Genomic DNA, 57,671 nt, shown 5'->3' with positions numbered 1-57,671 from the left:
CGACCGGACGACCTGGTTGCTGGAAGTGGTGTGGGTGCTGATCGGACTGCCGCTGGCCGTCCTGGCCCGGCGGCGGTTCCCGCTGTCGGGGCTGTTGTGCTGTCTCCTCGCGGCGCACGCGCTGGTGCTCGCGCTGGGCGGGCACTACACGTATGCCCAGGTGCCGGTGGGCGAGTGGGTGAAGGAAGGACTGGGGCTGTCCCGGAATCCCTATGACCGGTTCGGGCACCTGATGCAGGGCTTCGTACCGGCCATCCTGGTGCGGGAGTTGCTGATTCGGACGTCTCCGCTGCGCGGCAGCCGATGGCTGGCGCCGCTCACGGTCTGCGCGTGCCTGGCGTTCAGCGCGGTCTTCGAGATGTTCGAGTGGGCGGCGGCGGTCATCGGCGGGCACGCGGCGGACGCCTTCCTCGCCACCCAGGGCGATGTGTGGGACACCCAATGGGACATGTTCTGCGCGTTGATCGGCGCCACGGTCTCGCTGCTGGTGCTCAGCAAGTGGCACGACCGGCAGCTGACCCGTCTGGCCGGCTGATGCCGGAGCGCGGCGCCTCGTCAGCGGCGTCAGGGGCTCTGTGCCGTGCGCAACCCCGAGAAGCTGTCGCGCATCGACCGCGGAACCGCCGTGAGCCGCTGACCCAGTACCGAGATCGCCGCGTCGGACAGGCTGCCCGCAGGTCACGCCGGCTCGGAGGCGGGCGGCCGGGTGGGGCCGGGGACTCGGGCGGGGCGGTGGTGTTCGTACTGGTCGGCCTGGAGTCGGTACATCTGCGCGTAGCGGCTGGCGGGTTCGGCGGCGAACAGCTCGGCGTGACTGCCCTCCTCGATCAGCCGGCCCTCGTCCAGGACGAAGATGCGGTCGACGCGGCGCACCGCGGCCATGCGGTGCGTGACCAGGACGATGATGCGGTCCGGTCCCGCGAGGCCGAGGATCTGGTCGAAGGCACGCTGTTCCGCGTCCGGGTCCAGGGCGGACGTCGGCTCGTCCACGACGATCATGCAGGCGTCGCGGAAGTGGGCGCGGGCCAGCCCGATCTTCTGCCACTGCCCGCCGCTCAGGTCGCTGGCGCCGCGGAAGTTCTTGCCCAGCAAGGTGTTCATGCCGTGGGGGAGTCCGGCGATGTCGCGGTCCGCTCCGGCGTACGCGGCAGAGGTGCGCAGGTCTTCGTCGGTGACGTCACGGTCGGGCTGTCCGATGCGGATGTTGGCCGCGGCGGTGAAGGGCCAGCGCTCGAAGGTCTGGGTGAGCAGGCTGACGTGGCCGAAGAGTTGCTGCCGGTCGGCCTCGGCGATGTCCACGTCGTCCCAGTGGATCCGGCCCTCTCCGGGTAAGTGCAGGCCGGACAGCAGGCGCACGAGGGTCGACTTGCCGGAGCCGTTGGGGCCCACCAGTGCGATGACGGTGCCGAGTTCGATGCTGAAGGAGACGTTGTCGACGGCCGGCTCCTCCCGGCCGGGGTAGCGGAAGGAGACGTTGTCGAGGCGGATGGACCGGGGGCGTGTGGGCAGGGCGCGGCCACCTTCGGGGATGGCCAGGTCGTCGGCCTTCTTCAGGAAGTCGGTCAGGTCGTGCACGTACAGCGACTGTTCGTGCAGCTGGCTCATGGTGTTCACGAGCGAACCGATGCTGGCGGAGCCCGCGTTGATGGCCATGATGGCGGTGCCGAGGACGGCGACGCTCATACGGCCGGTCAGGCACAGGCCGATCATCACCGTGAAGGTGAGCGCGTATCCGAGACCGGAGAGAGCGGAAGCGGCCAGTTCGGTGCGGGCCTTGTCCTTGGCCAGGCGTTCCTGTTCGCTCTCGGCCGTGTGCGCCATGATCCGGTAGTGACGCAGCAGGAACGCGCCCACGTGGTGCACGCGCACCTCCAGTGCTGCGGTGACCGACGTGAGCAGATTGGACAGCACCCGGCTGGCCCGAAGGTGTTCGATCCAGGTCATCGTCGAGAAGTAGCGCTGCTGGGCCACGCGCATCACGCCCCAGCCGCGCGGCGCGACGATCAGGAGCAGCATGGGCAGCAGGGCCGGGTTGAGCACGGACAGCACGCCGCCCGCGGCGACCAGGGACAGCACGCTGTTGATCGCCGCGACACTGGCGCCGATCATGTGGCGGGCCTCGTTGGCGCCGTACTGGGCGCGGTCGATCAGCTCCCGGAACGTGCCGTCCTCGATCGCCGACATCTCGACCCGCTGGCACGCCGCCAAGTACTGCTCGGACGCGGCGCGTTCGACCTTCGGCTCCAGGCTCCCCGCCGCCGCGGTGGACCAGGAGGCGAGCAGCGCGTTGGCGGCCAGGACCACGGCGGTCATCACCACGGCCGGCAGCGCGTCGCGCAGGCCGCGCACGTCGGTGCCGGCGGCGACGACGGCGTGCAGGGCCGCGTTCACGGCGAGCAACTTCAGTGCCGCCGCGATGCCTTGGCCCACCTCCGTCACCCCTACGGTGACCAGTGACCGTCGATCCGTGTGCCAGGCCAGTCGCACCGTCTGCAGCACCAGGTGCGGCAGCGACTTCAGCGCACTCCACAGAGTGAGGTCGAGGCGGGCGTACTCGTGCTTGCTCCAGCCCGCGTCGTAGCGCAAGGGACCGCCGAACAACTCCTTCTCACTGGCCGAGACAACGGGAGCACCCGGCTCGGGACGGCGCAACAGCCTCATGCGCTCGCCCCCGTCCCGCTCGACACCCGATGCTGCTCCATGGGACCTCCTACGTCGGCGATCGGACAGATGCTCGGACAACGGGGTCGATCTGTGACTCGTAACGGTGTTGGGAGTGCGATCTGTAGCTCGAAAGTTCGAACGCGGGGAGCGTGGCAAGCGGCCTCCGGCGGTGCGGCCGTCATCTCCTTTTCGAATCACCCGTGCGGGGTTGGTTACCCGTTCGAGGGATGGCGTGTCGCGCGGACGGCAGTTCTGGCCGGATCCGCGTGCGTCGTCGGGTCAGGTTCCCGAAGGCTCCGGCGGGACGAGCGCGATGTTCCGCTTGAGGATCTTGCCGGTCGCCCCCTTGGGCAGCGCGTCGACGAATCTCACGATCCGCGGGTACTTGTAGGCCGCCACCCGCTGTCGCACGTAGTCACGCAGCTCGTCCGTCGTCACGCGGGCGCCGGGCCGCAGAACCACCACGGCGGCCACCTCCTCGCCGCGCGCCGGGTCCGGCACCCCGATCACCGCGGCCTCCGCGACGTCCGGGTGCCGGTACAGGACCTCCTCGATCTCGCGCGGATAGACGTTGTAACCGCCGCGAATGACGAGGTCCTTCTTGCGGTCGACGACGAAGTAGTAGCCGTCTTCGTCGACACGGGCGAGGTCACCGCTGTGGAACCAGCCCTCCTGGAACGCCCGCGCGGTGGCGTCGGGCCTGTTCCAGTACCCCTTCATGACGTTCTCGCCCCGGATCGCCAGCTCGCCCACCTCGCCGGGGCCGGCCACACGGCCGTCTTCCGTGACCAGCCGCAACTCGACCCCCCGCACGGGAAGCCCGATGGAACCCGGCTTGCGGGGCCGGTCCGGCGGGTTGAAGCAGGCCACCGGCGACGTCTCCGACAGGCCGTAGCCCTCCAGCACCGTGACCCCCAGCTCGCGCTCGGCGGCGTGCAGCAGTTCCACGGGGAGCGCGGAGCCGCCCGAGACCCCCAGCCGCAGCCGCGGCAGGGCCGGCCCGACGCCGCTCCGGAGCAGCGCGGTGTACATCGTGGGGACGCCGAGGAAGACGGTCACCTCGTCGCGGCGCAGTATCTCCAGCGCCTCGGCCGCGTCGAAGCGAGGCAGGAGGGTCAGACAGGCGCCCGCCGCGATCGCGGTGTTCAGGGCGCACGTCTGCCCGAAGGCGTGGAACAGCGGGAGCCCGCCGAACAGGACGTCGTCCGGTCCCGCGCACAGCAGCGTCCGGGCCGCCGTCAGCGCGTTGCTCACCAGGTTGCGGTGCGTCAGCTCCGCCCCCTTGGGCGTCCCCGTCGTGCCCGACGTGTAAAGGATCACCGCGGTGTCGTCATCGGCGTTCCCGGCTGCTCCGGTCATCGGCGGGGCCAGGCGCAGCTGAGCGTCGAGGGTCGCCGGGTCCGCGACGAGGTACTCCACGCCGGCCGTCCCCGCCGCCGGAACGGCCTCGTCGGCGCAGGACGGCGAGGCCACCAGGAATCGGGTGGTGCAGTCGTGCAGCACGAACGCGATCTCGTCCGCCTTCAGCAGCGGATTCATCGGGACGACGACGCCGCCCGCGCGCAGGATGCCGTAGTACACGACGGGAAAGTGCAGGACGTTGGGCAGGACCATCGCCACACGGTCGCCCGCCCGCACGCCCCTGGCCCGCAGCAGTGCCGCGAACCGGGCGGTCAGGTCGTCGAGTTCCCCGTACGTGAGGACGTGGTCGCCCTGACGGACAGCGGTCCGGTCAGCGTGGGACCGGGCGGATCGCGCCAGGAGTGCGCAGAGGTCGGACATGTGGCTTCCCTTTCGTCGGGGGGTGCGGGGTGATCACATCGCGCGGCGCGACTCCGCCGCGCCCGCCGGTGCGGGAGTGTTCATCGTCGTGCTCATTGCCCCAGAACTCAGGTGGCAGTGAGCGTGGTTGATGAGGCGTCAGCCACACCTGGAGGAGGTGACACCGGTGTTCGGGCTCGGGTGAGTCCTCGCGCGGTGTGCGGGCGTGCAGGACCGCATGGTTGTTGAGAAGCAGCAGGTCGCCGGGGGTGAGGTCGATGTCGAGGCGCAGATCCGGGCAGGACGCCGTCTCGTCCATGAGGTCGAAGAGCTCCCGCTCGGCCGCACTCAGGCGCGGTACCTCGGGATACCGCTGCGCGGACTCCAGGCGGCCGCGGTCGTAGCGCAGGCTGAGCCTCTCGCCGTCCCGGTGCGCGAGCGGCACCGCCTGCCAGGGGAGTCCGCCCGGGAGCTGTTCCCCACGGCGGTCGAGGAAGTGCGTACGGCTCAGGCCGTCGAGAAGCTCGGGCCTGCCGGCCAGTACGGCATTGTGCACCGCCGCCGAGCTGGCGAGTGCCGTACGCGCCCCGGAGCCGGCCGCGCGCAGGCACAGCAGCGCCAGCGCATCGGCGGCCTCGGTGCGTGGCGACGGCACGGCCCGGACGTCGGGACCGTCTCGCAGATGCCCGAGCATGTGACCGGTCGCGTCCTGCGACACCGGGATCCCGAGGTGTTGTCCGACACCCCACAGGAGGACGGCGGCCTCCTCCTCGCTGTACCGCTCCACCGGGATGCCTCGTACCAGCACGAAGCCCCGGCCGTTCTCCAGCTCGTCGGCCGCCCTCCGCAGCTCGCCCGCCAGGGTCGGCAGGGGGAAGTGGCCGACGGTCACCTTCAGCAGAGGGGTGCCCCGGGCACGCACCGTCCGCACGGCCGCGTCCAGCTCGTCGAGCCGCGCGGGTGACAGGTGCAGCGCCCAGGCCGGGGAGGCCGAGAGATCCCGGCCTCGCCACACGGCCGGACCCGTGCAGGGGCGGCGGGGGAGTTCTGGGGATCGCCCACGCACCACATTCATCCTTTCTCCGCCGGGAAAGTCCATGAGAGGAAAGTGCCAGGACCTGAGTGCAAGAACCCGAATTCACCGACTCTCGCACTGCCTCTTCGTCGCGATACCGACCCCTTTTCAAGGGGCCTGCGCTTTGCCAAGGTGTCTTCCATCGGAATTCCGTGCGGCCTTCGCGGTGGTGCCACGCTAAGTCACGACCTCGCGCCGTCGCTTGACCCCACGGGACAGATGACTTATCAATCTGGGACACAGCCCTGGAGCGCACCGATGAAACCGCTGGTCCGCAACGCAGCCCTGAGCAGCTACATCGAGCTCAGTCAGTCCCTGGACATCGACCCCCGTGCCCTCATGAAGCAGGTGGGCCTCGACCCCGTCGGACTCGCCGTCCAGGACCGCTGGATTCCCGGCGCGGCAGTCGCCGAGCTGCTCGAACTGTCGGCGGCGGCAGCGCGGCGCGAGGACTTCGGCCTGCTCCTCGCTGAGCGGCGCCGCTTCTCCAACCTCGGCCCGATCAGCCTCGTCCTGCGCGAGGAACCGGACACGCGCAGCGCCGTCCAGCTCCTGGTGCGCCAAGAGCGCATGTACAACGAGATGCTGCGCAGCCGGCTCACGGAGGCGAACGGGCTCGCCACCTTGAAGGTGAGCCTCGCGCTCGGCGAGGTGCGTGAGGCCCGGCAATCCGTAGAGCTGGCCGTGGGCGTGCTGCACGGATTTATCCGGGTGTTCCTCGGCGCCCGCTGGCAGCCACTGTCCGTGTGTTTCTCACACGGCGCACCCCATGACACCGCCGCACACCGGCGTTTCTTCGGACCCGTAGTGGAATTCGACCAGGAATTCAACGGCATCGTCTTCTACGCGACCGAACTCGACACCCCCAATACGATGTCGGATCCCCTGCTGCGCGGATACGCCCGGCAGTACTTCGACTCCATCGCGGTCTCCGAGGACACCACCGAGCTCGACCGGGTGCGCGAGCTGATCGAGGTACTGCTGCCGACGGGGCGCTGCTCGATCGAACAGGTCGCCGGCAGCCTCGGCGTCGACCGCCGGACCGTCCACCGGCACCTCGCCACGTCGGGGGAGACGTTCTCCTCGCTCGTCAACGCCACGCGCACGCAGCTCGCCGAGCAGCTCGTGGCGAATCCGAGCCGTTCCCTCACGGAGATCGCCGGGCTCCTGGGTTTCTCCGCGCCCAGCGCCTTCTCCCGCTGGTTCCGGGATCAGTTCGGCAGCAGCGCCCGCGAGTGGCGCGCCCAGCGGTCCGCCTCCGGCCCTGTCCCCAACTGACAAGTCTCCTGTCACCTGGGGTAAAGCGCCGCGTGTAACCCGCTCCTAACGTGGCCGTACCGCAAGGGTCACTTCGGCTCCGTCGATCAAGGCCCTTGCGCCAGCCATGAGTCGGGTCGGTGTGCCCACCAAGGCCTGCCGCCCCCGGCGCGTCCGCGTACCAGGAGATGACGATGCACTTCCTCGATGACTCCCTGCTGCCCGAGAACCAGCAGAAGCTGGTGATCCAGGTCGCTCCCTACGGCCCCGAGTGGCTCCCCGGCGACGCCGACGACCTCCCCCTCACCATGGACGAGCACGTCCAGGCCGCCGTGGACTGCTACAACGCCGGTGCCACCGTCCTGCACATCCACGTGCGTGAACTGGACGGGCACGGCTCCAAGCGCATGTCCAAGTTCAACGAACTCATCGGGCGGCTGCGCGAGGCCGTCCCGGACATGGTCCTGCAGATCGGCGGATCCATCTCGTTCGCCCCCGAGGACGAGGGCTCCGAGGCGAAGTGGCTCAGCTACGACACCCGCCACCTGCTGGCCGAACTCGACCCGCGGCCCGACCAGGTGACGATCGCCATCAACACCAGCCAGATGAACATCGTCGAGATCATGTCCGACGACGACCTCGCCGGGACGTCCATCGCCAAGCCCGACTACTACGCGGCGTACCGGGACATGGTCGTCGAGGCAGGCCCCGACTTCTACCTCGAACACCTCGAGCGGCTGCACGCGAACGGCATCCAGCCGCACTTCCAGCTCGCCACCCTGGCCCAGCTGGAGACCGTCGAGCGTCTCATCCGCAGCGGCGTGTACACCGGCCCTCTGGTCCTCAACTACGTGGCCATCGGCGGCGGGTTCTCCGGACGGCACCCGGCCGACCTGATCGAGTTCGTCCGCCGTGTCCCCGACGGCGCCGTCCTCACCATCGAGTCCTCGATGCGCGCCGTCGCCCCCATGAACGCCATCGGCATCGCCCTCGGCGTCCACGTCCGCGTGGGCAACGAGGACAACCTGTGGGCCCGCAAGGGCGAGCGCATGAGCTCCGTGAAGCAGGTCGAGCAGATGGTCAGCATCGCCGACACCCTCGGCCGCGACATCGCGAACGGCGCGGAGGCCAAGGAGATCTACCACATCGGCGAGTACTACTCCGGTACCGACCAGACCCTGGCCGCGCTCGGCATGGTGCCCAACCGGCGTCCCGGACAGCGCGGCTTCATGCTCGGCGGCACCGCCGGCTGACGTCGGCCCGGTCGCCGCCGAACAAGCTCAGCCGGCCGAACAAGCACAGCACCCCCAACCAGCACATCCAGCCGAACGAGCACAGCCGCCCCCGAACACAGCACGCCGAACAACCCGAACGAAGAGAGCATTGCCGTGGCATACGCCATCCGCTTCCACGAGACCGGCGGCCCCGAGGTCCTGCGCCGCGAACAGGTGACCGTCGGCGCCCCCGGCCCCGGCGAGGTCCGGGTCCGGCACGAGGCCGTCGGCCTCAACTTCGCCGACACCTATTTCCGCACCGGTCTGTACCCGGCGCCGCTTCCCGCGGGAATCGGCGTCGAGGCCGCCGGTGTCGTCGAGGCCGTCGGCCAGGGCGTCACCCACGTCGCCGAGGGCGACCGTGTCACGTACACCGGCAGCCCGCTCGGCGCGTACAGCTCCGAGCGGGTCATGCCCGCCGACTCCCTGATCCGGCTCCCCGACGGCATCGACTTCGAGACCGCCGCTGCCATGACCATGCGCGGCCTCACCGCCTCCTACCTGCTGCGCCGCATCCACCCGTTGAAGCCCGGCGACACGATCCTGTTGCACGCCGCCGCGGGCGGCGTGGGACTGATCGTCTCCCAGTGGGCGAAGCTGCTCGGCCTCACCGTCATCGGGACCGTCTCCACCGAGGAGAAGGCCGCACTGGCCCGTGCCCACGGCTGCGACCACACCATCCTGTACCGGCAGGAGAACGTCGCGGAGCGCGTGCGGCAGCTGACCGACGGGGCCGGTGTCCCGCTCGTCCTCGACAGCGTCGGCAAGGACACGGTCGCCGGTTCCATGGCCTCGCTGCGCCGCCGCGGCCTGCTGGTCTGCTTCGGCACCTCGTCCGGAGTGCCGCCGCTGGACGCGATGCAACTCGTCCAGCACGGCTCACTGTTCGTGACCCGTCCGGCGCTGGCCGACTACATCGCCGACCCCGCCGAGCGGGACGACCTCGCCGGGGAGCTGTTCGGCCACGTGGCAGCCGGCCGCATCGGGATCCGTGTCGACCAGCGCTTCGCCCTCGAGGACGCCGTGACCGCGCACCGCACGCTGGAAGCGGGCCGCACGACGGGCTCGTCCGTCCTCATCCCCTGAGCCACCCGTCCCACCCTCCCCGCGTACCCCAGGAGAACACCCATGCCCCGGACCGCTGCCCGTACCCGGATCCAGGTCGATCCGCTGACCTGCACCATCGGCGCCGAACTGCACGGCGTCCAGCTCAGCGACGCCGTCCATGACGACGCGCTCTTCGCCGAGATCAAGGAACTCCTGCTCCGCCACAAGGTGCTGTTCCTGCGCGACCAGGACATGAGCCGCGCCGAGCACGTCGGGTTCGCCTCCCGCCTCGGCCCGCTGGAGGACCACCCGGTCCTCGGCAGCGACCCCGACCACCCCGGCCTCGTCCGCATCTACAAGGACCTGGACAGCAAGCCCGAGCACTACGAGAACGCTTTGCACTGCGACGCGACCTGGCGCGACCGCCCGCCCATGGGCGCCCTGCTCCGGTGCGTCGAGACGCCCGAGGTCGGCGGCGACACGATCTGGGTCAACATGGCCGAGGCGTACCGCAGGCTCCCCGAGCACATCCGCACCCAGATCGACGGTCTGCGCGCCCGGCACAGCATCGAGGCGAGCTTCGGCGCGGTCATGCCGACGGAACAGCGCCACCAGCTCAAGGCCCGCTACCCGGACGCCGAGCACCCGGTCGTGCGCACCCACCCCGAGACCGGCGAGAAGATCCTCTTCGTCAACTCCTTCACCACCCACTTCGTCAACCACCACACCCCCGAGAACGTGCGGTTCGGCCAGGACCACGCGCCCGGCGCGAGCCACCTGCTCAACTACCTCACGAGCCAGGCGGCCGTCCCGGAGTACCAGGTCCGCTGGCGCTGGACCCCGAACAGCGTCGCCCTCTGGGACAACCGCTCCACCCAGCACTACGCGGTCCAGGACTACTGGCCCGCTGTCCGCAAGATGGAACGCGCCGGCATCGCCGGTGACAGGCCCTGCTGAGCCGATGACGCGTCGCTACGCGTGGCTGGTGTTCGCCCTCAGCTTCGGGCTCCTGCTGTCCGACTACATGTCGCGGCAGGTCCTGAACGCGGTGTTTCCGCTGCTGAAGGCCGAATGGCTGCTCTCCGACACCCAGTTGGGGTCGCTGAGCGGCATTGTCGCCCTCATGGTCGGCGTGCTCACCTTTCCGCTGTCGTTGCTCGCGGACCGCTGGGGCCGGGTCAGGAGCCTGGTCCTCGCGGCGGTGGTGTGGAGCCTGGCCACCCTGGGCTGTGCCGTCTCCGCGAGCTACGGCCAGATGTTCCTGGGCCGTTTCATGGTGGGCGTCGGCGAGGCGGCCTACGGGAGCGTGGGCATCGCGGTGGTGCTGAGCGTGTTCCCGGTGGGCCTGCGGGCCACGCTGTCGGGCGCCTTCATCGCGGGCGGCGCCTTCGGATCCGTACTCGGTGTGTCGATCGGCGGTGTGGTGGCCCAACACATGGGCTGGCGCTGGACGTTCGGCGTCATGGGCCTGTTCGGGCTGGTCCTGGCCGCGGTCTACGGCGTCGTCGTGACGGAGCGGAGACTCGCGCCGGCCGGGCACGGCACCGGCCCCGCACCGGGTACGGGAGGCCCGGTACGGGCACTGCTACCCCGGCTGTTCTCGTCGGTGTCCGTGCTGTGCGCCTATGTGGGCAGCGGCCTGCAGATGTTCATCACGATGGCACTGCTGGCCTGGATGCCCAGCTTCCTCGACCGCTACTACGGCCTGCCGCCCGCCAAGGCCGGACTCGCCGCCGGAGGCTTCGCGCTGATCACCGGGATAGGCATGATCGGCGGCGGCATCGTCAGTGATCGGCTCGGCCGCAGCAACCCCCACCTCAAGTGGACCGTCGCCATCGTGTGCAGCTTCGGCTCGCTGGTCCTGCTCACCGGCGGGTTCCAACTCCCGCCCGGAATACCGCAACTTCTCCTCGTGGGTGCCGGGACGCTGCTCTCCAACGCCACGGCCGGACCCGCCGCCGCCATGGTGGCGAGCCTGACACCGGCCGCCGTCGCGGCGACGGCCATGGCGACGCTCACCCTCGCCAACAGTCTGCTGGGCCTGGCGCCCGGCCCCGCGGTGACCGGCATGCTGGCCGACCGCATGGGCCTGGACGGCGCGCTCCGCCTGGTCCCGCTCGTCGCCGTCGTGGCGGGTCTGGCGTTCGTCCTCGGCAGACGCCACTACGACCAGGGCCTCATCTCGGCATCGGCCCCGGCCCTCTACAAGACGGAGATCTCCATATGAACCCCGTTCCCGCGCCCACGGTCGTGCTCGTGCCCGGCCTGCGCGACCACGTCCTCGACCACTGGCAGACGGCCCTCGCCGCCCGCCTCCCCGGTTCCGTGACCGTGCCGCCCCTGACGGACCTCAGGCTGAGCCGCGACGCGCAGGTCACCGCTCTGCACGACGTGGTGTCCGGCATCGAGGGACCGGTCGTGCTCGTCGCGCACAGCGCCGGCGTGCACACCACCGTCCACTGGGCTGCCCGGCACACCCGCCCTGTGCGCGGCGCTCTCCTCGCGACGCCGCCCGACTTCGAAACCCCGCTGCCGGACGGCCACCCCGCACCGCATACCCTGCGTGACAACGGCTGGCTGCCGACGCCGAGCGCCACGCTGCCGTTCCCCAGCGTGGTCGCGGCGAGCACGAACGACCCCCTGGCCCGCTTCGACCGCGTCACCGAACTGGCCGACGCGTGGGGCAGCCGCCTCGTCGACCTCGGCCCCGTCGGCCACCTCAACCCCGCCTCGGGCTACGGCGAGTGGCCCCACGCGCTGGAGATCCTCCAGGCCTTCGGCTGCCGTGCGACGACGGGCCCGAAGGTGTCGGCATGAGCGCGCGGAACTCCAACATCACCGAGTTCCTGGCCTGGTTGGCGCAGGAGCGCGGCCTGTCGTTCACCGACTACGCCGAGCTGTGGCGGTGGAGCACCGACGACCTGCCCGGCTTCTGGTCGGCCGTGTGGGAGTTCTACGGCCTGGACACGGTCAGCGACTACGACGAGGTGCTCGCCGACGCGAGGATGCCCGGCGCGACCTGGTTCACCGGAGCACGCCTCAATTTCGCGCAGCAGTGCCTCGCCCGTGCCACCGACGAACGCCCCGCGCTCATCGCCGTGACCGAGACCGGCGACCCTGTTGAGATCTCCTGGGACCGGCTCACCAGGGAAGTGGCGGGCATGGCCGAAGCCCTGCGAGAGATGGGCGTCGGCCCCGGTGACTGCGTCGCCGGGTACCTGCCGAACGTCCCGCAGGCCGTGGTCGCCCTCCTGGCCACGGCTGCCGTCGGCGCGACCTGGACGGTCTGCGCACCCGAGTTCGGCACGCCCAGCGTGCTCGCCAGGCTGCGCCAGGTCCGGCCGACGGTCCTGGTGGCCGCGGACGGCTACCGCCACGGCGGCAAGGCGTACGACCGCCGCCCGCACATCGCCGAGATCCTGGACGGTCTGCCCACGGTCCGCCACCTCGTCGCCGTCGACCGCCTGCACACGTCCGCCGCCGGACCGGCATGGTCACAGCGGCCGGACGTGACGCAGCACGAGTGGTCCGGCATGGCCGACCGCGAGGCCCAACTCGACTACGCCGACGTCCCGTTCGAGCATCCGCTGTGGATCCTCTGGTCATCCGGCACCACCGGCGTCCCGAAGGGAATCGTGCACGGCCACGGCGGCATCGTCGTCGAGCTGCTCAAGGCGCTCGGGCTCGGCGTGGACCTGCGCGCCGACGACCGCTATCTCTTCCACACCTCCACCAGCTGGATGGTGTGGAACTTCATGGTCGCCGGGCTCCTGCACGGCAGCACGCTCGTCCTCTACGACGGCAGCCCCACCCACCCCGACGCCAACGGCCTCTGGCGGATCGCCGAACGCACCCGTGCCACGACGGTCGGCGTCGGCGCCGCCTACCTGGTCGCCGCGGAGAAGGCCGGGGCTCACCCGGCCGCCGCCACGGACCTCGCTGCGCTGCGGACCATTCTGCAGACCGGCTCGGCGATGCCCGACAACACTTGGCACTGGGTCCGCGACCGGCTCGCCCCGAAGGCCCGGCTCCAGTCGATCTGCGGCGGTACCGACATCTGCTCCGTGCTCGCCGGTGACTCCCCGCTGCTGCCGGTGCGTACGGGCCGGATCTCCGGCCCGTCCCTGGGCGTCGCGCTCGCCTCCTGGGACGCCGCGGGGCAGCCGCTCGTGGGGCAGCAGGGCGAACTCGTCGTCACGGCACCTCTGCCGTCGATGCCGCTCCGCTTCGTCGACGATCCCGACGACGAGCGGTACAGGAGCAGCTACTTCGACGTCTATCCGGGCGTGTGGCGGCACGGCGACTGGGTCACCATGGACCCCGACCTGTCCGTCGTCGTGGCCGGCCGCTCCGACTCCACGCTCAACCGCATGGGCGTGCGCATGGGGTCCGCCGACCTCTACGCCGTCGTGGAACGGCTCACGCGGATCGCGGACAGCCTCGTCATCGGCGCCGAGCTGCCGGACGGCCGCTACTACATGCCGCTGTTCGTCGTGCCCGCGGACGGGGAGCGGTTCGACGACGCCCTGCGTGCCGAGGTCGTCGGCGCGATCAGGCACAGCCTGTCGCCCCGGCACGTCCCCGACGCCGTCGTCCCCATCGAGGCCGTGCCCCGCACCCTCACGGGCAAGAAGCTGGAGGTCCCCGTCAAACGCATCCTCCAGGGCGCCCGCGTCACCGAGGTCAGCGCGGAAGGTGCCGTGACCCGCCCCGACATGCTGGCCTGGTTCGCGGAATTCGCGGCCGGGCTGGGACAGCACTGAGAACGCGCCGTGGTGAGGCGCCTGACGGACAGAACCTGGTCGGGCGCCTTCGCTCATACGGACAACGCCGATCACCACCTCGACGTTGCGTGGCGGTTCGATGCTCTCGATGGGGCGTGCGAAGGGCCTCGGATGCTCTGGCGGCGCGGAACCTCCCGGGCAGGTGGGGTACTCCCCGTACGTCAGGCAGCCCCGGACGTCGGTGAGCCGGACCCCGCCGGACGATGCCCCCGTGCGGTGACCGGCGTGACCAGGGATCAGGGATCCGGATGGGAGGGCCATGCGAGGCACACCCTGGTCCCGACGACTCAGGTGCGTCCACAACGGGCGCCGGACCATGGCGACTTCCTGACAGTGGGATAATGTTCGGCCGCGAAGAACCCGCTCGGTCCACCCGAGCCAAGGCCAGGCACGGCGGCCGCCCGAGGGGGAGCTGGATGCTGCAGGCGTTGGGATTGGGCCCGGCCGAAGAGGCCGTCTACACCGCACTGCTGTCCCGCCCGACTGCCTCCGCGCAGGACCTCGTTCGGCAGACCGGACTTGAGGAGGCCGAGACCACCCGCATCCTGCTCGACCTGACGACACGTGGTCTGGTCGCGGTCTCCACCGAGGCCGGGAGCGGGGTGTCCGACCCGGCCGACTGCGACGCCGGCAGCCGGCCCGCCCGCTACCGGCTCACACCACCCTCGGTGGCCCTGGCCCCGATTCTCGTCGAGCAGCGCAACGCACTGCACCGGGCCGAGACGGCGTTCTCGATGCTGACCGAGCAGTACCGCAGTACTGCCGCGCACCCCGCGGGCAGCGTCGTGGAGGTGGTCGTCGGCGTGGATCAGGTGGCACACCGGTTCCACCAACTGCAGCGCGGCGCCCAGCGGGAGTTGCTCGTCTTCCTCGTCGGCGCTCCCACCGCGGTGGCGCGCGACGAAGCCGACGTGTCGGAGAGTTCCGCCCTGGACCGCGGAGTCGACTTCCGTGTCGTGGCTGCCAAGGACTACCTCGACGGTCCCGACATGGCGCGGGACGTGAAGGCCGGCATCGCTGCGGGCATCGAGGTTCGCCTGGCCGACTCGTTGCCGCTGAAGATGGTCGTGTCGGACCGGGAGCGTGCCATGGTGCCACTCGACATGACGGACGCCGGCGGCGAGCCGAGCGCCATCGTGGTGCACCGCAGCGGTCTGCTGACGGCCCTGGTCCATCTCTTCGAGAAGGAATGGGCCGAGGCCCGGCCTCTGTACGTCACCACCACGGATGTGCGCGCGCAGCCGACAACCGATCAGCGGCCGACCGAGGGGGAACTGGAGGTCCTCGCCCTCCTGCTGGCAGGGATCTCCGACCGGCGTGCGGCCTCCCAACTCGGCCTGTCCATACGCACCGTGGAGCGACGGACACGCCGTCTGATGGACCTCGCGGGAGCGGACTCGCGCCTGCAGCTGGGGTGGCACGCGGCACGTGCGGGCTGGCTCTGACGTTCTGACCGGTCCTGAGAGCCTCCTTCCTCGACGACCTCGATCCGGCCGAGGCTGCTGCGTGCGGCCCGGGTTTCCACCGAGCTGAGGAACCCGTAGATGTGACCGCGTGTCGGAAAACCGACATGCGGGAAACCCGTCACGCGGCGCATCACTCCACGATCTGGATGTCTGCCAGGCTGCAGCGGCAGCACGGCATGTTCACGGTTTCGAGTTGGGAGATCCATGCGCTCCATAACGCGTATAGCCATGGGCGCGGCCACCGCCGCCGCCCTGGCGGTCACGGCGGTCGCGCCTTCCGGGGCGGCGGATACGCCGCCTGACGGTGCCTCGAGGAAGAGACCCGTCGTCGGCAGCGGGGCCAGGGCCGCAGGCGGCAAGCAGACGACGGTCACGCTCGTCACCGGCGACAAGGTGGTGGTGACCACCGACAGGTCGGGTCACAGCTCCGCCGCCGTGCTGCCCCGCGAGGACGGCACACAGCCGATGGTGCAGACGTACCAGATGGGCAAGGACCTCTACGTCTACCCCGAGGACGCGTCCGAGGCGATCGCCGAGGGCAAGGTCGACGAGCAGCTGTTCAACGTCACCGGGCTCATCCGTCAGGGATACGACGACGCGCACACCGACACGCTGCCGCTCATCGCCACCTACCGGAATGGTGTGGACGTCGCGAAGAGCGCACCGGCGGCCCCTCGTGGTTCCGAGCGGGGCCTGAGCCTCCCGGCTGTGGACGGCGTCGCGCTCAAGGCGGGCAAGGACACCGCGGCCACGTTCTGGCGGGACATCACCGACACCCGCTCACGTGCCGCCTCCCCGCTGAAGAAGCTGTGGCTGGACGGCAAGGCCGAGGCCACGCTGGACCGGTCCACCAAGCAGGTGCACGCGCCGGAAGCCTGGGCGGCCGGCTACGACGGCAAGGGCACCAAGGTGGCCGTGCTGGACACGGGCGTGGACGCCGAGCATCCGGACCTGGTGAGCCGGGTCGCCGCGTCCAAGAACTTCACGGACTCCACGACCACCGACGACCGGGTGGGCCACGGCACCCACACGGCCTCCACGGTCGGCGGGTCCGGAGCGGCCAGTGACGGCCGCAAGAAGGGCGTCGCCCCCGGTACCTCCCTGCTCATCGGCAAGGTCCTCAACGACCAGGGCTACGGCCTGGACTCCTGGATCATCGCGGGTATGCAGTGGGCCGTCGACCAGCAGGCCGATGTCGTCTCCATGAGCTTGGGCAACCCAGCGATCGGCGACTGCACCGACCCGATGGCCCAGGCCACGAAGCAGCTCTCGCAGAACACCCACACCCTGTTCGTCATCGCCGCAGGCAACGCCGGTTCGGGCACCGAGACCGTCTCCTCCCCCGGCTGCGTGCCGGACGTGCTGACCGTCGGCGCCGTCGACCGCGACGACACCACCGCGTCGTTCTCCAGCCGCGGTCCCGTGGCCGTCACCCACACCCTCAAGCCCGAGATCGCCGCTCCCGGCGTCGACATCTCGGCGGCCGGCGCGGGCGGCCGCGGCGTCTACGCCTACCGGACGATGTCCGGCACCTCCATGGCCACCCCGCATGTCGCGGGCGCCGCGGCCGTCGTCCGCCAGGCCCACCCGGACTGGACCGCGCAGCAGATCAAGGCCGCCCTGGTCTCCTCCGCCCGCACCGGCGGCAAGGTCGCCGGCGCCGACCAGACCGGCGGTGGCGTCCTCGACGTGTTCGGCGCGGTGAACCAGAAGGTGCTCTCCGCGCCCGCCGTCCAGGCCGGCAGCTTCAACTGGCCGCAGGACGCCTCGGACCGCACCACCGTGCAGGTGCCCTTCACCAACACCGGTAAGAGCGACCTCACCCTGAGCCTGAAGGTCAGCGGTGTGCACGGCAACGACGGCAGTGAGGTCCGCTCCGGCATCGTCAAGCCGGCGGAGGACAAGGTGAAGGTCCCCGCGGGCGCCACCGTTCAGGTGCCGCTGCGGATCGACCCCACCGCCCGTCTGCAGGACGCCCAGTACGGTGCGGTCACCGGCCGGATCCTGGCCACCGGCGGCGACGCGCACGTCTCCGTGCCCGTCACGCTCTACGTCCAGCCGGAGACGGTCACGCTCCGGGTCAAGGTCATCGACCGCAACGGCAAGCCCGCGGCCGGCCCCTCCTCACTGGACCTGGTCAGCCTCGACACCGACAAGGGCGAACGCCGCAGCAACAACGGCGCGACCGACCAGACGTACCGCGTGCGCCCGGGCGACTATGCCCTCAGCAGCTTCGTGGGGAGCTACGACGCGGACAACGCGCCCGAGTCGGTCAGCTACCTCGCGAACCCGCAGCTGCGGCTCACCCATGACACCACCGTCGTCCTCGACGCCCGCAAGGCCCACGCGCTGAGCCTGCACACCGACCGCCCCTCGACGTTGGACAACACCACGTTCAGCTACGCCCGCACGTGGGACGACACCTGGCAGATATCCGGATCGATCATGGCCGGCAGCACCGTCCAGAAGTTCTACGCAGACATCGACGGACGTGCCGAGAACGGCACCTTCGAGTTCCGGCCCACCTGGCGTGCGACCGGCTCCGAGGACGGCTCGCCCTACGTCTACAACCTGTCGTTCCCGACCGGGGGTCCGCTGCACTCCGACCAGGTCTACAAGCCCAAGGACTCCAAGCTCGCCCGGGTCACCGAAACGTGGCACGCCATGGGCAAGGAGGCCGACTACATCGATGCGATGTTCGTCCGCCCCGCCGGTAGCGGCGGCGCCTACATCGCCGTGAGCCCGTTCGGTACGGTCCACGTGCCCGGCACCCGCACCGCCTACTACACGACCGGCGACGCCGCCTGGAGCCACGGCGCGATGACCAGCTTCCCGTTTGCCGCGTTCATGGGCGACCAGGACCGCATCTACCGGGCCGGACAGCGGAGCGCCGAAGAGTGGTACGGCGGCCCCCTGCGGCCGGCCGCCCCACGCGACGCCGACGGCAAGCCGGTGCTGGCCGCCGAGCGTCAGGGCGACCTGATCGGCATCCAGACCGCGCTCTGGCTCGACGGATCCGACGACCACTGGTCCTACGGCGGGTCGTTCGGCGACCTCGGCAAACTGGTGCTGAAGCGCGACGGTCAGCAGATCGCCACCAGCGCCTATCCGTACGACGTGTTCAGCGTGCCGGACGAGGACTCCGCGTACGAACTCACCCAGTACCTGGAGAAGATCCCGTCCTCGGACCGGAACTGGCTGCGCTCCACCGCTGTCGCCACCACGTGGGGCTTCCGCTCCCACCGGGAGCCGGACGTCTACTCGCGCGGCCTGCCGATCCTCTTCCCGGTGTACGACGTGCCGGTGGACGGCATGAACACTCTGCCGGCGCAGAGCGGCATCAAGGTCGGCCTGTCGGTCGAGGGCCACGCCGGGTACACCCCGGGCGCGATCACGGAGGCCTCGCTGTCCTACTCCTACGACGGCGGCACCACCTGGATCACGGCGTCGACCCAGAAGAAGGACGGCAAGTGGACGGCCGTCCTCGACCACACCGGCGCCACCGGCAAGCAGGTCATGACGAAGGCCGAGTTCACCGACGCCAACGGCAACGCGGTCACCCAGACCATCACCCGCGCCTACGACGTTCGCTGACCACGCGCTGTCCCGCCGGGCAGCCGTTCAGCTCGTGAGAGCCGTACGGCCGGCGGTGGCACGCGCCGGGAAGGGCGTCCGACAGGAAGATGCCTGTCGGACGCCCTTCTTCGCGCGTGGGCAAGAACAGATCTCAGTAACCGCGCCAGACGTTGTCGAACGCCGCGTCCTCGATCGCCCTGCGCTGTCGTACGGCCTGCAGCTCCTGAACGGCGTTCCCGACGGCGGCCAGAACAGCCGCGACCGCGTCTCCGGCGAGCTCGGGGGCGTCATCGGCCGGCTCGTCCCGGATTCCCGCGGCGGCGGCCAGGGCGACGAGGACGGGCTCGCCCGCCGCCCAGCGCTCCTCGGCCCGGCGCCGGGCCGCCGAGTCGACCGGCTCCGTCCGCCCGCTCCGCAGTGGATGCCGAAGGCCCCGCGGCCGGGCCGTCAGCCCCTCCCGCTCCAGCTCGTCGACGTACGCAGAGGACAGCCCGCGGCCCCGGCGCCACAGCCACTCCTCGACCGACTCGTACGGCTCCTGTCGCACGAGGGCCGCGGCGGATTCATCCAGCAGGCGGTCCCCGGTGGGCGACTGGGCGCTGGGCAGGATGCGGTCGCCGTCCACGATCAGGGCCTTGGCCTCGATGAGGTCGAACACCTCGGCCCCCGCGAGCGCCAGCGACAGCTCGCCCTGCTCCACGGGGTGGTCGGGTGTCTCAGCCAGGGCAACGATCGCGAGGTCCCGTGCGGTGGTCATGAGCGGCTCCACGTCAGTCGGCCGAGTGCGGGGCGGGAGCGCCGGCGGCTCCCGGGTCGATTGTCGCCGCGCTCCGGGCGATGAGTGCCCTCTTACGACCATGTCGTCCGGGAATCCGATCCGCAGCATGGAGGGGGCCAGAAGATCGTCATTTGTGCGGGGGAGGGGTCCATCCGGATCCCCCCCGCGCATCGGTGTCGCTCCCGGCCGGGAGGGGCCGGCCCGGGGGCTTGCTCAGCGGCCCCTGAAGGCATCGAGGATGCGTTCGGCGGCCAGCGTGGCGGTGACCTGTCCGTCGCGGACCTGCTGTTCGAGCTCGGGCGTCAGGGCGCGGACCGCCGGGTCGGTGTGGAGTCGGCCGAGGAGCTCGTCATGGACCATGGCCCACGTCCAGTCGAGCTGCTGATCGCGCCGGCGGGCGGCGAGGCGCCCGGTGGAGTCGAGCAGGGCGCGGTGCTGTTCGAGCCGTTCCCACACGGTGTCGAGGCCGGTCGACTCGCGTGCGCTGCAACTGAGCACAGGCGGTGTCCAGAAGGCGTCCTTTCCATGCATCAGGCGCAGCGCGCCCGCCAACTCCCTCGCCGCCGCCTGCGCGTCGCGCTCATGCGGGCCGTCGGCCTTGTTGACGCTGATCACGTCGGCCAGCTCGAGGACGCCCTTCTTGATGCCCTGAAGCTGATCGCCGGTACGGGCGAGGCTGAGCAGCAGGAAGGAGTCGACCATGTTCGCGACCGTGGTCTCGGACTGGCCGACGCCGACGGTCTCCACGAGCACCACGTCGTAGCCGGCGGCCTCCATCACGATGATCGACTCGCGCGTCGCCTTGGCGACTCCGCCGAGCGTGCCGGCCGTGGGGGAGGGGCGTACGAAGGCCGCCGGGTCGACGGCCAGGCGCTCCATGCGGGTCTTGTCGCCGAGGATGGAGCCGCCGGTCCGGCTGGACGACGGGTCGACGGCGAGCACGGCGACCCGGTGCCCGAGGCCGGTGAGCATCGTGCCGAAGGCGTCGATGAACGTCGACTTGCCGACGCCCGGCACACCGGTGATCCCGATCCTGCGGGACCGCCCGCTGTGTGGCAGCAGCTCGGTCAGCAACTCCTGGGCCAGTGCCCGGTGTTGGGGCCGGGTGGACTCGACGAGCGTGATGGCGCGGGCGACGAGCGCCCGCTTCCCGTCGAGCACACCCTTGACGTAGGTGTCGAGGTCGATGGCCATGGACTCACCGGCTCACAGGTCGTCGTGCCCGAGCCCGGCCGCCAGCCGCGTCACCAGGTCGTGGGCGGCATCCGGGATCACCGTGCCGGGCGGGAACACCGCGGCCGCCCCCATCTCCAGGAGCGTCGGCACGTCCTGCGGCGGGATGACACCGCCCACCACGATCATGATGTCGCCGCGCCCCTCCTCGGCGAGCGCCTCGCGCAGCGCCGGCACGAGGGTGAGGTGACCGGCGGCCAGCGACGACACCCCGACGATGTGCACATCCGCCTCGACGGCCTGCCGTGCCACCTCGCCCGGGGTCTGGAACAGCGGGCCGACGTCCACGTCGAAGCCGAGGTCGGCGAAGGCGGTCGCGATCACCTTCTGGCCGCGGTCGTGGCCGTCCTGGCCCATCTTGGCGACGAGGATGCGCGGCCGACGCCCCTCGGCCTCGGCGAACCCGTCGACGCGAGCCCGGGTGCGGTCCACCGACGGCGACTCGCCTGCCTCGTTGCGGTACACACCCGAGATCGTACGGATCTGCCCGGCGTGGCGCCCGTACACCTTCTCCAGGGCGTCGGAGATCTCCCCGACGGTCGCCTTCGCACGGGCCGCGTTCACGGCGAGCTCCAGCAGGTTGCCCTCGCCGGCCGCCGCCCGGGTGAGGGCGTCGAGTGCGTCCTGGCAGGCGGTGGCGTCGCGTTCGGCGCGCAGACGGCGCAGCTTGCCGATCTGCTGCGAGCGCACCGAGGAGTTGTCGACCTTGAGGACCTCGATCTGTTCGTCGGAGTCCACCCGGTACTTGTTCACCCCGATCACCGGCTGCCGCCCGGAGTCGATCCGCGCCTGGGTACGGGCCGCTGCCTCCTCGACACGGAGCTTGGGAATGCCCGCGTCGATGGCCTGCGCCATGCCGCCCGCGGCCTCGACCTCCTGGATGTGCCGCCAGGCGCGGCGGGCCAGGTCGTAGGTCAGCTTCTCGACGTACGCGCTGCCGCCCCACGGGTCGATGGCCCGGGTCGTGCCGGACTCCTGCTGGATCAGGAGCTGTGTGTTGCGGGCGATGCGCGCGGAGAAGTCGGTGGGCAGCGCCAGCGCCTCGTCGAGGGCGTTGGTGTGCAGCGACTGGGTGTGCCCCTGGGTCGCGGCCATCGCCTCGACACACGTACGCGTGACGTTGTTGAACACGTCCTGCGCGGTCAGCGACCAGCCCGACGTCTGCGAATGGGTGCGCAGGGAAAGGGACTTGGCGTTCTTCGGGTCGAACTGCTTCACCAGCTTGGCCCACAGCAGCCGTGCGGCCCGCAGCTTCGCGATCTCCATGAAGAAGTTCATGCCGATCGCCCAGAAGAAGGAGAGCCGGGGCGCGAACGCGTCCACGTCCAGGCCCGCCTCCCGCCCGGCGCGGATGTACTCCACGCCGTCGGCGAGGGTGTAGGCCAGCTCCAGGTCGGCTGTCGCGCCCGCCTCCTGGATGTGATAGCCGGAGATCGAGATGGAGTTGTAGCGCGGCATCCGCTGCGAGGTGTACGCGAAGATGTCGGAGATGATCCGCATCGACGGCTTCGGCGGATAGATGTAGGTGTTGCGGACCATGAACTCCTTGAGGATGTCGTTCTGAATGGTCCCGGCCAGCTTCTCGGGCGGTACGCCCTGCTCCTCGGCGGCCACGATGTACAGCGCGAGTACGGGGAGCACGGCGCCGTTCATCGTCATCGACACGGTCATCCTGTCCAGCGGGATGCCGTCGAAGAGCTGCCGCATGTCGAGGATCGAGTCGATCGCGACACCCGCCATGCCGACGTCACCGGTGACCCGTGGGTGGTCGCTGTCGTAGCCGCGGTGCGTGGGCAGGTCGAAGGCGACCGACAGGCCCTTCTGTCCGGCGGCGAGGTTGCGCCGGTAGAAGGCGTTCGACTCCTCCGCCGTGGAGAAGCCCGCGTACTGGCGGATCGTCCAGGGCTGGTTCACGTACATCGTCGGGTACGGGCCGCGCAGGTACGGGGCGACGCCCGGGAAGGTGTCGAGGAAGTCGAGGCCCTCCAGATCCTGCCCGGTGTAGAGCGGCTTGACGGTGATGCCTTCGGGGGTCTCCCACAGCAGGTCGTCGCCGTCGGTGGCCCGCTTGACCGCGGTGCGCCAGTCGTCCGCGCCGGCGCCGACGGCCGGTGTCCCGAGTTCTACCGCCGAGAAGTCGGGGACGGAAGGGATGGACATCAGGACACTCCCATGCGGTCGAGCGTGGCGGAGAGCGCGGCCACGGCGTCACAGCCGGCGAAGACGTACGTGTCGACCCCGGGATACGTTCCGGGCCGGCCCGCCAGGAACACGTGCCGCGCGCCCGCGGCCCGCAGCGTCCCGGCGGTGGCCTCGGCCTGCTCCTCGTACACCGTGTCGCTGGAGCACAGGCACACCTCCTGGGCCCCGCTCTCCTCGAACGTGCCGTCGGTGACGGCCTCGATGCCGCCGGCCTGGAACAGGTTGGCCGCGAAGGTGAGGCGTGCGGTGTGCGCGGTGGCCGGGCCCAGCGCGGCCAGATACACGCGGGGGCGGCCACCGGTCGCCGCGAGGTGGCTGTCCGAGCGGGCTCGCAGAGCCTCGAACGCCTCGTCCCGACGCACGCGGGGCAGGCCGCCGGAGGGCGGAGCCTCCACAGGTACGCGCTCGACGGGCTTCTCGCCGAGGTACGGGAACTCGCTGACGCCGGTGACGGGTTCACGCCGCGCGGCGAGCCGTACGCTGCGCGCCGCCCACGTCTCGGCGAGCCGTTCGCGGACGAGACCGGAGCGCAGGGCGGCGGCCTGACCGCCCTCGCGCTCGATGGTCCGGAAGAACTCCCAGGCGGCGTGAGCGAGTTCGTCGGTCAGCCGCTCCACGTACCAGGAGCCGCCCGCGGGGTCGATCACCCGGGACAGGTGCGATTCCTCGATGAGGATCGTGGAGGTGTTGCGCGCGATACGGCGGGCGAACCCGTCGGGCACACCGATCGCGCTGTCGAAGGGAAGTACCGTCACCGCGTCCGCACCGCCCACACCGGCGGCGAGCGTCGCGACCGTGGTCCGCAGCATGTTCACCCACGGGTCACGCCGGGTCATCATCACCGGCGACGTCACGGCGTGCTGCACCTGGGCGCCCGCCTGCGACGCCCCGCACACCTCGGCGACCCGGGCCCACAACCGGCGCGCGGCGCGCAGCTTGGCGACGGTCAGGAACTGATCGGCGGTCGCTGCGAACCGGAACTCCAGCTGGGACAGGGCCTGTTGAGTTCCGAGCCCCGCTTCGGTGAGCTCGCGCAGGTACGCGACGCCGGTCGCCAGCGCACAGCCGAGTTCCTGCGCGGCCGAGCCGCCCGCCTCGTGGTAGGGCAGGGCGTCCACGGTCAGCGCGCGCAGCCCCGGGTACTGCCCGGCGCACAACGCGGCGAGCTCGGTGACCGGCGCGCCGTCGTATCGCAGCCCGGTGTGGGCCTCGTGGCCCAGCGGGTCCGCGCCGAGGTTGCCGCGCGCCGCGTCCGGGGCGATGCCCGACTCCTCGTAGAGGCGCAGCAATTCACGTGCGGCGGCGTCGGCTTCGGCGCCGGCGTCCAGGACGATCGGAGCCAGATCCAGATAGACGCCGTCGAGTGCGCCGGGCAGCGCGGAGACGGGCATGCCGGAGGAGCCCACGGTGAGCCACAGAGAGGTGACGCCGTTCTCCAGGTCGGCCAGTACGGCTGCCGGGTCGGCGCCAGTGTGTCGTTGGCGCACGTCCCACCCGCCGACACTGTTCCCCTCGGCGCGTCCGCCGCGCACGAACGGCGCGAAGCCGGGAAGGCCGGTGGGAGGGGCGTCATCGCGCGCGGTGTACAGAGGGCGGGCGCGGAGCCCGTCCTCCAGCGCGGTGGACAAGGCGTCTTCCGCTGCGGAGCTCGAGACTTCCTTTCCCGACTTGCGCAGGACACCCGAGACCAGGTGCTGCCACTGCTCATATGTCGCGTCAGGAAACTCGGCCGCCAGGGAGAGCCCGTCGTCAGGCAGGACCGTCATGCTCGGATGCTAGGTCAGACCGACAGAAGAGCAGCACACCGTAGGGGTGTGACCTTGTTCTCCTTGCCCAGGGGGCGTGGGTCGTCTATTGGCCAGGAGCGGGCTGCTGTTCGTGCGTGACGCGCATGGCATCGGCGTGCGTGCACGCTCTCGGCCGTCGCAGTCAAACGGCGCTGTTCGTATGTGAGTTGTTCCGTCCGCCCGGTCATCACCGACCGACGTCCTTTTGCCCTTCAACTGGTGTGGGGCACCGTTGCCGACTCGCCGGGGTGCGGCGAGTCGGCAACGGTGCCCCACTCGTGTCGTTCAGCCCTGCTGTTCGGCGGGGCTCTGCTCGACCGCCGGATGTCCGGTCGACTGCCGCTCGGCGACCCGGCCGCGGACCGCGAACCAGCCGATCACCAGGCCGATCGCGATCAGCGGGAGGCAGGCCACCGACCAGGCGGCGTCGCCGCCGTCGACGCACATGAGCACCACGACGACGCCGAGGAAGGCGAGCGTGAGCCAGGAGGTGAAGGGCGCGCCGGGCAGCCGGAACGCGGGGCGCTCCAGCTCGCCGCGCAGCGCCTTGCGGCGCAGCACCATCTGGCAGACCATGATCATCACCCAGGTGCCGATCATCGTGATCGCGGAGAAGTTCAGCACGATGGAGAACGCTCGCTCCGGCACGACGTAGTTGAGGACGATGCCGAGGATGTAGCAGCACGCGGTCAGCAGGACGCCGCCGAAGGGCACACCCCGCTTGTTCATCTTCGTGGTGAACGCGGGCGCCGAACCGGCCAGGCCCATCGAGCGCAGCACACGGCCGGTCGAGTAGAGACCGGAGTTGCAGCTGGAGAGAGCCGCCGTGAGGATCACGAAGTTCATGATGCCGCTGACACCGGGAACACCCAGCTTGCCCATCAGTGTCACGAAGGGCGACTCGCCGGCCTTGTACGCGGTCCACGGCAGCAGGAGGACGAGCAGCAGCACGCTGCCGACGTAGAAGAGCACGATGCGCCACGACACGGAGTTGATGGCGCGCGGGATCACCTTGCGCGGGTTCGCCGTCTCGCCGGCGGCGATGCCGACCATCTCGATCGCGGCGTACGCGAAGACCACGCCCTGGATGAGCACGACGGCGGCGAGCAGGCCGTTGGGCAGCATGCCGCCGTTGTCGGAGATCAGCTGCGGGCCCGTGCTGTGGCCGTCGACGGGGTGCCGGCTGGCGAGCAGCCAGCAGCCGATGGCGAGGAACGCCAGGATCGCGGCGACCTTGATGATCGAGAACCAGAACTCGAACTCGCCGAACCAGCGCACCGAGACGAGGTTCGCGACAAGCACCACGAGCAGCGCGAACAGGGCCAGCGTCCACTGGGGAATGTCCCGGAACGCCGCCCAGTAGTGCAGATACATCGCCACCGCGGTGATCTCCGCGATGCCGCTGCACACCCAGTGCAGGAAGTAGACCCAGCCCGCCGTGTAGGCGGCCTTCTCGCCGAGGAACTCACGCGAGTACGAGACGAACGAACCGGACGTCGGCCGGTGCATCACCAGTTCGCCCATGGCGCGCGAGATGAAGAAGGCGAACAGGCCGGTGAGCGCGAAGATGACGACCAGCGACGGGCCGGCCGCGTGCAGCCGCTCGCCGGCGCCGAGGAAGAGGCCGGTGCCGATGGCGCCGCCGATCGCGATCATCTGAACCTGGCGGTTGCGCAGACCGGCCGTGTAACCCCCCTCGCGGATGGCGCCGGCCGCGCCGGTCGCGCTGCCCTCGGTCGCAGCGGCAGGGGCCTGCGCCTGCCGGGCCTGCGGCTCGGCTTGTGCTGTGTGCTCCATGTTTCTCCGACGTGCATAGCGGTACACCGCACCCCCGCGCACGCGAAAGCGAACGCCGGAAAGCGGCGCGGCATACCTGTTGGACAGGGCCCGTCCCCCCGTACGGCGGGCCGGCAGAGCGGGACAGCGGCGGACCTGGCGTGATGCTGTGCGGATCACGCGAGGAACGCAGTGTCCCGGTGGGGCGCCGCGGGATGACCACGCGGCGTCACGCCACCTTAAACCGTTTCCTGGGGCAACTTTTCCCAGGTGGGGAGCTCCCCTACGAAGAGGGTCGGCCGGTCAGCCCGAGCAGCGAGGTGGCCTGCGCCGCACCGGACTCCGCGACCACCTCGGCCACGGTCTGGGCGGACCTGACCGGAGCGAACGTCACCACGCCCGCGTCCGACACGGCATATCCGTACACAGCAGGGCGCGGAAGGCTGTTGTAGTGGAAATGGGTCGAGAAGTAATAGGCCCCGGTGTCGTACAGCGCGACCAGGTCACCGGGCGCCAGCTCGGGCAGCTCCCGCTCCCGCGCCACCAGGTCCCCGGCGAAGCAGCACGGCCCGGCGACGTCCTGCACCAGCGGCTCGGTCGTCCTGGGCCGGCCGTCGGCGTCGTACGCGCCCACGCGCAGCGGCCACGACTCGGGCACGAACACGGTGCGCGTGGCCACCTGCGCCCCGGCGTGCGTGACGGCGATCCGCCGGCCGCCGGAGGTCTTGGTGTACTCGACGTACGCCATGATCAGCCCCTGCTTGGCCAGCAGCGAACGGCCGAACTCGGTGACGAGCGTGTAGCGCCCGTCGAACAGGCCGGGCACGGTCTCCCGCAGCAGCCGCGCGTACTGCGCGAAGGCCGGGGTCACCTCGTCCGAGGCGAAGTTCACGGGCAGGCCGCCGCCGATGTCGAGGGTGTCGATCTGCTGCCGGCCGACGTGCGCGTTGATCTTCTCCGCCAGCTCGTACGCGGCCCGCACCCCTTCGGCCATCAGTTCCAGGGCGACACCCTGGGAGCCGGTGTGGGTGTGCAGCCGTGTCATCCACGGGCGCAGCAGGTAGGCGTCGAGCACCCACTGCTCCGCGCCCTCGTCGCGCAGCGCCACGCCGAACTTGGACGTGGCCGTCGCCGTGCTCATCGCTCCGATCGAACCGCCGCCGACCTGCGGGTTGACCCGCAGTCCCACAGGCGCGCAGCCGACGCCGAGATCGGCGACGACGGCGTCGACCCGGTCCAGCTCCTGCGGGTTGTCGGCGTTGACCGCGATGCCGTGGGCGAGAGTGTCGCGCAGCTCGTCCATCGTCTTGGCCGGGGAGTCGAAGACGATCCGTTCGGCGGGGACGCCCGCGGCGCGGGCCAGTTCCAGCTCGCCGACGCTGGCCACCTCCGCGCCCACGCCCTCCTCGTTCAGCAGCGCGAGGACCGGCACGAGCGAGGCGGCCTTCACCGCGAACGTGTGCTGTACCGAGACCCCGTCGAAAGCGAACGCTTCGCGCAGCTCGCGGGCGGCGCCGCGGATCCCCGCCACGTCGAGCAGGCCGAGGACCGGCGCCTGCGCGCCGACCAGGCCCTGCTCGGCGGCGGCGCGCACGGCCGCCTCCCTGCGGACGACGGATTCCGGGGCCATGGTCATGGGGTGTTCCTGCCTTCTCACTGCGCACTGCCGGCTGGGTGCCCGGCGGATCGACCGCCTGGCGGGCCGCCGACTGCGGCGGCCGCGGGCGGTGTCCACGCCACCGGCTCCTCGCCCGTGCGCTCCGCCCCGGTTCACTGTGCAGGCCCGAGCCCCGCACTGTCAGCGTGCTCCGGCACGAAGTCCGCGCCGCTCCCGTCGTGGCCGCGCACAAGCGTCGGGCCCCGCCCACCTCTCCATGGTGCGCCCGCACGACGCGGAGGGGGACGTCGTGGTGCGCCCGCACCACGCCCGTTCAGGGCAGCGGGATCAGCCCGGCCCGCCGTAGCCCCAGCTCCACCAGCAGCCGCACGTCGGGATCGGTGAGGTCGATGCCGCACAGCTCACCGGCACGGCGCAGGCGGTACCGCAGCGTATTGGTGTGAACCCCCACATAGCGGGCGGTGGCCGCCGCGTCACCGAAGAACACCAGGTGCGCGGCGACGGTGCGCGGCAGGTCGGTCCCGTGCCGCTCGTCGTGCTCGAGCAGCGCGGCCACCGCGTCGGCGGCCGACGGCACGTGTTCGGCGACCGCATCGGTCACCCGGAGCGCGTCCATGGCGAACCGGACGTCCTCGGCGCCGGCCGTCTCGGGACCGCCGCGCTCGCGCAGCACCCGCAGCACCTGGGCGGCCCCCGCACGCGAGGCGGCGGCGTCGCCGAGCCCCCCGACGGCGGGCCCCACCGCGACCAGCGGCCGCACCCCGGCGCCGCGCAGTACGGCGGCCAGGTCGCGTGCCAGCCGGTCCACGCCGTCCCCCGCCCCGGTTCCGGCCACCAGGACGTCGAGCCGGTCGCCGTCGCGGTGCGCGAAGGCCGGGGTGTGGTGCGCGGCGACACGGAGGGAGGCCAGATGGAAGGCCCGGTCCAGTACGTCGGGTGCGATCACGGCCGCCGCGCCGGCCGTGAGTACGGTGCACGCCTGCCCGGCCTCGACCCCGAGCACGGCCGCCGCCGCGGACACGTCCGGCGGACGCTCCTCGAACAGGGCCCGCACCGCGTACCGGCGGCGGCTGGCGGCGGACCGGGACCGCAGCCGGTGGTGCAGCAGATGCGGTACGGCGATGACGGCCGCCTGCCGCAGCGCGTCCCGGGCCCCGGAGGGCAGCGGCTCACCGTCGGCGGCCGCCCACAGGGACCCGAGGATCTCGTCGCCGGCCCGCACGGCGACCGCGAGGCGTTCGGGGAACCGTGCGTCCGCGGGCCGGTGCACCACGTCGCCGCTCGCCCACAGCGTGGTGAGGAAACCGCTCTCGGCGAGTTCGGTCACCCGCCAGCTCGGTACCCGGCGGCCCAGGATCGTCAGCCTGCGCAGCGGGTCGGCGGTGTCCGCGGTCGGCGAGTACGCCAGGACGTTCGACTCGGGGTCCTCGACGGTGATCGCGCCGCCCACCAGCGCGGCCAGCGCCAGAGCGAGCCCCGGCAGATCACCGAGCGCCACGTCGGCCGACGCCTCGGTGGGCGCCGCCGCACCGGTACGGGCGATGGCCGCCCGCAGGAGTCCGATCAGCTCGCCCCACTCGATCCACGGGGCCCGGGCGAGCAGGGCGGTCGACACCTCGTCGGCGGCCTCGGCGAGCGAGGGCGCGATCCCCTGGGTGCCACGCCGCAGCACCACGGCCGCCGCCCCGGCGCGATCCGCCGCGCGGAGCACGCCCGCGGCGCCCGGCGCGGACGTGTCGACGCCGGGCGCGATGAGGATCCGCCCCCGTGCCTGCAAGGTCTCGCCCTCGTCGAACACCCCGGCCCCGCTCACCGGCACGTCCGTGCCGCACGGCGCCCGCAGCACCTCGACCACGTCCGGCCCGACCACCCCGACGGCCTGCCCCAGCGTGGGCGAACCACCGCCGTGCGCGTCGGCTGCATCAGGCGTGGGGGGAGGGCCGGGCGGGGAAAGCTGCATGCCCCAAGTGTCACCGATGCGGGCCGGCCTGAGGCCGCGGGGCAGCTGAGGGAGGCGGGGGAGGCGGCGGCGGATCTCGCCGCTGATCTTGCCGGCGAACGCGTGGTGATCAGCCAGTGACGCCCGCGCGGCCGGGTCCGTCGGGGCCACCCCGGCTGTGCGGGCAGTCGGCCGGGCCACGGTGTGGCCCGCTCAGGCGACCGGCTCGCCGATACCCAGCAGGTTTCCCTCGCTGTCACGGAACCAGGCGGCGCGTTCTCCCCGTGCGCCCTTGCTCGGGTAGTTGCCGTCGATCTCGGCGATCCCGTCCTTCGTCCGCAACCCGGGCAGGTCGACCTCGTCGAACACCACGCCGCGCTGCTTGAGCTCCGCCACGATCGTCTCGACGTCGTCGACCTGCCATCCCATCTGGGTGAAGGTGCCGGGCGCGGCTCCCGTCGACTCGAACAGGGCGAACTCCGTGTCCCCGCACCGATACAGCAGTCCGCCGGGCCGTTCGTCGACGGGGTCGAGACCGAGCTGTTCGGCGTAGAAGCGACGTGCTCGGTCCAGGTCCTGGGCCGGCAGCCGGGTCGCCACGCGTCCCCGAGCCAGAATGTTCCTGTTGTCCGCGTTCATGCTTCCACTGTGCCCAGCCGCCGCATTCAGCTGCCGGGTGTGAGCCCCAGCGTGTCGAGGACCGCGTACACCCCGAGGAAGAGAATCGCCGCGCTGCTCAGGACGAGTGCGGCAGTCAGCCAGGGGTTGGAGCGGAAGCGGGGCGGGACACCGGTGTAGCGCAGACGCCAGACCGCGACCACGACGGCGAGCAGGAAGATGCCGCCACCGATGCCGCCGATCTGCACCATCAGGACCGGGGACTGGACCCACAGGAAGAAGCACATCCACACCGGAGGCAGGCAGCAGGTGAGGATGCGGATGGTGCGGGTGCGTGAGCGCAGGTCGTGCCAGTTCACCACGCCGAGCAGGCCGAGGGTGTTGGTCCACAGGCGTGGGACGCTGGCCGACGAGGCGACGGTGACCGAGAAGAGGACGGCGATCGCGCCGGCCAGGAACAGGTACTCGGCCCAGGGGCCCAGCGTGTCGGTATAGATGTGCGACAGCGTGGTGATCATGTCGTTGCCCTCGGGCACCAGGCCCTGCGGGTGCAGCACCGAGGCGCCGATGACGTAGAAGGACAGGGTGCAGACGGTGCACACGATCCACGAGACACCCACGTCGAGCCGCATGACCTTGAGCCAGCCCTCGGCGCGCTGCGCGCGCTGTTCGGTGCCGTCGTCCGGGCCGGTCCAACGGGCATAGCCCTTCTCCAGACACCAGTACGTGTACGTCGTCATCTCGTCGGCACCGACACCGGTGATGCCGAACATGGCGAGCGCGATGCCGACCGTGCCCGCGGGGATCTGGAAGCTCAGTCCGTCGGCGAGCTGCCCGGTGCCGTACCCGAAGGCGGTGAACGGCAGGGCGAGGGCCAGGCCGAAGGTGATGACCGTCTTGAGCGTGATGCCGATGACCTCGACCCGCTCGACGACGTGGTATTTGCCCGTCTGGAGGATGAGGACGGCGGCACCGGTGACGATGAGCGCCCAGATGGTCAACGAGGACGTGCTCAGCGACGCGCCGTGGATCGGCAGGAGGATCGAGCACGCCGCCGCGGTACCGCCGATGATGCCGCCGCGCTGGAACATCTTGGCGAAGTCCATGCCGATCCAGAGCCAGTTGATCCAGCTGAGGGGGCCGATCCGGGGGCTGACGTCACGGAAGCCGTCGAGCGCGGGGCGTCCGTTGAGGATGGTCCAGCGGGCCAGTTCCATCTGGACCCACACCTTGACCATGGTGGAGACGATGACCAGCCACAGGAGGGCGAAGCCTGCCTTCGCGCCGAGCGAGGTGGTGGTGATCAGTTCACCGGAGCCGACGACGGCGGCGGACAGCACGAGTCCGGGGCCGAGCCGGCGCAGTCGGCCGCGGAAGGTCTCGGGGGCCGGGCGGGCGTCTTCGGCGCGCAGTGCGTACGGGTCGGTCTGCGCGGTGGGTGGCGCCGCCGTGGCGCCGTCGGTCGAGGTGGCCATGTCAGGTCCTTGGGGGATCCTCCGGCGTCGTCGCCGGAATCCGGAATGGGGACAGGGTCGTGCCGTGGTGCCGTGGTGCCGTGGTGTCGCAGTGCGCAGGCGTCCTGGGTCTCAACGCGCCTGATGGAGCGGCTCGTTGCCCGCGAGAACGCGGACGACGTCGTCGGCCACCATCGCGCCCATGGCCCGGTTGGCCTCGGGCGTGCAGGCGGCCATGTGCGAGGTGAGGAGCGTGCGCGGGGCCTCGCGCAGCGGGTGGTCGGCGGGCAGCGGCTCGGTGCTGAACGCGTCGAGGGCCGCGGCCCCGAGGTGCCCGGAGCCGAGCAGGTCGGCGAGTGCGTGTTCGTCGACGAGGCCGCCGCGCGCGGCGTTGACCAGGATCGCGCCCTGCTTCATCGCCGCCAGGCGGGCCCGGTCGAGCAGCGGGGTGCCGGACGGGTCGGGCGGGGTGTGCAGGCTGACGGCGTCCGCCCGCGCCAACAGGGTTTCGAGCGCGGCCGGTTCGGCGCCGTGCGCGCGTATGCCGGCGTCCGGGACGTACGGGTCGTGGGCGAGCAGCTCCATTCCGAAAGCGCGCGCGTAGCCGGCCAGAAGGCGGCCGATGCGGCCGAACCCGATGATGCCCAGCGTCTTGCCGCGCAGTTCCGGACCGAACAGCTTGGGCCAGCCACCCGCCGCCACCGCGACGTGCGAGGCGGCGAGGGAGCGGGTCGCGGACAGGAGCAGGCCGAAGGTGTACTCGGCCACCGCGTGCGAGTTGCTGCCCGGCGCGCACACGACCGGAATCCCTCGCGCGTGGGCGGCGGCCACGTCGATGGTGTCGACGCCGACGCCGTGCTTGGCGATCACCCTGAGGCGGGGCGCGGCGTCCATCACCTCGGCGGTGATCGCGTCCATGCCGACGATCAACGCGTCCGCGCCGGGCGCGTACTTGAGGAGTTCGCCGGTGGGCAGCGCCGCGTCCCCGGACGGTCGCAGGGGGCCGGCTCCGGCCTCCTCCAGGATCTGCCAGGGGCGCGTCGAGTGCCGGGCGAAGGTGGGCGTCGTGATGAGCGTGGTCGGCATCAGCGCGCGCCGCCGCGCGCCGCGTCCAGGTGGGACGTGGCGATCTGCTGCAGGTGTACGACGTCGGCCGCCACCGTCGCGAACGTGAAGCCCTCGGCGAGGCGGCGGGCGGCGCTCGCGCCGTCGGCGTTGTGGATGCCGGCCGCGATGCCCGCCGCCTCGGCCGCCTTGCGGACACGGGTGAGGGCCTGCTCGAACTCGTCCCGCACGGACGGGTCGGTGGAGGACGCGCCGCCGATGGCCAGGCGCAGGTCGGACGGGCCGACGTAGATGCCGTCGAGGCCGGGGGTCGCACAGATCGCCTCGACGTCGGCCAGGCCGTCGGCCGTCTCGATCATCGCGAGGACCGCGGTCTGTTCGTGCGTGTCGGCCGGGTTCGGGCCGATGCGCAGCTGGGCGCGCATCGGTCCGTACGAGCGGCGGCCCAGCGGCGGATAGCGGACGGCGGAGACGGCGTCGGCGGCGTCCCGCGCGTTGTCGATCAGCGGGACGATCACGGCGGTCGCGCCCGCGTCGAGGGCCCTGCCGATGTACGTGAGGTCGTTGGCCTCGACGCGCACCATGCCCACGGCGGTGCTGCCCTTGGTGTCGGTGGCGAGGAGGTTGTTCAGCATGCCCTGGTAGCCGAAGAGACCGTGCTGGGCGTCGAAGGCCAGGTAGTCGTAGCCGACGCGGGCGAGGCGCTCGGCGGCGACCGGCGAATCGAGCAACGACCAGTAGCCGATGAGCTGTTCGCGGTTGCGCAGAGCGGCGGTGAACTCGGCAGAGGTGCGGCCGGTGGCCATGGTGTGTCTCCGTTGTGAGAGGGGGCGAGGTCAGCGGTTGTAGGCGGGCATCGGGCCGCGCAGGCGGGCGCCGACCTCGTCGCAGGCGGCCCGAACGTCCGTGGGCAGCGGGCCGGCGGCCGCGGCGGCGATGTTGGCCTTCAGGTGGTCGACCTTGGAGCCGCCGAGCAGCAGTGCGTCGGTGGAGGGCCGCGAAAGGAGCCAGCGCAGGGCCAGCTCGGTGAGCGGCAGGCCAGCGGCGGAGGCGACGCGGGTGAGATCGGTGACGGCGCGGAACAGATCCTCGTTCCAGTACCGCTGGCGGTACATCGCGGCCAGCTTCGAGTCGCCGAAGCGCCCGGCGTCCGGGGCCTGTTCGAAGCTGTGACGGCCGGTGAGCAGGCCGCCGCCGAGCGGGTTGTAGACCATCGTGCGCAGGCCGGCGGTGGCGGCGTACTCGGCGTACTCCTCCTCGATGCGTCGCGCGAGGAGGTTGTGCAGCTGTTGGGCGACGGCCGGGCGCGGGGCGCCGACCTCGTCGGCCACACGGCTGAGCTCGGCGATCTGCCACGCGGCGAAGTTGGAGACGCCGAGGGCGAGGACCTTGCCCGCCTGTACGAACTCGGCTACGGCGGCCAGGGTTTCGGTCAACGGCGTCCTGCGGTCCGGCTGGTGCAGGTAGAAGAGATCGACGTGGTCGGTGCCCAGGCGCTTGAGGCTTCCTTCGAGCGCAGCGCGCAGACCCTCGGCGGACAGCGGCGCGTGCCCGCCCTGGTCGGGGTGCGGGATGCCGGCCTTGGTGGCGAGAACCACCTGGTCGCGTCGGCCGGGCAGCAGCTCGGCGAGGATGCGCTCGCTCTCGCCGCCCGCGTAGCCGTTGGCGGTGTCCACGCCGGTGATGCCCGCGTCGAGCGCGGCGTCCAGCATCGCGGCGGCCGTCGCTCGGTCCACGGTGTCGCCGAAGGTCATCGTGCCGAGGACGAGGGGGGACAACGGGACGGGGATGTGCGGGAGTTCAAGGCCGACGGTCACGGCGGGTTCCTTCCGATGCGGGTGGTGCGGGTAGCGCAAGTGGTGCGGGTCGTGCGGTCTCGTGCTCGTATGCGATCTCATGCGTGATGCGCGCATCACAGGTGATGCGGTGTGCGGCTGCGTGGCTTCGACCGGTCGTCGCGGTGGTTCCCGGCGGTGGGCCGCTTCTGCGGCCAAGTGCGGTGCGAAGCCTGCGTCGTACGGCGGCACGCGGGAGCAAGTCGGTGTGCGCCGTGCTGTGTGAGCCCGGTACGCGTCGCGTCCACGAGGGCGACGCGGTCCGCGGGTGAGGTCCGTCGGCGCCACCGGAACGCTCGCACGACTGCGTAAATCACGCAAGAGGTCTCGCGCATTTCGCGCAATCTGTGCCATGATCCGGACCGGGCCGCCCAACGCCGGGTGCGCCCAAGGAGGTTCGATCCCGTGGCTTCCCTGCCCCCACGCCCGTCCGTCCCGCAGCCGGCGACGGTGCCCGTGCCGTACGTCCTCGCACTCGCGGACGACCTGTCCGGCGCGGCCGAGACCGCCTGCGCGCTCGGTGGCCCCGTCCGCCTGTCCCTCGCCGCCGACGTGGCCGGGAGCCCTGCTACGCACGACCTCGTCGTGGACCTGGACACCCGGCACCTGCCGGCCGCCGCAGCGGCGCACGCCGTGCGGACGGCGCTGCGCGCGGCGCAGGCCGGACCGTCCCGGCTGCTGTACAAGAAGGTCGACTCGCAGCTGCGCGGCCACCTCGCCGCCGAGGCCGCCGCCTACGCCGAAGGGGCCGAGGCGGTGGTCATCGCCCCCGCGCTGCCCGCGGCCGGGCGCACCGTGACCGGCGGCGTGGTGCACGTGAACGGCGTTCCGCTGCACCGCACCGACGGCTGGCGCGCGGAACGCGCAGCCGCGCCCCGCTCACTGCCCGAGGCGCTGTCCGGCCTGCCGGTCCGTACGGTCCCGCTCGACGTCGTACGGTCCGGACCCGCAGCACTGGAAGCGGAGTTCCGCCGGATCGCCGACTGCGGCGCGCACCCTGCGCCGGACGCAGAGACCGACGCCCACCTGGATGCCGTGGCCGCGGCGGCGCTGCGGCTCGGGCCCGGATTCCGGCTCCTGGGCAGCGGCGGTCTGGCGCTCGCCCTCGGGCGCGCGACGGCGCGTCCCGCTGCCGCCGCTCACCCGCCCGCGCCGACCCGGGACGGCGCGCCGCTGCTCTTCGTCGTGGGGACCGCCGAGCCCGCAGCGGTTGCGCAGATCGCGCACCTCACCGCGCTCGGCGCACACCATGTGACGCTGGACCCGGCCGGCCTGGCGGCCGGCACGACCCGCCTGCCGCGTACCGCCGCCGCTTCTGCCCTGACCGTCCTGTCCATCGACGGTTCGGCAGGACTGCGCCCCTGCGCGGGGAGGGCCCTCAGTACTGCTCTGGGCACACTCGCCGCCGCGTACCCGGGCCGCCCCGACCTCGTCCTGACCGGTGGCGAGACCGCTCGCACCACCCTGGACGCCCTCGGCACAAGGGAGTTGGAGCCCCTCGGTGAGATCCACCACGGCGCCGTCCACTCCCGTACCCCCGACGGCCGCCACGTCGTCACCCGCCCCGGCAGCTACGGTGCCGAGGACTCGTTGCTGCGCATTGCCGCCGCGCTACGGCCCCGCCTGGCCGCCGCCCCGGCAGCCACCTGAACCCTTCACCGCCCGCCTCCCTCCTAGGAGATGTCCTCATGAGCACCCCCCTCCCCCTCATCGCCGTCACCATGGGCGACGGCGCCGGCGTCGGCCCCGAGGTCGTCGTCGCGGCCCTGCTCGACGACGCCGTCCTGAAGCGCTGCCGTCCCGTCGTCATCGGCGACGCGCAGCGACTGCGCGAGGCCGCCCGCATCCTCGGTCTGGAGTGCGAGATCGCCACCGTCGAGCACCCGCGCGACGCCGAGTTCACGCCCCGCCGCGTCAACGTCGTCGACCTCGGCCTGCTCCCCGCCGATCTGCCCTGGGGCAAGCTGTCGCCGGTCGCGGGCGATGCCGCGTACGCATACATCGCGCGTGCCGCCGAACTCGCCGTGGCAGGAGACGTGCACGCCATCTGCACCGCCCCCCTCAACAAGGAGGCCCTGCACGCCGCGGGTCACATCTACCCCGGCCACACCGAACTCCTCGCCCACCTGACCGGGACCGAGGAGGTCTCGATGATGCTCTCCACCGAGAAGGTGAAGGTCATCCACGTCACCACGCACATCGGCCTGATCGACGCCGTCAACCGCATCGAGCCGGGGCTTGTCGAGCGCACGGTCCGCCGCGGCCACGAGGCCATGGTCCGCGCCGGCACCCCGAACCCCGTCATCGGCGTCTGCGGCATCAACCCGCACGCCGGCGAGAACGGCCTGTTCGGCTACGGCGAGGAGGGCGAGAAGATCGTCCCGGCCCTGGAGAAGCTCCGAGCCGAGGGCGTCGACGCCCGGGGTCCGCTGCCCGCCGACACCGCCTTCTTCCTCGCCTCGCGCGGTGACTACGACCTGATCGTCGCGATGTACCACGATCAGGGCCACGGCCCGGTCAAGGTCCTGGGCATCGAGGCGGGTGTCAACCTCACCGTCGGCCTGCCCGTCATCCGTACGTCCGTCGACCACGGCACCGCGTTCGACATCGCCGGAACGGGCGTGGCGGAGGCCGGTAGCATGGTCGAGGCGCTGCGCCAGGCGGCCGAGATGGCGACGGCGCCGGTCGCTCCGGCGGCCTGAACCGCCGTCCCCTGCACCGCCGTTGCCACCGCACGTAGAGGACTCCGTAGATGCCGCCGACCACTTCCCAGGCACGACGCGACCGCATCGTCCACCTCGCCACCACCACCGGCCTCGCCAGCGTCGAGGAACTCTCGCAGCTCTTCGACGTCACCCCCTCGACCATCCGCCGCGACCTCGCCCGCCTCACCACGGAGGGCCGCCTCGCGCGCACCTACGGCGGCGCGATGGCGCTGTCCGCGCACCCCGAGGCATCGCTGCGGCAGCGCACGGGTGAGGCGTACGAGGAGAAGCGGGCCATCGCGCAATGGGCCGCCCGGCAGGTCGAGCCGGGCGAGACGCTCCTCCTCGACGCCGGTACGACGGTGGGCGCGCTGGCCCACGAGCTGCGCGGCGCGAAGAAGTTGACGGTCGCGACCACGGGCCTGACGGCGCTGCACGCCCTCGCGGACGCGGACGGCGTACAGGTCGATTGTCTCGGGGGCACACTCCGTCCGCTCAGCCAGGGCTTCGTCGGCCCGCTCACGGAGGCCGCGCTCGAGCACATGTCCTTCGACCGGGTCTTCCTCGGCGCCGACGGCGTCACCGTCGACCGCGGCATCTGCGAGGCCGACCTGCGCCAGACCCGTCTCAAGGAACTGATGGCGCGCCGCGCCGACCGGGTCTATGTGCTGGCCCACGGCGCCAAGTTGGGGCGCGCGCCGTTCCACGCGTGGGCCAAGCTGAGGACCGAGTGGACCCTGGTCACGGACGCGTCGGCACCCGTCGCGCAGATCCACGCCTTCGAGGCGAGCGGGGTACGCGTCGAGATCGCCCCGTCCGCGGGGGCGTGACGGGACGCCGTCACCCTTTTGACCCGCCTGTCCGTTGTGCGCCTCGGGCCCGCACGGCTCTGCGGCTCCCGGCGCCTCGGGCGGCCGGCGGCGGGCGGACCATGCTGAGGGCATTGCGCAGGATCACGCAGCCGGCCGTGTCGATCTGCACGTCCGCCTCGTCTCCGACCGCCTGACCGGAGACGTCGGACGCGAGCACCGCCATCACAGGGCCGGGGACGTGGGGCGCACGGTCAAGCACATGGGTCGGCTCCTGGCCCGGGACGGACAGCGCGGAGGTCGCGCCACTGCGGCATCCGGAGGACTGAACTGCCCGTGGACCCGCCGTCGGCCCCGGTGCCTCAGTTCCACGCGAACACGCGGACGCCGTCCACAGTGCGTTGCGGAGACATCCGCAGGGCGGCAGTCATGATCGAACGGGAGAACACAGGAGCAGCGTCGGATCGAGTGCCTGGAGAGATGCGCGTGGACAAGGACGGAAAGCACGGCGCGGAGAAGCTGAACTGTCTGGTCACCGGAGCGTCCGGGTACATCGGAGGCCGCCTGGTACCGGAACTGCTGAAGGCCGGTCACCGTGTGCGTTGCCTGGCCCGCTCGCCGGGCAAACTGCGTGACTATCCCTGGGCGGCCGCCGTGGAGACGGTGAGCGGAGACGTCACGGACGCCGAGTCGGTCGCCGCGGCCATGCGCGGCATCGATGTCGCGTACTACCTGGTGCACTCCCTGGGATCCGGCTCCGGGTTCGAGGACACCGATCGCCGCGCGGCCCGGATCTTCGCCGAGCGGGCCCACGCCGCCGGCGTACGGCGCATCGTCTATCTCGGCGGGCTCACCCCGCGGGACGTACCCGAGCGGGCCCTCTCCCCGCACCTGCGCTCCAGGGCCGAGGTCGGCCGCATCTTCCTCGACGGTCAGGTGCCCGCCACCGTGCTGAGGGCCGCTGTGGTGATCGGCTCCGGATCGGCGTCGTTCGAGATGCTGCGCTATCTGACCGAACGGCTGCCGGTCATGGTCACCCCCAGCTGGGTGCACACCCGCACGCAGCCCATCGGCGTCCGCGACGTGCTGCGCTACCTCGTCGGCTCGGCCACCATGCCCACCGACGTCAACCGGGCCTTCGACATCGGCGGACCGGACGTCCTGACCTATCGGGAGATGATGTGCCGCTACTCCGAGGTCGCCGGACTGCGGCGGCGGATCATCGTGCCGGTCCCCATGCTCACCCCGCGGCTGTCCAGCCACTGGGTCGGCCTCGTGACCCCGGTGCCGGCATTCATCGCCCGGCCCCTGACGGAGTCCCTGCGCCACGAGGTCGTCTGCGACGAGCACGACATCGCCCGCTACGTGCCCGACCCACCGGGCCGGCCGCTGCCGTTCGACGAAGCTCTGGCCCTGGCACTGCGCAGGGTACGGGAGGCGCAGGTCGCCACCCGGTGGTCGTCCGCCGCCCTCCCCGGGGCGCCCAGCGATCCGCTGCCCACCGATCCGGACTGGGCCGGCGGCAGCCTCTACCAGGACGAGCGGCAACTGACTGTCGAGGCGTCCCCGGAGGCCCTGTGGAAGGTGATCGAGGGCATCGGCGGCGACAACGGCTGGTACTCCTTCCCACTGGCCTGGGCCGTCCGTGGCTGGCTCGACCGGTTCGTGGGCGGAGTCGGCCTGCGCCGCGGACGGCGCGACGCGGAGCGCCTGCGGGTCGGCGACTCGCTGGACTTCTGGCGGGTCGAGGAGATCGAGCCCCGACAACTGCTGCGGCTGCGCGCGGAGATGCGGCTGCCGGGCCTGGCGTGGCTGGAGATGTACGTCGAGACGGGTACCGAGGGCCGTACGCGCTACCGGCAGCGCGCTCTGTTCCACCCCCGCGGCCTGCTGGGCCACGCCTACTGGTGGTCCGTCTCCCCCTTCCACGCCGTCGTCTTCGGCGGCATGGCCCGCAACATCACCCAGGCCGCCGCCAAGGACATGAGCGCGCGGCAGTGAGTCCCACCCCGGTCGCATCCGCCACCGGCGCCGCGAGCCAAGGCGACTGCGGCAGTGGCGCACACACCCGGATCACCGTCAGGGAGCCGGCCCGCGCGGTCGCCGCTGGATGTCGCGCCACGCGGGGTGGCACCCTGCCGCGGGCTCAGCTGACAGTCGGTCGGCGACCGGCCCAGGGGAGTGCGAGTTCGAGGGTGCGGGACACCTGGAGCAGGAGGTCCTCCCGCCATGGAGCGGCGACGATCTGGACGCCGACGGGCAGACCGGTGGCCTCGTCATGGTGGACGGGGAGGGAGGCGGCCGGCTGGCCGGTCACGTTGAACACCGACGTGAACACCCCCATCGGGTAGCTGTTCCGCAGGGCCCTCAGGGGATCGTCCTCGATGCCCGTGCGCCAGGCACCGACGAGCGGCGGAAGGCAAGCCATCGTCGGCGTCACGAGGAGGTCGAAGCCCGCGAGGAAGCCTTCGACGATGCGCCGTGACAACTCCTGCGTCTTCCGCACCCCTTCCGCGTACGACCACGAGTCGATCGCTCGCGCCGCCTCACGCAGGGCGCGATTGTGGGGCTCGACACGGTCAGGTTCCGCGAGCGCGATCCCGGCACCGCCGACGTTCCACAGAGTCGTGAACGCGGTGACCAACTCGTCGGTCGGCGGCAGCTGAAGAGGGGTGTCGACGATGTGCTGGCCGGCCGATTCGAGCGTCCGAAGAGCGACGTCGACGGCTGCGACACACGCCGGGTGCACGCGTATCCCGTCGATCGGGGAGTCGGTGAGCACACCGATCCGCAGCCCGGTCGGCAGGTCCCTCTTCATCGCGGCGGCGAAGGACGTGCGCGGCGTCGACGGCGACCACCACGCGCCCGGATCGTGACGCGCCAGCACGTCGAGGGCCGCCGCGGTGTCCGCCACCGAGCGGGTGAGAACGCCGCCGGTGCCGAGACCCTCCACCTCCACGACGGCATTGGTGACCAGGCCGCGGGTGGGTTTGAGGCCGACGAGGCCGGTGCACGATGCGGGGATCCGTATCGACCCGCCGCCGTCCTCGGCGTGGGCGATGGGCGCCATCCCGGCGGCGACGGCGGCGCCCGCTCCGCTCGACGACCCGCCGGGCGTGCGGTCCGGGTCCCACGGGTTGCGCGAGATGCCCAGGGCCTCGCTCTCGGTGAAAGGCAGGCTGCCGAACTCGGAGGTGGTGGTCTTGCCGAGAAGAACGAAGCCCGCGTCCACGAACCGTCGCACCACCGGATCCGATGTCTCGACGGGTGTCTTCCGGGCACCGCCGGACCCATGGGTGGTGGGCCATCCGGCAACGTCGGCAAGGTCCTTGACGGGCAGCGGTACGCCGTGGAACGGCGGGAGCTCTTCGACGGACACGGCCCGCACCACGGCATCGGCCGCGGTGGACGCGGCTTTGCGGACGTCGTCGTCGGCCCGGTGGCAAAAGGCGTTCAGCCGGGGGTCGAGCCGGTCCATCCGCTCGAGAAAGCAGTCGGCCAACTCGACCGGGCTCACCTCCTTTTGGCGGATGGCCGCGGCGAGTTCGACGGCGGATGCGAACGGGTCGATCGGTGACTGGGTCACGGGTGGGCCTTTCCGGTACGAGGCGTGCAGGAGCCGTCAGTGTCGTCACGCACCGGACATCGCGTCTTGGACGAATGTCCCGTAGTTTTGGCGCCATGCGACCCGGCGAGCCGGCCCACGACGCCGCGTCGGTATGGGACATCGCCACACCGTCGCGGGGCGGGCGGCTGCCGGGAGTCAGCATGGCCGGATTCCGGGCCCGTACGAGCGACTTCGTCGACCTGGGCCTGGTCCCGTACCCGGCTGTCACGGTGGCCGTCGACCTCGGCGACCAGCCGCTCGTCGTCGACGACTTCAGTGGCCGGGAGCAGAGCGGCAGCGTCGTCGTGGGCCTCGCCTCCGGCGGCGTTCGAGGACGCGGCCGGGACATCGAGTGCCTGCAGGTGCGGCTGTCGCCGCCGGTCGCGCACGCGGTGCTGGGCGCCTGTGCCGAGTCGGGCGCCACGGTGCTCTCCCTCGACGACCTCTGGGGCCGTGACGCCGCGCGCGCCCAGGGGCAACTGCGAGCTGCCGAGTCGTGGGACGCCCGGTTCGCGATCGCCGAGGCCGCGCTCGTTCGACGACACGAGGCAGGCCGAGCGGTGGACCCTGAGGTCGCCTTCGTGTGGGGGCAGATGGTGACGCGTCTGGGAGGGGTTCGGGTCGATCGGCTGGCAGCGGAGGTCGGCTGGAGCCGTAAGCGCCTGTGGTCCCGGTTCCGGGCCCAGATCGGTCTCAACCCCAAACGCGCCGCTCAGCTCGTCCGGTTCGACCACGCGGCCCACCGTCTGGCCGCGGGCCACAGCGCCGCACGGGTGGCGGCGGAGATCGGCTACGTCGACCAGTCCCACCTCCATCGGGATGTCGTGGCCTTCGCCGGTGTGACGCCCACGGCCGTTGCGGTGGCGCCCTGGCTGGCGGTCGACGACGTCGCATGGGCAGCCCCCGCATACCTGTCCGCCTCTTGACTCACGGTCCGCGCCCGCCCGTCACGAGGCCGCCCAGCGGGCACGAGGCCGGTCGTGCGGGTCACGGGGGACATTTCTACAAGACGCCCGGCAACCGAGCCCGTGACACTGCGAGCATGTCCAAGAACATGTCCAAGAACATGTCCAAGAGCTGGAAAGACGCCCCACTGCCGGACGTCCAGTGGCCGAGGTACGGCGTTGACGCCCCAGCGTTCCCGGCGCTGCTCGGCGCCGCAGGCGCGGCCTGCTGCCTGGCCGCCGGCCGGTGGCGGCCGGGACGAAAAGCGCTGGCAACTGCGGGCACAGCCCTGATCGCCCAGACCGGCATCTATCTGCACACCACCTTGCACGGCAAACTGCGCTTCTGGAGGCGGGAGTTGGACCGGGCCGCCTTGAAAGGCGACGAGCAGCTCCTCGACCTGGGCTGCGGTCGCGGCGCGGTGCTGATCGAGGCGGCCGGGCGGCTGCCGACGGGACGCGCCGTGGGCGTGGACCTGTGGTCCGGAAAGGACCAGAGCGGGAACCGCCCCGAAGTCACGCTCGCCAACGCCGCAGCGGCCGGTGTCGCCGACCGGGTGGAAGTGCAGACGGCCGACATGACCGAGCTGCCGTTCGCGGACGGCTCCTTCGACGTTGTGACGAGCGCGCTGGCGATCCACAACATCCCCTCGCGTGAACGGCGCTGCCGCGCGGTGGACGAGGCCATGAGAGTGCTGCGCCCCGGCGGGCAGTTGCTCGTCGCCGACTTCTGGCCCATGGCCAGGCAGTACGCCGACCACCTCGGACACGGCACACTGCGCGGACTCGGCCCCGCGTACTGGTACGGCGGCCCGTGGCTCGGCGTCACCCTGCTGCATGCCGTCAAGGAGCGCTGAGCGGGTTGCACGGCGAGAGGCGCCTGCCACGCAAGTGCCCGGGCCAGGCGCCTCATTGTGGGCCTCTGGAAGAATCCGAGTTTCTGCGCCGAGCAGCTCGCCGGCAGGTTCTTCGTCTGCTGGAGGTACAGGGCTGCGCCGATGCTGACCAGCCCGAACGGCGGTCGGTGCGGCTCCTTGGGCGGCGCTGGTCCGGAAGTGGTCCGGAACTTGGGATGTTGGGGAGGGACGCTGCCGTCGGCGCCTGCCTGGAGGGCCGCAGTACCCGCGACATCGCCCGTACCCACGGCGTCCCGGTCCGGTGTGGCGGCATGCCGGAGACCGGCATGGGTCGCACCGCCGTGCCCGGCCTCACTCTCCCCGGCGCCACCCGGGCTTCCCATCGGCGCTCGCCGTGGAAAGCCACCGCAGGGGCGGCCCAGCACTTCGCGGGGAAGCGAAGGCCGGCCGCTTCCCCGGCCGAGTCTCGCCCGGCGGTGTGCGGGGACCGGCCGGGCGTGACGCTGGGCCGGTCCGGTCCGAGCACCTGGCCGGATCGGACGACCGGCCACCGCGCTGCTGCGCACGGTCGCAGTCACTCAGCGCGACCGCCCACGGGTGCCCAGGACGGGCGGGGGAGAGGATGCGACGCTGGAGTGAGGGGCCCGCGAGTGGAGGTCCGAGTGCTTCTCATTCGGTCCGGGGCCATCTTCTTCGGCCTGGTGACCATGTCCCGGTGCGGCTCAACGGCTGCAACGCAGAACCGTGCGGCCAGTCTGTGAGCCCGCCGGCCAGTGGCACCACTCACCGAGCGTCGCCAGGCGGTGTTACCGCGTGGATCCGGCCTGCCGGGACGGACCGCGCGACCGACCCGGAAGGCAGGTGCGTCCCATGCGCACGTCGACCCGTATCGCCGGTGCCCTCACCGGCCTGACCCTCACTCTCGGCGGCGCGGTCCTCGCCGCCCCCGCGGTCCGGGCGGACATCCCCGCCTGCTCACGGATGGCCGCACAGGCCGGTGCCACCGACTCCGGCGCCGTCACAGCGGCCTGCAGCCGTGGCGTGGTCGGAGACCTGCAGAGTTGCGTGACCGGGCTGACCGGGGCCGGAGTGGCGGGCGGCGCCGCGACCGGTGCCTGCCGGGAGGCGGCTCACGAACCGCGTTAGAGGACCGCGCGCGGCCACCGGCCGCCGGTAACGATCGAAGGCAAGGTACGGCCTGTCGGCTCCCTCCACCCCGGCCTGCCCGGACACAGCGCGGCGCCCCGGTGGGCAGCCTCGGCGCCGGGCGCATCGACGTCGCCCCGCTGCTCACCGACGCGCACGCGGCGTAGCGATGCGGTCGGTCGAGGGTGGTGGCGTCATGCCTCTCCGGGGCCGTGCAGTCACTGCCCGGGCGCGGCGTCCGGCTCGCCTAGCGGGCCTCATGTGGAGCGCCCATGCTGAAAAGGAGGGCGCCATCGTCCTGACAGTGCTCCTTCCCGAAGGCCGAACGAAGGCGCCTGAGAGGAGGAGGAAGTCATGCGCATGCGAAGAATCCTGGGCCTCGCCCTGGCCGCGGCAACCTTTGCCGGCGTGAGCGCCGTCGGCGCTGTCGGGGCTCAGGCCGCCTCGTCTCCGAACATCACCAGGGACGAGTGCACGGCCGTCGGCGGACAGGTCACGGCACGCCCCTATGCCGGCTACGTCTGCACGATGCCTGACGGGACCATGCAGGCCGTCACTTGATCAGTCGGCGCACGGCTTGGCGACCAGTCCGGCCGGTGCAACCGGCGCGGTGCGTACGGCGTGACGGCACCCGGTCCCCCCTTGGTGGCTCGCCCACCCCCTCGCGACACCGCGGAACTCGCGATGACCGTCGCCGACCGCCTCGAAGCCAAGGCCGTCATCGCTTCGATGCGGTCCGCGACGTCATGAACACCGCGCTCGCCGCCGTCCTGAACGGCCTCGGCCACGTCGTCATACGGTGACCGACGAGGTCGTTCGGATCCTGGCTGGTGCACCTGACTCAGCCTCACACTCAGCCCCACCGGGAAGAGGTCCAGCAGGTCATCCCGCTCCACCATCCCGTCTGTGCCGAGGCTGACCCCGCCGACATCGCGAACCGCCACGCGGCCCACAGACCACGCACACGGCTCTCTCCGGGGCCCTTTCAGACGGCGTCATAACGGCACGACCAAGGAGCCGACCGGCACGGTGCACCGCCGGTCGGCTCCGCCGTGCTCCTCGACGACCCCCCCGTGTGAGGACTCCGTCGTTCGGCCCATCAAGGGCACCGGCTGCAACGCCGAAAAGGATCAAGCGGAGTCGCCCCACCCCCCTTCCGGTACACCTCCGCGCCCCGTGCCGCCCCGAGGACGGCGGTCCCGTACCCCGGCCGCGAGGCCCGGAGGAGATCCCGCATGCGCGTCTTCCTGCCCCTGACCGCCGTCACCACCGCCGCGCTCCTGCTCGGCACGGTCTCCGGCGCGGCGACCACCGCCGCAGCAGACCGGAAACCCGACGGCACAGCACTGGTCAAGGTGTCCCACGGCGACCCGTACGCGCACTGCACCATCGGCGCGAGGTCCCCCGACAGCGTCGTCTACCCGGCCACCGAGGTCGAGCCGTACCTGTCCGTCGATCCGCGTCACCCGAAGCGCGTGGTCACCGTGTTCCAGCAGGACCGCTGGAACGACGGCGGTGCGCGTGGCCTGGTGGCCGGCTGGACGACGGACGGCCACACCTTTCACCGGAGCACACTGCCCTTCAGCCTGTGCGCCCCCGGCGGCGCGGACTTCGAACGGGCCACCGACCCCTGGGTGAGTACGGGACCCGACGGCACCGTCTACGCCGGCGGGGAGGGAGTCGACTTCACGAGGAGCACGCGCAGCGGCCTGCTGACCGCCACGTCCCGCGACGGCGGTCGCACCTGGCGGAACCTCACCACCACGCACGTCGACGAGGAGCCGTTCTTCAACGACAAGCCCTCACTCACCGCCGACCCCCTTCGCAAGGGCACCGCCTACCAGGTCTGGGACCGCCTCGACAACGACCCGCCCGGTCCCAGCTCCCTCGACGGTCCGGGCTACATCTCCCTCACCCGCGACGGCGGCCGCACCTGGAGCAAGGCCCGGCAGTTCGTCGACACCAGCACCGTGCCCAACACGCAGACCATCGGCCATCTGATCGTCGTCGACCGGCGCACCGGCACCCTGTACGACTTCTTCGACCAGATCACCTTGGCCGACGACCTGAGCACCGTCGTCGAAGCCCACTACGCGATGGTCACCTCGACCGACGCCGGAAAGACCTGGAGCGCCCCGGTCACCGTGGCCCGGGACACCTCCGTACCGGAAGTCGACCCGAACGACCCCACCAAGCTGCTGCGCGCCGGGTCCACCCTGCCCAGTCCGGCCGTCGACCCCAGGACGGGCACCCTGTACATGGCCTACGAGGGCTCGGACTTCTCCGGTGGAAAGTTCGACTCCGTCCAGCTCGTGCGGTCCACGGACCGCGGACGCACCTGGGGGACCCCGCAGCTGATCAGCCCGAAAAGCGTACCGGCCTTCTCTCCGTCGATCGCGATCGACAAGCGGGGCACGGTCGCGCTCATGTACTACGACCTGCGCTTCCTCAAGCCCGGCAACACCACCACCTTGCCCACCGCCTACCAACTGGCCACGCTGCCGCACGGAAACCCGAGGCTCCGGACCGAGCGACGGATCTCGCGGATCTTCGACTGGCTCCAGGCGCCCTTCTCCGGGGGCTACTTCCTCGGCGACTACCAAGGCCTGGTGGCGGACGGCAAGGGAGTACGGGCGGTGCTCACCGAGACCAACTCCGGCGCACCACACAACCGTACGGACGTGTACACCAGCAGTCTCCGCACCCGCTGACCGACGCGGACGCCGCCGGCCGGCCACGGCGTCAATGTCCTGGTCAGGCACTACGGCGAGTTCCTGGACGGTGTTCAGGAGCGGGTCGACCGAGCCAAAGGCGCCTGCCGGGCGCATTCCCAGGGCAGGCGCCTTCTCTCGTGCTTCTAGAAGAAGCCGAGACGCTTCGGCGAGTACGAGACGAGGAGGTTCTTCGTCTGCTGGTGGTACACGCTCGCCGTCGCCTCTGACCTGCGGAAAAGAGGGGAATCGTCTGCTGTTAGGGCGAGTTGGTCCGCAGCTGGACCGGATCTTGGGGTGTGGTTCGTGGCGCTGAGGCACGAGTCCAGTGGTACGACATGGCAATGTTCTGACGCTCAAAAGACGCTCTGCGAAGTATCTTGACGCTCGTTCTGATGGGGTGCCAGGTGCCCCAATGGGCAGGTCAAGACCTGTCGGAGGAGAGGCATATCGATGGAGCGGTGAGACGCTCCGCTGGGATCTTTTGTGTTCTGATGGCCGGTTGCCCGCCATGGGCTGGTGGGTGCGGTGACTCGAGGTGTGGGGCGGAAGGCCGTTGGCCTTCTACCCTGCGTCGAAGCCCCGTGATGCGTGGCCGACGGCCGCCATCCGTCGTGATCGACTGAGATTTCACGATTGCTGCTCTCTGCTTCTCGGTCCGGCTCTCCGCTCGGCGAACGGCGTCGGGCGGCCGTGGAGCTCGGTAGCCAGCCCCGCGTTCCTTCAGCAGCCGCGTCAGGTCAGACGGGGACAGGATCATCGCGTCCTCTCCGGTTGAACTGCCCGTTCATTCGGGGCAACAGAGCGCCCGTGCTGGTGAATTGAGACGTGGATCGCCTCCCTCAACGGCACGGGAGCCCTGTGTGTTGTGCACGAACACGTCCCTCATCCGGGGCCCCTGAACATACGCATTCAGGGTTACGGCGTCAGTCGCCTCTTACGACCGGTCTCCGGGAGCGTGAAGTAGACGATCAGGGAGAGGGCGACAACGGTGATCATGTAGATCGCGACGAACATCGGATGTCCCGCGCCGATGAACGCGGCGGCGATCAGTGGGGCAGTGCCACCGAAAACGGCGGTTACGATCTGGTGCGCGAAACCGATGCCGGACACCCGTACGGAGGCCGGGAAGAGTTCGGCCTGAATCGTCGGGTAGACGGCCTGCCAGATGCCGAGAACCACCCAGCCGGAGCTCGAGACCAGGACGTAGACCCAGAATCCGGGCTGGTTCAGCAGCAGAAGCAAGGGATAGAAGAGCACGATCATGCCGATGGCCGCGACGATTGGGAAGATCTTCCGTCGGCCGAGCCGATCCGAGAGCGCGCCGCAGACGGGCACGATGATGACCATCAGGGCGAGTCCGATGACGCTGCCGGCCAGCGTGGAGGCCGTGTTCCGGCCCGTGGTCAGGTTCGCGTAGGTGGGGAGGAACGTGGCCCAGGTGTAATAGGCCACGGCCGGGGCGGACAGCGCCGCCGTCTGCAGCAGAGCCTTCGGGTGTTCGCGGAGCAGCGCCTTCAGACGCCCGGGTGCGGACTTCTTCTCGACGGCGGAACTGGCCTCGAATTCGGGGGATTCGTCGGCGCGGGCCCGCAGAAGGAGGCCGACCACGCCGATGATGCCGCCTACGAGGAAGGGGATGCGCCAGCCCCACGCGGCGAGCGTGTCCGGATCGAACGCGGCGGTGACGATAGCGGCGGCGCCGGTCGCCGCGAGGGTCGCGAGACCGCTCGCCATGTTGGAGAAGGAACCGAACAGGCCCTTCTTGTCCGGTGGGGCGTGCTCGACCATGAACGCGATGGCGCTCTGCATCTCGCTGCCGGCGGAAACGCCTTGCAGTACGCGGGCGAGCAGGAAGAGAACGGGCGCCGCGTAGCTGATCATCGCGAAGGGCGGGGTGAGGGCGATGATCAGGGAACCGAGCGCCATCCCCGAGATGGACAGGGTCAGTACGACCTGTCGGCCGTAGCGGTCGGCCAGCGGGGAAATGATGATTCCACTGAGCGGGCGTACCACGAACCCGATCGCATAGGTGAGCAGCGCTGCGACAAGAGACGCGAAGGACGAGTGACTTGGGAAGATCTGTCCCGAAAAAACCGCTGCCAGTAGTCCGTAGATGTACCAGTCGAACCATTCCACGAAGTGGCCGATCGTGCCTGCCGCCATATTGGTAGGCCGACGGGAGGGGCTGACCGCTTCAGGAAGCTCGGAAGGGTTCATCTTATTGAGCACATCTTTTGAGTTCGTCATTGAACTCCCCTTACAGAGTGAGGTGTTGCTCGGAGAGATGGGGAAACGTCTCAGGACTCCGGAAAGATGTGAGGAGCTTCAAGCTCGGTGAGCCAAGCTCAGCGCTGAGCCGCATTCGTGGCGTGGCTTGCCCACTGGCGGCCTTCTTGCTCGCTGGTCGGCAGCCCCGCGGACGCGAGGATGCGATCGAGCAGCCGCTGCGTGGCGACGGCGTCACGCCCGGAGGTCAGGGGCGGTCGGCGATCCGCCAGGCGGTCGAGGAAGTGGTGCACCGCTTCGGCGAAGCCGAGGGTCTCGGTGGCGGTGGCCCAGCCGAACGCCTCCGAACTGAGGTTCCGGGTCGTGGTCACGCCGTCGACGGTGATCGCGACGGACTCCGGTGCCCGTACCTCGGCGGAACGCCCCGCGCCGTACGCGTCGAGCTTCTCGTTCCAGGCGCCGGCCGTGCGCGCCGCCATCAGCACGCCCGTGTTGCCGGTGTCGAAGCGGATGATCGCCGCGGCCCCGTCCTCCTCCCACAGGTCGTCGCCCGCGGCGTGCGCGGTCACCTCGACGGCCTCGCCGCCGCAGTACCAGCGCAAGAGGTCGACCATGTGGATGGCGTTCTCGAACGTCGCGCGGTACTCCGAGCCCGGCCGGTTCTTCTGGGCGACGCAGAAACTGGCCCCGGACGAGCCGAAGGCCTCGCGCCCGGCCGCGTACACAGGGGCGTAGCGGCGGTTGAAGTCCACCATCAGGATGCGGCCGCGCTCGTCGGCGAGGTTGGCCAGGCGCTCGGCCTCATCGGCGGCCGGCACGAGCGGCTTCTCGCAGAACACGTCGACGTCCTTGCGTAGGCACGCCTCCACGGCGGGGGTATGCTCCGAACGCGGCGTCAGCACGAAGACCGCGTCCAGGGCCTCGGCCTTGAGCATGTCCTCGACCGTCCCGTAGGCCGCGCCGAAGCCCCAGCGTCGCACCAGTGGTCCGGGATCCGGGCGGCGCGACACCAGCGCCGCGAGCTCCACGTCCTCGCGCTTGACCAGCGTGGGCAGTTGCGCGATGGAGGCGATGTTTCCCGCGCCGATGACACCGACGCGGGTCTTGTCCCGAGTGCTCATCGTGCGCTCCCCACTGCCGCGGCCGGCTGGTCGACGCAGGCGCGCAAGGCCTCCGCGGACCGTTTGAAGCCCACCGCCGGCTCGGGCAGGTCCTGGGGGTGCCACCGGTACTCGTACTCAAGTGAGAGGGCGTCGTCGTAGCCGAGCGTGGACAGGGACGGGATGATGTCGCTCCAGGGCACGATGCCGTCGCCGACGACGCGCGAGCGCACCGCGCGCTCGGACGCCGCGACGCGGGCGGTCTCCGCCGCGTGGAACGGCGCGTCGGGGTCGGTGAACACGAGGTCCTTCACGTGCACGTGGCCGATCAAGTCGCCCTGAACGCGCAGCGCTTCCTCGTACGCCTCGTCGTGCGTGAACGTCAGATTGGCCTGGTCGTAGAGGACCCGTACGGCATCGCTGTTCACTTCGCGCACCAGCCGGGCCGTGTCGGCCGCCGACTGTGTCATGGTTCCGAAGTGGTTCTCGACGCAGAGGCGTACTCCGGCGTCCGAGGCTTCCGAACCCAGTGTGCGCAGGGCCGCGACGAGGCGGTCCCAGTGGGCTGCGTGGTCCTGGTCGCCCGGATGCCACGCTCCCGCGTACACCCGGAGCCGGTCGGCGCCTACGACCTGGGCGATCTCGATTGCGCCGCGGAACTCGTCGATGGCGGTCCGCCACTGGCTCCCGTCAAGAGCGTTGATCCCCGTCGTGTACGGCGTGAGCCCGATGATCGGGACTCCGAGGTCCTCGGAGGCCCGCCGGGCCTCCTCGGCCGAGCGACGATCGCCCAGCGGCAGCCCGGAGCGATAGTCGTCCTGGTAGATGACCTCGGCAGCGTCGAGTCCGGCCGCCGCGAACAGTGCGAGGGCCTCCGGGACGGTCTGTTGCGGAGTTCCGAGGGTGTGGGCTGCGAGCCGCATGTTCACTGGTCCTTTCCGGTGTTGTCGCTTTCTGCTGTGCGCCAGTCGGCGGGGCCGACGAAGGACGGCGGATCGGCCACCCTCGAACGGTCGACGATCTCCATGAGCAGCCCCCACGGCGTGAGGAAGTAGGTCCATCGATTGCCCGCGACGCGGGGGCTGTCGCCGGCGACCTCTTTGCGCTCGCCGAGCACGCGCACACCCGGGACGCCGCGGAGCACCGCAATGGCCTCGTCGACGTCGTCCACGGTGAAGCACAGGTGGTGCCCGCCTGCGTCGCTGTGCCGCGGGTGCTCGGTGCGGCGCTCGGAGGTGTTCCACTCGAAGAGCTCTACGTTGAGATTGGGAGGCATGCGCAGCATCGCCAGCGTGAGGCTCGCGTCCTGCGGTACCGCGAAGTTCTCGGGCATGAACTCCGCATCAGGACCTCGGGTGGAGCGGTAGAGCTCCTCCGCTCCCAGCACCTGGACGAAGAACGCGACGGCCTCCTCCAGGTCGGGGACGGTGAGCCCGATGTGGTCGGCGTAGCGGACACCGGGGATGCGGGTCAGTTCGCATCCGCCGCGCGCGCTCATGAGCGCGGCCCGGCGGTCGAGGCGCGCACCAGCAGCTCCGGCTCCAGGACGACGTGCCCGGCTGATCCGTCCGCCGCCTTCTTTTCGGCGAGTTCGATCGCGATGCTGCCCATGTCGGTGATGGGCTGGCTGATTGTGGTCAGAGCCGGGTTGGAGCGTGCTCCCAGGCTGAGCCCGTCGAAACCGATGACCGAGACGTCGCCCGGGACGCTGATGCCCTGGACGGCGAGTGCGGAGATCACCCCGAACGCGACCATGTCGTTCGCCGCGATGATCGCCGTGGGCCGGTCGTCCATGGCGACGAACTGTGCGGCCGCACGCTCGCCCGCCTCGGTGTCGGCCCCGCTGTCGAGGACGATCGGGTCATCGGCCAGGTCGCGGTAGGCGTCCATGCGGTCCTGTGCCGTGTGCGTGCCCGCGATGCCCGAGACGTAGCCGATCCGGCGGTGGCCGAGCGAGCGCAGGTGCTCGAAGGCGAGCTCGATGCCCCGGCGGCTGTCGACGGTGACGGTCGGCACCGTCGGGTGCTCGTCCACGCGGTCGATGACGACCATGCGCTGCCCGAAGTCGATCTCTGTCAGCGTGTCGATGTCCACCCGCGTCGAGGGCGCGATGATGCCGAACGGCGCGTACAGCGACTGCATGGCGGTCAGGTAGCCGGCGGTCTGCACGGTGTCGCCGTTGGTGACGCAGAGCATCAGCTGGTAGCCGCGCTGCCCCGCGGCCTCGGTCATCGTCTTGGCGAGCTCGGCGAAGAACGGATTGGTGATGTCCGGCACGATCAGCGGGACGAACGTGCTCGACTTTCGCCGCAGCGCTTGGGCGAGCGGGCTCATGGTGTACCCGAGTTGCTCCGCGACGCGCAGAATGTGCTCCCGCGTTTCCGTCCTGACCGCCTCTGGGCGGGAGAAGGCCCGGGAGACCGTGGAGCGGTGCACGCCCGCCGCCTTCGCGACGGCATCGATGCTGGGATCAGCCATGAAGTCCTCCTTGTGAGCCGGTGCCGTAGGCGTGCCAGATGATCCGCATGGTGTCCTGCAGCTCGCCGAGGGTCGGCAGGCCGCGGAAGCCGTCGTCGAGCGTGCGCGCGACCTGCCGTACGAAGGGGGCGTACAGAGGGTCGCTGTCGACGTCGATGACGGCCCTTTCGGTGCGGCCGTCGAGCGTGGTGAACGTGGCCTCTCCGTCCGAGGTGATGGAAGCGAAACCGGCCTCGCCCGCGGAGGAGTAGCTGCAGTAACGCTTCAGCCCCGAGTCCGGGAACGCGTACCCCACCTCGATGATCGCCTCGCGCCCGTCGGGGGCGGTGAGGAGGAGGGTCGCGTGATCCTCGACGGTTCCGGTGTGCAGGGCGGACGACAGCCGTGCCTCGACCTCGGCGGTCGTGTTCCCGCTGCGCTGCAAGAACAGGTCGGTGAAATGCGGGCCCAGGTTGGCCAGGCAGCCGCCGCCGGCGCGCTCGGGATCGAGCATCCACGGGTTGCCGTTGCGCTCGTAGCGTTCCGGCGGACCCGCGATGAACGACAGCCGCTGGTACACCGGGCGCCCGGCCTTGGCGAGCCAGCGGTCCGCGGGGCCGTCGCGCTGAATCAGCGGGACGGTGGCCGGGACGCGTGCCTCCTCGGCGGCGCGCCGCACCTCTCGCAGCTGGTCGATCGAGGTGCCGAGCGGCTTCTCGACGACGAACGGGATGCCCCGCTCGATCAGCGCCCGGCATACCTCGGGCATGCGGTCGTGCGGGCCGAACACGTACGCGAGCTCGATGTCCCGCAGCTCCAGCAGCCGGCGCCAGTCGGACTCCACCGGGCAGGCCCACAGCTTGGCAAGGTCACCCACGCGCCCGGGGTCCTCGTCCGAGAGCCCGACGACGTCGTGAACCGCGGCGATCGCCTCCGCGTAGAGAGGCACGTGCCAGTGGGACGCACCGACGACGATGGTGCGCGCGCCGCTCATGACCCCGCCGGACAGGGCTCGTGTGCGGCGCTGAAGCCATCGCCGACGTCATCGCTGACGCCGGTCTGTGGAGCGGCTGTGCGGGCGGAGCGGGTGCCTGCCTGAGCCCGTGGCTCGAGAAAATCCATCTGCGGATCCCCAATGAGATCGATTGCTGAGATCGGTTGCTGAGATCGATTGCATTCAACGTAGGGAGGGTGAGAAGGTCCTGTCAATGGATCTCTTCCGCTGAGAGGACACCGATGTTCACCAAGCTGCGGACGCTCCGGACGATCGACGAGTCCGGTGCCGTCCTCATCGTTCGCCTGCCGGATCCGGACACCGCGGAGCGCGTCGCGCACGCCGCGATCGAGGGCGGGTTCCGGGCGCTCGAGATCACGCTGTCCATACCGGGGGCGGTGGACCTCGTGCGCAGATTGGCCGGGCAGTACGCGTCCGAGGGCATCGCGGTGGGGGCCGGGACCGTGCTCGACGGCCACGCCGCGTACGAGTGCATCCGCGCCGGTGCGGCGTTCCTGGTCAGCCCGCAGCTCAACTCCGAGATGATCCGCGTCGCGAACCGCTACCAGGTACCCACGGTCAGTGGCGCGTTCACGCCGACCGAACTGCTCGAATCGGCGGAGGCGGGAGCGGACATCCTCAAGCTGTTCCCGACGGAGAACGCCGGCATGCCCTACGCCAAGGCCGTGCTGGCGCCCCTGGCGCATCTGCCGATCATGCCCGCCGGCGGCGTGACGAAGGAGAACGTCGCGGAGTGGTTCGCGGCGGGCGTCACCAGCGTCGGCGTGGGCAGCGCTGTCACCAAGGCGTGGCAACCTGACGGCGACTTCACCCGGGTCACCGCCGCGGCCCGCGATTTTCTGGCAGCGGTGCAGGATGCACGCCGATGACCGGGACGACCCTCCGCATCGTCATCGGTACGGCCGGCTCCGGGAAGTCCACGGTCGCCCGCCGTCTCGCACGCGAGTACGCCGCCGCCTACCTAGACAAGGACGCGATGAGCGCCCGCTTCGTCGAGGCGGCCCTGCAAGCGGCCGGCTACGACCCGGGCGACCGCGAGTCGAACGCGTACTACTTGGAACACATCGTGCCTCTTGAGTACGACTCGCTCCTCGACATGGCCGGGGCCAACCTGCGCATCGGCCGCGCCGTGGTCATCGACGCGCCGTTCAGCCCGTACCTCTCCGATCCCGACTTCATCACGAAGGCCGCGGAGCGCTTCGACTGGCCGCCTGTCGACATTGAGGTGATCCGCGTCCGTGTCTCTCCCGAGACACTGCAGCAACGCCTACGGGAGCGCGGCCTTGAGCGCGATCGCTGGAAGCTTGCCCATTGGGAGGAGTACTGGGCCGAGCACGGGGGACAGGCGTGTGCCTGGGCGGGTGTGCGTCTGCGGGAGTTCTCCAACGACGCGGACGAGGCTGGATTGTCCCTGCGGGCGTAGTACGGGTGGCGGGTCGGGCGAGGTGGCTGCGGCCGTGGGCGACGCCGCCGCCGGTGTGCCGGAAGGCGCCAGTACCGGACCGGAAGGCTCCAGGACGGGAATCGAATCACCGAAGAAGGAGAAACGATGATCAGCGGAACGACGTCGCTCATCGCACACATGGGGTACCCCACCTACACGTTCAAGTCGCCGCTGATCTACAACCCTTGGTTCGAGAAGAACGGTGTCGACGCGGTCGTCGTCCCTATGGGGGTCAAGGACACGGACTACCCGCAATTCTTCCGGTCGGTCTTCAGGCTCACGAACATCCGCGGTGCGCTCGTCACCATGCCGCACAAGGTGACCACCCTGGAGCTGGTGGACGAGATCAGCCCGACCGCCAGGATCGCCGGCGCGGCTAACGCGGTCCTGCTGCGGGAGGACGGGCGGCTTCTCGCCGATCAGTTCGACGGCGCGGGGTTCATCCGTGGTGTGTTGCGCAAGGGGTTCGACCCGTCGGGGAAACGCGCGCTCGTGGTCGGCAACGGAGGCGTCGGTTCAGCGATCGCGGCCTCGCTGGCCGGTACCGGGCTGGCCGGGATCGGACTGTTCGATCCGAATACGGCCGCGTCCGAGTCGCTCGCCCAGCGCATCGGCGAGCACTACCCCGACGTGAAGGTCGCCTTGGGATCGATGGATCCCGAGGGCTACGACCTGGTCGTCAACGCCACCCCGATCGGGATGAGGGAGGGCGACCCACTGCCGGTCGACGTTGATCGGATCGCGCCCGATTCGTTCGTCGTGGACGTGGTGAACAAGACCGAGGTCACTCCCTTCCTACGGGCGGCGCAGGAGAGGGGCTGCACCATCCAGGGGGGTACTGACATGCTGTTCGAGATGATTCCGCCGCTTCTGAAGTTCTTCGGCTTCGGTGCTGCCACGGCCGATGAGTTGCGGGTTACTGCGCAGTTGCCGTCGTGAGCGGGTGAACTTTCCCCTTGATGCTGGACACTCAATGCTTACGCCACGAGGGCGTGACCTTGTTCGTGTCGCTGTCGGATCTCCAGCGGGGTCAGGTAGCCCCAGCCCGGATGTTTCCGTAGCCGCTTGCGGTTGTAAAAGGTTTCGATGAAGGCGAAGATCTCGGCTCGGGCGGTGGCCCGGTCAGGCCACGTGCGGGTGCCGATCTCTTCCTTCAGCACCGCGAAGAAGGACTCGGCGGCGGCGTTGTCGAAGCACGAGCCGGTCCGGCCCACGCTCTGCCGCAGTCCCAACTTGCGTATTTGGCCCCGGAGTTCCTCGGACGTGTACTCGCTGCCGCGATCGGAGCGCGCGATGCAGCCCGGCCGCAGCCGGCCCCGTCCGGCGGCCATGGCCAGTGCGTCGACGACCAGAGTTGCCCGGTGGTGGTCGGCCATCGAGTAGCCGACGATCTCGCGTGTGGCCAGGTCCAGCCAGGTCGCCAAATAGAGCCATCCCT

The 57,671-nt window shown here is 70.8% G+C and carries 45 protein-coding genes (2 of these 45 running past the window's edge); 22 read left to right on the top strand and 23 right to left on the bottom strand.

Annotated features, from left to right (window positions below):
• Positions 1 to 535, top strand: the 3' portion of a protein-coding gene (locus OHO83_RS05790; protein WP_330278848.1) for a DUF2238 domain-containing protein. The gene continues 146 nt to the left of window position 1, outside the view; 535 of the gene's 681 nt are visible here — the last part of the coding sequence; its start codon lies off the left edge, out of view; it ends in the stop codon at positions 533 to 535.
• Between the two features lie 143 nt (positions 536 to 678).
• On the opposite strand, the gene OHO83_RS05785 is transcribed toward OHO83_RS05790, so the two are convergent.
• From OHO83_RS05785 to OHO83_RS05775, 3 genes are all read right to left on the bottom strand, one after another.
• Positions 679 to 2,661 carry an ABC transporter ATP-binding protein gene (locus OHO83_RS05785; protein ID WP_330278847.1) on the bottom strand — a complete coding sequence of 661 codons (1,983 nt, stop codon included), beginning with the start codon at positions 2,659 to 2,661 and terminating at the stop codon, positions 679 to 681.
• 282 nt (positions 2,662 to 2,943) lie between these two features.
• A complete protein-coding gene (locus OHO83_RS05780) occupies positions 2,944 to 4,446 on the bottom strand; it encodes a long-chain-fatty-acid--CoA ligase (RefSeq protein ID WP_266678201.1) in 1,503 nt (500 codons plus the stop codon).
• Positions 4,397 to 5,491: a TauD/TfdA family dioxygenase gene (locus OHO83_RS05775; protein ID WP_329432375.1), complete on the bottom strand. Its 1,095-nt coding sequence runs from the start codon at positions 5,489 to 5,491 to the stop codon at positions 4,397 to 4,399. Before OHO83_RS05775 ends, OHO83_RS05780 begins: the two co-directional genes overlap by 50 nt.
• 267 nt (positions 5,492 to 5,758) lie before the next feature.
• Between OHO83_RS05775 and OHO83_RS05770 the strand changes: the two genes are divergently transcribed.
• The 9 genes from OHO83_RS05770 to OHO83_RS05730 all read left to right on the top strand — a co-directional run bounded on the left by OHO83_RS05770 (position 5,759) and on the right by OHO83_RS05730 (position 18,922).
• Positions 5,759 to 6,778, top strand: coding sequence for an AraC family transcriptional regulator (locus OHO83_RS05770; RefSeq protein WP_330278846.1), 1,020 nt, complete (start codon positions 5,759 to 5,761; stop codon positions 6,776 to 6,778).
• A 173-nt stretch (positions 6,779 to 6,951) separates the two neighbouring features.
• Entirely contained in the window at positions 6,952 to 8,010 is a 1,059-nt protein-coding gene (locus tag OHO83_RS05765) for a 3-keto-5-aminohexanoate cleavage protein (RefSeq protein WP_266678205.1), read from the top strand.
• A 135-nt stretch (positions 8,011 to 8,145) separates the two neighbouring features.
• The gene (locus OHO83_RS05760; RefSeq protein ID WP_266678207.1) at positions 8,146 to 9,117 is read left to right on the top strand and encodes a quinone oxidoreductase family protein; all 972 of its coding nucleotides are present in this window, start codon (positions 8,146 to 8,148) and stop codon (positions 9,115 to 9,117) included.
• Between the two features lie 42 nt (positions 9,118 to 9,159).
• Entirely contained in the window at positions 9,160 to 10,035 is an 876-nt protein-coding gene (locus tag OHO83_RS05755) for a TauD/TfdA dioxygenase family protein (RefSeq protein ID WP_266678209.1), read from the top strand.
• 4 nt (positions 10,036 to 10,039) lie between these two features.
• Positions 10,040 to 11,305, top strand: a complete 1,266-nt coding sequence (locus OHO83_RS05750; RefSeq protein WP_266678211.1) for an MFS transporter — start codon at positions 10,040 to 10,042, stop codon at positions 11,303 to 11,305.
• Entirely contained in the window at positions 11,302 to 11,895 is a 594-nt protein-coding gene (locus OHO83_RS05745) for an RBBP9/YdeN family alpha/beta hydrolase (protein WP_266678213.1), read from the top strand. The genes OHO83_RS05750 and OHO83_RS05745 overlap by 4 nt, the downstream gene beginning before the upstream one ends.
• Positions 11,892 to 13,841 (top strand): acetoacetate--CoA ligase, encoded by a 1,950-nt coding sequence (locus OHO83_RS05740; RefSeq protein WP_266678215.1) that lies wholly within the window; start codon positions 11,892 to 11,894, stop codon positions 13,839 to 13,841. The genes OHO83_RS05745 and OHO83_RS05740 overlap by 4 nt, the downstream gene beginning before the upstream one ends.
• A 437-nt stretch (positions 13,842 to 14,278) precedes the next feature.
• Positions 14,279 to 15,307, top strand: coding sequence for a helix-turn-helix domain-containing protein (locus OHO83_RS05735; protein WP_330278845.1), 1,029 nt, complete (start codon positions 14,279 to 14,281; stop codon positions 15,305 to 15,307).
• Between the two features lie 225 nt (positions 15,308 to 15,532).
• The gene (locus tag OHO83_RS05730; RefSeq protein WP_330278844.1) at positions 15,533 to 18,922 is read left to right on the top strand and encodes a S8 family peptidase; all 3,390 of its coding nucleotides are present in this window, start codon (positions 15,533 to 15,535) and stop codon (positions 18,920 to 18,922) included.
• A gap of 133 nt (positions 18,923 to 19,055) precedes the next feature.
• On the opposite strand, the gene OHO83_RS05725 is transcribed toward OHO83_RS05730, so the two are convergent.
• From OHO83_RS05725 to OHO83_RS05670, 12 genes are all read right to left on the bottom strand, one after another.
• On the bottom strand, positions 19,056 to 19,661 hold the full coding sequence (locus tag OHO83_RS05725) for a GPP34 family phosphoprotein (RefSeq protein ID WP_330278843.1): 606 nt from the start codon (positions 19,659 to 19,661) through the stop codon (positions 19,056 to 19,058).
• Between the two features lie 234 nt (positions 19,662 to 19,895).
• Positions 19,896 to 20,876: a methylmalonyl Co-A mutase-associated GTPase MeaB gene (gene meaB / locus OHO83_RS05720; RefSeq protein WP_266678223.1), complete on the bottom strand. Its 981-nt coding sequence runs from the start codon at positions 20,874 to 20,876 to the stop codon at positions 19,896 to 19,898.
• 12 nt (positions 20,877 to 20,888) lie between these two features.
• On the bottom strand, positions 20,889 to 23,075 hold the full coding sequence (gene scpA, locus OHO83_RS05715; RefSeq protein WP_266678225.1) for a methylmalonyl-CoA mutase: 2,187 nt from the start codon (positions 23,073 to 23,075) through the stop codon (positions 20,889 to 20,891).
• Positions 23,075 to 24,883 carry a methylmalonyl-CoA mutase subunit beta gene (locus OHO83_RS05710; protein WP_266678227.1) on the bottom strand — a complete coding sequence of 603 codons (1,809 nt, stop codon included), beginning with the start codon at positions 24,881 to 24,883 and terminating at the stop codon, positions 23,075 to 23,077. Before OHO83_RS05710 ends, scpA begins: the two co-directional genes overlap by 1 nt.
• Before the next feature lie 306 nt (positions 24,884 to 25,189).
• Positions 25,190 to 26,701, bottom strand: coding sequence for an amino acid permease (locus OHO83_RS05705; protein ID WP_266678229.1), 1,512 nt, complete (start codon positions 26,699 to 26,701; stop codon positions 25,190 to 25,192).
• 262 nt (positions 26,702 to 26,963) lie between these two features.
• Complete coding sequence (locus tag OHO83_RS05700; RefSeq protein ID WP_330280720.1) at positions 26,964 to 28,310, bottom strand: diaminopimelate decarboxylase; 1,347 nt, start codon at positions 28,308 to 28,310, stop codon at positions 26,964 to 26,966.
• A 301-nt stretch (positions 28,311 to 28,611) separates the two neighbouring features.
• On the bottom strand, positions 28,612 to 30,258 hold the full coding sequence (locus OHO83_RS05695) for a PucR family transcriptional regulator (protein ID WP_266678231.1): 1,647 nt from the start codon (positions 30,256 to 30,258) through the stop codon (positions 28,612 to 28,614).
• Positions 30,259 to 30,450: 192 nt separating this feature from the next.
• Positions 30,451 to 30,876, bottom strand: coding sequence for a VOC family protein (locus OHO83_RS05690; RefSeq protein WP_266678233.1), 426 nt, complete (start codon positions 30,874 to 30,876; stop codon positions 30,451 to 30,453).
• Positions 30,877 to 30,902: 26 nt separating this feature from the next.
• Positions 30,903 to 32,330, bottom strand: coding sequence for an Nramp family divalent metal transporter (locus OHO83_RS05685; protein WP_330278842.1), 1,428 nt, complete (start codon positions 32,328 to 32,330; stop codon positions 30,903 to 30,905).
• 111 nt (positions 32,331 to 32,441) lie between these two features.
• Positions 32,442 to 33,395, bottom strand: coding sequence for a phosphoglycerate dehydrogenase (locus tag OHO83_RS05680; protein ID WP_266678237.1), 954 nt, complete (start codon positions 33,393 to 33,395; stop codon positions 32,442 to 32,444).
• Positions 33,395 to 34,180: an HpcH/HpaI aldolase family protein gene (locus tag OHO83_RS05675; protein WP_266678239.1), complete on the bottom strand. Its 786-nt coding sequence runs from the start codon at positions 34,178 to 34,180 to the stop codon at positions 33,395 to 33,397. The genes OHO83_RS05680 and OHO83_RS05675 overlap by 1 nt, the downstream gene beginning before the upstream one ends.
• A 30-nt stretch (positions 34,181 to 34,210) precedes the next feature.
• Positions 34,211 to 35,191, bottom strand: a complete 981-nt coding sequence (locus tag OHO83_RS05670) for an aldo/keto reductase (protein WP_266678241.1) — start codon at positions 35,189 to 35,191, stop codon at positions 34,211 to 34,213.
• A gap of 423 nt (positions 35,192 to 35,614) precedes the next feature.
• On the opposite strand from OHO83_RS05670, the gene OHO83_RS05665 reads away from it, so the two are divergent.
• From OHO83_RS05665 to OHO83_RS05650, 4 genes are all read left to right on the top strand, one after another.
• Entirely contained in the window at positions 35,615 to 36,859 is a 1,245-nt protein-coding gene (locus tag OHO83_RS05665) for a four-carbon acid sugar kinase family protein (RefSeq protein WP_266678243.1), read from the top strand.
• Positions 36,860 to 36,897: 38 nt separating this feature from the next.
• Positions 36,898 to 37,911 carry a 4-hydroxythreonine-4-phosphate dehydrogenase PdxA gene (gene pdxA, locus OHO83_RS05660; protein ID WP_266678245.1) on the top strand — a complete coding sequence of 338 codons (1,014 nt, stop codon included), beginning with the start codon at positions 36,898 to 36,900 and terminating at the stop codon, positions 37,909 to 37,911.
• Positions 37,912 to 37,961: 50 nt separating this feature from the next.
• Positions 37,962 to 38,744, top strand: a complete 783-nt coding sequence (locus tag OHO83_RS05655) for a DeoR/GlpR family DNA-binding transcription regulator (protein WP_266678248.1) — start codon at positions 37,962 to 37,964, stop codon at positions 38,742 to 38,744.
• A gap of 459 nt (positions 38,745 to 39,203) precedes the next feature.
• The gene (locus OHO83_RS05650) at positions 39,204 to 40,724 is read left to right on the top strand and encodes an SDR family oxidoreductase (RefSeq protein ID WP_330278841.1); all 1,521 of its coding nucleotides are present in this window, start codon (positions 39,204 to 39,206) and stop codon (positions 40,722 to 40,724) included.
• A gap of 145 nt (positions 40,725 to 40,869) precedes the next feature.
• Here OHO83_RS05650 and OHO83_RS05645 read toward each other — a convergent pair whose 3' ends face one another.
• A complete protein-coding gene (locus tag OHO83_RS05645; RefSeq protein WP_330278840.1) occupies positions 40,870 to 42,309 on the bottom strand; it encodes an amidase in 1,440 nt (479 codons plus the stop codon).
• Between the two features lie 95 nt (positions 42,310 to 42,404).
• Between OHO83_RS05645 and OHO83_RS05640 the strand changes: the two genes are divergently transcribed.
• The 5 genes from OHO83_RS05640 (at position 42,405) to OHO83_RS05620 (ending at position 47,988) form a co-directional block, all read left to right on the top strand.
• Positions 42,405 to 43,256, top strand: coding sequence for an AraC family transcriptional regulator (locus OHO83_RS05640; protein WP_330278839.1), 852 nt, complete (start codon positions 42,405 to 42,407; stop codon positions 43,254 to 43,256).
• A gap of 116 nt (positions 43,257 to 43,372) precedes the next feature.
• Positions 43,373 to 44,131 carry a class I SAM-dependent methyltransferase gene (locus OHO83_RS05635; protein WP_330278838.1) on the top strand — a complete coding sequence of 253 codons (759 nt, stop codon included), beginning with the start codon at positions 43,373 to 43,375 and terminating at the stop codon, positions 44,129 to 44,131.
• 870 nt (positions 44,132 to 45,001) lie between these two features.
• Positions 45,002 to 45,277, top strand: coding sequence for a hypothetical protein (locus tag OHO83_RS05630; RefSeq protein ID WP_329432354.1), 276 nt, complete (start codon positions 45,002 to 45,004; stop codon positions 45,275 to 45,277).
• A 354-nt stretch (positions 45,278 to 45,631) separates the two neighbouring features.
• Positions 45,632 to 45,838 carry a hypothetical protein gene (locus tag OHO83_RS05625; protein ID WP_330278837.1) on the top strand — a complete coding sequence of 69 codons (207 nt, stop codon included), beginning with the start codon at positions 45,632 to 45,634 and terminating at the stop codon, positions 45,836 to 45,838.
• A 674-nt stretch (positions 45,839 to 46,512) separates the two neighbouring features.
• A complete protein-coding gene (locus OHO83_RS05620) occupies positions 46,513 to 47,988 on the top strand; it encodes a neuraminidase (sialidase) (protein ID WP_330278836.1) in 1,476 nt (491 codons plus the stop codon).
• A gap of 918 nt (positions 47,989 to 48,906) precedes the next feature.
• Here OHO83_RS05620 and OHO83_RS05615 read toward each other — a convergent pair.
• The 6 genes from OHO83_RS05615 to OHO83_RS05590 all read right to left on the bottom strand — a co-directional run bounded on the left by OHO83_RS05615 (position 48,907) and on the right by OHO83_RS05590 (position 54,768).
• Positions 48,907 to 50,154, bottom strand: coding sequence for an MFS transporter (locus tag OHO83_RS05615; RefSeq protein WP_266678293.1), 1,248 nt, complete (start codon positions 50,152 to 50,154; stop codon positions 48,907 to 48,909).
• 182 nt (positions 50,155 to 50,336) lie between these two features.
• Positions 50,337 to 51,338 carry a Gfo/Idh/MocA family protein gene (locus OHO83_RS05610; protein ID WP_266678295.1) on the bottom strand — a complete coding sequence of 334 codons (1,002 nt, stop codon included), beginning with the start codon at positions 51,336 to 51,338 and terminating at the stop codon, positions 50,337 to 50,339.
• Positions 51,335 to 52,240: a sugar phosphate isomerase/epimerase family protein gene (locus tag OHO83_RS05605; RefSeq protein ID WP_330278835.1), complete on the bottom strand. Its 906-nt coding sequence runs from the start codon at positions 52,238 to 52,240 to the stop codon at positions 51,335 to 51,337. Before OHO83_RS05605 ends, OHO83_RS05610 begins: the two co-directional genes overlap by 4 nt.
• A 2-nt stretch (positions 52,241 to 52,242) precedes the next feature.
• On the bottom strand, positions 52,243 to 52,815 hold the full coding sequence (locus OHO83_RS05600; RefSeq protein WP_266678299.1) for a VOC family protein: 573 nt from the start codon (positions 52,813 to 52,815) through the stop codon (positions 52,243 to 52,245).
• Positions 52,812 to 53,795 carry a LacI family DNA-binding transcriptional regulator gene (locus OHO83_RS05595; RefSeq protein ID WP_266678300.1) on the bottom strand — a complete coding sequence of 328 codons (984 nt, stop codon included), beginning with the start codon at positions 53,793 to 53,795 and terminating at the stop codon, positions 52,812 to 52,814. The genes OHO83_RS05600 and OHO83_RS05595 overlap by 4 nt, the downstream gene beginning before the upstream one ends.
• On the bottom strand, positions 53,788 to 54,768 hold the full coding sequence (locus OHO83_RS05590; RefSeq protein ID WP_266678302.1) for a Gfo/Idh/MocA family protein: 981 nt from the start codon (positions 54,766 to 54,768) through the stop codon (positions 53,788 to 53,790). The genes OHO83_RS05595 and OHO83_RS05590 overlap by 8 nt, the downstream gene beginning before the upstream one ends.
• A gap of 242 nt (positions 54,769 to 55,010) precedes the next feature.
• Here OHO83_RS05590 and OHO83_RS05585 point away from each other — a divergent pair, with 242 nt between their 5' ends.
• The 3 genes from OHO83_RS05585 to OHO83_RS05575 all read left to right on the top strand — a co-directional run bounded on the left by OHO83_RS05585 (position 55,011) and on the right by OHO83_RS05575 (position 57,172).
• The gene (locus tag OHO83_RS05585) at positions 55,011 to 55,658 is read left to right on the top strand and encodes a bifunctional 4-hydroxy-2-oxoglutarate aldolase/2-dehydro-3-deoxy-phosphogluconate aldolase (protein WP_330278834.1); all 648 of its coding nucleotides are present in this window, start codon (positions 55,011 to 55,013) and stop codon (positions 55,656 to 55,658) included.
• Complete coding sequence (locus tag OHO83_RS05580) at positions 55,655 to 56,212, top strand: AAA family ATPase (protein WP_266678306.1); 558 nt, start codon at positions 55,655 to 55,657, stop codon at positions 56,210 to 56,212. The genes OHO83_RS05585 and OHO83_RS05580 overlap by 4 nt, the downstream gene beginning before the upstream one ends.
• A 126-nt stretch (positions 56,213 to 56,338) precedes the next feature.
• Positions 56,339 to 57,172 (top strand): shikimate dehydrogenase family protein, encoded by an 834-nt coding sequence (locus OHO83_RS05575; protein ID WP_266678308.1) that lies wholly within the window; start codon positions 56,339 to 56,341, stop codon positions 57,170 to 57,172.
• Between the two features lie 38 nt (positions 57,173 to 57,210).
• On the opposite strand, the gene OHO83_RS05570 is transcribed toward OHO83_RS05575, so the two are convergent.
• Positions 57,211 to 57,671, bottom strand: the 3' portion of a protein-coding gene (locus OHO83_RS05570; protein WP_330278833.1) for an IS3 family transposase. The gene runs 433 nt beyond the window's last position; only the last 461 of its 894 coding nucleotides appear in the window; its start codon lies off the right edge, out of view; its stop codon occupies positions 57,211 to 57,213.

It is taken from the genome of Streptomyces sp. NBC_00569, assembly GCF_036345255.1.
Taxonomy (GTDB): Bacteria; Actinomycetota; Actinomycetes; order Streptomycetales; family Streptomycetaceae; genus Streptomyces.
This window is presented reverse-complemented; position numbering and strand designations above follow the sequence as displayed.

Bases quoted from the DNA above. Each gene is read 5' to 3' on its own strand.
- OHO83_RS05685 (WP_330278842.1), bottom strand. From the start codon at position 32,330: ATGGCCACCTCGACCGACGGCGCCACGGCGGCGCCACCCACCGCGCAG.
- OHO83_RS05730 (WP_330278844.1), top strand. From the start codon at position 15,533: ATGCGCTCCATAACGCGTATAGCCATGGGCGCGGCCACCGCCGCCGCC.
- OHO83_RS05745 (WP_266678213.1), top strand. From the start codon at position 11,302: ATGAACCCCGTTCCCGCGCCCACGGTCGTGCTCGTGCCCGGCCTGCGC.
- OHO83_RS05700 (WP_330280720.1), bottom strand. From the start codon at position 28,310: ATGGCCCCGGAATCCGTCGTCCGCAGGGAGGCGGCCGTGCGCGCCGCC.
- scpA (WP_266678225.1), bottom strand. From the start codon at position 23,075: ATGTCCATCCCTTCCGTCCCCGACTTCTCGGCGGTAGAACTCGGGACA.
- OHO83_RS05780 (WP_266678201.1), bottom strand. From the start codon at position 4,446: ATGTCCGACCTCTGCGCACTCCTGGCGCGATCCGCCCGGTCCCACGCT.
- OHO83_RS05625 (WP_330278837.1), top strand. From the start codon at position 45,632: ATGCGCATGCGAAGAATCCTGGGCCTCGCCCTGGCCGCGGCAACCTTT.
- OHO83_RS05740 (WP_266678215.1), top strand. From the start codon at position 11,892: ATGAGCGCGCGGAACTCCAACATCACCGAGTTCCTGGCCTGGTTGGCG.
- OHO83_RS05580 (WP_266678306.1), top strand. From the start codon at position 55,655: ATGACCGGGACGACCCTCCGCATCGTCATCGGTACGGCCGGCTCCGGG.
- OHO83_RS05575 (WP_266678308.1), top strand. From the start codon at position 56,339: ATGATCAGCGGAACGACGTCGCTCATCGCACACATGGGGTACCCCACC.
- OHO83_RS05620 (WP_330278836.1), top strand. From the start codon at position 46,513: ATGCGCGTCTTCCTGCCCCTGACCGCCGTCACCACCGCCGCGCTCCTG.
- meaB (WP_266678223.1), bottom strand. From the start codon at position 20,876: ATGGCCATCGACCTCGACACCTACGTCAAGGGTGTGCTCGACGGGAAG.
- pdxA (WP_266678245.1), top strand. From the start codon at position 36,898: ATGAGCACCCCCCTCCCCCTCATCGCCGTCACCATGGGCGACGGCGCC.
- OHO83_RS05695 (WP_266678231.1), bottom strand. From the start codon at position 30,258: ATGCAGCTTTCCCCGCCCGGCCCTCCCCCCACGCCTGATGCAGCCGAC.
- OHO83_RS05725 (WP_330278843.1), bottom strand. From the start codon at position 19,661: ATGACCACCGCACGGGACCTCGCGATCGTTGCCCTGGCTGAGACACCC.
- OHO83_RS05600 (WP_266678299.1), bottom strand. From the start codon at position 52,815: ATGAGCGCGCGCGGCGGATGCGAACTGACCCGCATCCCCGGTGTCCGC.
- OHO83_RS05595 (WP_266678300.1), bottom strand. From the start codon at position 53,795: ATGGCTGATCCCAGCATCGATGCCGTCGCGAAGGCGGCGGGCGTGCAC.
- OHO83_RS05585 (WP_330278834.1), top strand. From the start codon at position 55,011: ATGTTCACCAAGCTGCGGACGCTCCGGACGATCGACGAGTCCGGTGCC.
- OHO83_RS05640 (WP_330278839.1), top strand. From the start codon at position 42,405: ATGCGACCCGGCGAGCCGGCCCACGACGCCGCGTCGGTATGGGACATC.
- OHO83_RS05710 (WP_266678227.1), bottom strand. From the start codon at position 24,883: ATGACGGTCCTGCCTGACGACGGGCTCTCCCTGGCGGCCGAGTTTCCT.
- OHO83_RS05655 (WP_266678248.1), top strand. From the start codon at position 37,962: ATGCCGCCGACCACTTCCCAGGCACGACGCGACCGCATCGTCCACCTC.
- OHO83_RS05610 (WP_266678295.1), bottom strand. From the start codon at position 51,338: ATGAGCACTCGGGACAAGACCCGCGTCGGTGTCATCGGCGCGGGAAAC.
- OHO83_RS05765 (WP_266678205.1), top strand. From the start codon at position 6,952: ATGCACTTCCTCGATGACTCCCTGCTGCCCGAGAACCAGCAGAAGCTG.
- OHO83_RS05590 (WP_266678302.1), bottom strand. From the start codon at position 54,768: ATGAGCGGCGCGCGCACCATCGTCGTCGGTGCGTCCCACTGGCACGTG.
- OHO83_RS05750 (WP_266678211.1), top strand. From the start codon at position 10,040: ATGACGCGTCGCTACGCGTGGCTGGTGTTCGCCCTCAGCTTCGGGCTC.
- OHO83_RS05770 (WP_330278846.1), top strand. From the start codon at position 5,759: ATGAAACCGCTGGTCCGCAACGCAGCCCTGAGCAGCTACATCGAGCTC.
- OHO83_RS05785 (WP_330278847.1), bottom strand. From the start codon at position 2,661: ATGAGGCTGTTGCGCCGTCCCGAGCCGGGTGCTCCCGTTGTCTCGGCC.
- OHO83_RS05630 (WP_329432354.1), top strand. From the start codon at position 45,002: ATGCGCACGTCGACCCGTATCGCCGGTGCCCTCACCGGCCTGACCCTC.
- OHO83_RS05635 (WP_330278838.1), top strand. From the start codon at position 43,373: ATGTCCAAGAACATGTCCAAGAACATGTCCAAGAGCTGGAAAGACGCC.
- OHO83_RS05755 (WP_266678209.1), top strand. From the start codon at position 9,160: ATGCCCCGGACCGCTGCCCGTACCCGGATCCAGGTCGATCCGCTGACC.
- OHO83_RS05705 (WP_266678229.1), bottom strand. From the start codon at position 26,701: ATGGAGCACACAGCACAAGCCGAGCCGCAGGCCCGGCAGGCGCAGGCC.
- OHO83_RS05680 (WP_266678237.1), bottom strand. From the start codon at position 33,395: ATGCCGACCACGCTCATCACGACGCCCACCTTCGCCCGGCACTCGACG.
- OHO83_RS05675 (WP_266678239.1), bottom strand. From the start codon at position 34,180: ATGGCCACCGGCCGCACCTCTGCCGAGTTCACCGCCGCTCTGCGCAAC.
- OHO83_RS05605 (WP_330278835.1), bottom strand. From the start codon at position 52,240: ATGCGGCTCGCAGCCCACACCCTCGGAACTCCGCAACAGACCGTCCCG.
- OHO83_RS05650 (WP_330278841.1), top strand. From the start codon at position 39,204: ATGCGCGTGGACAAGGACGGAAAGCACGGCGCGGAGAAGCTGAACTGT.
- OHO83_RS05615 (WP_266678293.1), bottom strand. From the start codon at position 50,154: ATGGCGGCAGGCACGATCGGCCACTTCGTGGAATGGTTCGACTGGTAC.
- OHO83_RS05690 (WP_266678233.1), bottom strand. From the start codon at position 30,876: ATGAACGCGGACAACAGGAACATTCTGGCTCGGGGACGCGTGGCGACC.
- OHO83_RS05735 (WP_330278845.1), top strand. From the start codon at position 14,279: ATGCTGCAGGCGTTGGGATTGGGCCCGGCCGAAGAGGCCGTCTACACC.